This window comes from Xenorhabdus miraniensis, assembly GCF_002632615.1.
This window is the reverse complement of sequence record NZ_NITZ01000005.1, coordinates 173,015-230,064: the sequence shown is the minus strand read 5'-3', so window position 1 is coordinate 230,064 and position 57,050 is coordinate 173,015. Positions and strand designations below refer to the sequence as shown.

Below are 57,050 nucleotides of genomic sequence, written 5' to 3'. Positions count from 1 at the left end.
AGGTTCAGACAGCGTGATATTCGATTTCATAAGAACAGTCGGAAAGTCATCAGATTAACGATTATAACACCAATGCAGATAGTTTATCTGATCAACTTAATAGAATATCTATCGGACTTATTATCGCAATCTTGGTTGTCAAGATAATTCGATAACGGGAAGGGCTAGAAAAGGTAACAGAAGTAATGTGTTTAACTACAGCTATCGTAGATAGGGCGCCAATCCAGTTGGCGTGAATCGGTTTATTTTAACTATGTCAAGGCTAAGTAGAAATGTCCGTCTTCCAACAAAGTTGAAATGTCCTTAGCTCTCTCAGGAATGAATCATTGGTTGATGCAGATAAATATTACTTCACATTCATAAGTAGATGTTTAAACTGTATATCTCTCTTCGTTAGACTATGGTAATAAAGTATGCGTATTCGGTGTTCAGCCAGGTTACTTATCGTCAACCCGTCCAGGCAAGTGTTGTTGTTTCGTTTTGTACACACAAACGATGCGTTGGCAGGTAAGTCTTACTGGGCTACCCCAGGTGGCGGTGTTGAACATGGTGAGTCTTTTGAACAGGCTGCTGTCAGAGAGCTGAAAGAAGAAACTGGCATTATTCGGGATGATGTCGGGAAATATGTTGCGCAGAGAACTTTCGAAATGATGCTCCCCAGTGGAGAAACAGTTCTGGCAAAAGAGCGTTTTTTTATAGTATTACCCGATGAAGACGAGATCAACACCAGTGGGTGGACTGATAACGAAAAATCAGTTATCCATCGCCACCATTGGTGGGGGCTTAAAGAGCTGCTCCAAACACAAGAAATAATATATCCTTCTGATATTACAAGGATAATATCTGCGTTTGTATTTGATGATCTGGAACAGCAATCCATTATAATTTTTGAGGATTGACCTCAAATATTTCATTTGAGCGCGTCTGCAAGGTCTTCAGCGCTTCCAGCATATCGTCACCATTCAGTGAACGCTGGGAGCACTTTGTCGTACTGAACAATTCACCTGACAACATACAACTTTGCTATTACAATCTAGGTTCGCATAATCTATATTATGTTAAATAACGCAGAATTTACGATAATTATCATAAGATAGGCTTTTTCAGTCAATTAGCTTCTTGTACCCTGCTTAGCTTTTTTCCGAAACTGTAATCCTTTTAATAACAATCGTCTTTTTATTCAAAGAATAGTCACATTTCTTTTCAAGATGCTTTTTTTTGTTGTAATAACCACTTATCTAGTTCATTTGCGAACCGCTGGCGATCATGTTGGTTTAAAGTAGCAGGCCCTCCCGTTTGGACTCCACTCGCTCGCATCGTATCCATAAAATCACGCATAACTAGGCGTTCACGTATTGTCGCTTCACTATAACGTTCACCGCGTGGATTGAGTGCTATTGCACCTTTTTCGATCACTTCAGCAGCAAGAGGAATATCTGCTGTAATCACTAAATCCCCGATTTCTGAGCAACGAACAATTTGATTGTCAGCGACATCAAACCCCGCAGGGACTTGTAACGTACGTAAAAAGGCGGATGCAGGTACACTTAGTCGTTGATTTGCCACGAATGTGACTCGTACCTTTTCACGTTCAGCTGCACGATATAATATTTCTTTTATAACCTTAGGACAGGCATCAGCATCTACCCATATAGACATAACAAAACCCTCTCAATTTCATATTATTAGATATATCAAAGATATTCCCACGATTTTGAAAATAATCAAACTGTTATGGCATCCTGATTCAAACAAAACATCAAACATGGTGGGAGTATCATAGATTCATTAACACACAATCGTGCAATGAACTTACCGTGATCTGAAGTTCTTGCTGGCGATTTCGCCAATCTTCTTCACATCCTTTCAAATAGGTTTCCAGCGCATCGGTTAAAACTGTGGCCTGTATGACTGGAAGGCGAGCAGCCGCCCAATCAGCAGCAACATCCTTAGAAACAAATTCTCCAGTAACTAATGTTCGCCACATACGCGCCAGTGTTAACAAAACATTGCGTTCATCTCCCTGTAATGTGCCAATTAAATTTGGCAGGACATCTTTAATAGCCCGACGAATGTTCGATCTTGAAATAGTGGGCAAAAGACTGCTTGCGTTAGGGCCGACCAGTGGTATCGCTTCCTGTCGTGATTGAGCCAACACCAAAGTCAGTTCTGGATCACAAACAGGTTTGGGAATTTCTCCCATTTCATATTCATGACGCAGCCACTCGCCGTAAATGAATTCGCTCCGGGCAGGATAAAGCGATGCAGCGAGATCGGCATGCAAGAAAACAATCAATTCAACAGGGCGACGTCCATCAGGATCAGAAGGATACCGACCTGATATCTTCATTAAATCGGCAGTAAGACATTTCCTAACCTCTGACGTCATCGGCTGGTCAATGACCACAAGCAAATCTACGTCACTGAGGGGACGAAGACCACCAACCACAGCCGAACCATGAAGGTAGATAGCTACCAGCGATTCCGCTAATCGCTTCTGGATAACCAGCAACGCCTTATCTGCTTCGGAAGGAATGTACATAAGCAATTACCATGTTTTTCTTTTATTCGTTTTTTGAATAATAGGATCCAATTTTTTTCTGATATTGCCAGTACTTCATGGTGAGGTACAACAATCCGAACAATGAACTGAGATGTTGTAGGATTTTATATATACTTATCTTTTAATGCACAACATAAATTTCCCGTTAACTTTACAAACCTGTACCACCTGACACAAATCATTTTCACTAACATTATGGATCTTGGGAGATGAGCTATTAACCATATGAAAAATAATAAAATTATTATTGTTGGTGCAGGCTTTGTGGGCACAATACTGGCATGGTGTTTATCCAACCACTATAAGGGAGAAATTATCCTTATTGATAAAGAGCAGGCGGGTAACGGAGTGACTAAACAAGCCTTTGCATGGCTCAATGTTTCTTATGGTAGATCGGATGCTTACAGTAAACTCAGGAAACAGGCACTCAATGAGTGGCATCATCTCGATAAACAGACAAACGGAAAACTGAACGTAAATTGGTCAGGCGCTATCAGTTGGCAGGAAACTGAATCTGCAACCCGTGAATTTATTAATGTTCATAGTGAATCTGGTTTTAATATCAAAGCGTTAACAAAAGCCGAACTTCAGGCACTGGAACCACAACTTACAGCTCTCCCGGAGCTTGCTGCTTTTGCAACGCAAGAAGGTGCCGTTGATCCTCTTCACGCAACACAAGTGCTTTTGCAGGAAGCCTTGAACAACGGCGTCACCTATCGGCCGGAAACGGAAGTGGCTACCATTAACCATAATGGCAAACAAATCCTCGGAGTGACTACATCGCAAGGGGTTATCTGTGCTGATCAGGTTGTGCTCACTGCCGGTGTCGGTACAATTTCTCTGATGGAAAAATTGGGTGAAAAACTCCCCTTATCTGCATCTCCTTCTGTCATCGTGCAGTATCAACATCAGGCTGTAGCCCCTTTTGTGCACCACATTATCTCAACTCCTGATATGGAAGTGCGTCCTATATCAGGAACGACTCTGCTTGCAGCGGAAGATTATTTAAGTGACCGCCCTGAACACAGTGCCACATGTATCGCAAAAAATATCTTACCTGTCATAAAAAGAGCCTTTATAGGCAGTGATAGTCTGTGCCTGGCGGATGCTTCTGTTGGCCTGCGTCCGATGCCTGAAGATGAAATGCCCATCGTCGGAAAAGTCGCTGATTATCGTGGCTTATATATGATCAGTATGCATTCGGCAATTACACTTGCGCCACTGATATGTCGGCTGGCACAGGAAGAAATAATAAATGATACAGAACAGGCAGCGCTAAGCCCATACCGGCTAACACGCTTTGCTTCTGATAGTTGCCATTAGAAAAAAGTGAGGGATATATAGATACTTCCCCACTCCTTACTCTTTTAGAGTGGGAAGTTCGATGAATGCTATTCAAAAGTATTTTTATAATTATGAGGCAATGCGATAAACCCCTGTTCCAGTCCGTGGACTTCCATACCTTCCGGCATAGCCTCCCCAACAGTTACCTGACGAGACACGGCCTGACGTTTTAAATCCGGCCGCCAGTTTACTGTTAATTGTCCGTTGCTATCGTGAGTTAGTGCTGCTTCTGGTACAACAATGCCCTGTTCATTACGATAAACAACAATATTGACTTTAGCACTCATACCGGGCCTGATGGGATAATCCTGTTTCATGGATGAAGTGACTTTAATCACAACATCATAATAAATCGCCGATCCTGATTTATCCGTACTTACACTTTGCATAGCAATGGCTTCAATTTCTCCATCCAGAAAATGATCAGAAAATCCCTCCCCGCTGATTTTTACTGCCTGCCCTTCTTTAAGTTTAGCGAGATCGGTTTCTTCAACCTGTGCCAGTACCTGATATTGTGTTGTGTCCATCACCTCCAGTAAGGGCATCCCTTCGGTGACCCGAACGCCTGTCTGAATCGTTAAGAGTTTCCCCTTTTCTCCTTGTGAAGCCCTAAGCACGACGCCAGAAAATGGCGCTTTGATTTCTTTATGGGAGTATTGTTCCTGTAGTGCCTGATAGCGGCTTGTTGCATTTTGAAGCTCCATTTCTGCAACACGTACATTACTAGCGCTGCCTTTTTGTCGAGTGGATGCAAGATCGTCCTGTACTGAAGCAAATTCCGTTAGTTGTCGGCGAAGTTGCTGTTCAAGATTTTCAATTTCCATTCGTGGAACGATGCCACGTGAAAAAAGAGCCTGTGTTTTTGCGAGATTATTTTTCAATTCCATAACCATATGGTTCGCATTTTCGACATTTCTTCTGGCTCGGATGACTTCCTGGCTGTTTTCCCAGTCATGCAATTGTTCAACGGCAGATGAAGCCTTTATCATCTCAACTTGCGCTTGCCGAAGCTCAATATCAAGCTTTCGGGTATCAAGCGTAACTAATGTCTGACCCGTGTTCACGCGCTGTCCTTCTTTAACCAGGACTTGTTTGATAATTGCATCAAATGGGGCGGGTATGGTTTCAAGACGCCCGGATTGCAGCTTGCCTACCAAGCCTAGTCGTTTTTCTATAAGACCGTGTTTTACCTCAATCCACCGTACTGATCCCTGAGCTGGCGATTTTTCTGAGGACAACTGCCCTGAAAACAAAAAGGAAAAAAAACAAACCCCCACTACAAGTATGCCAGTTATGGCCCATCGATAACGTTTAAGGATTGATTGTTTATTCATTGATCGTTATCTCCCAGCTTTCCAGTGTAGTGCCAAGAATTTGATCCAGCTCAGCCTGAGAATTGAGGTACTGGATGAGTGTATTCAGGCGTGCATTTTCGGCATTTCTCAGGTCGGTTTCAAAACTCAGGACCTGAAAGTTACTGGATCGCCCTGCCTGTAATTTTTCTTGTTCAATTTCGAGTTTCTTTTGAGAAAGTGAGCTGGCTTTTATGGCTAATTGGTATTCCTGCCAGCGTGATTCTGTATTGCGGATGGCATTGATGACTCTTTGTTCCAGAGTTATCCTTGCCTCTTCCAAGTGTAACGCCCGCTTCTGGACATTTACTTTGGCCTGAACTTCCGTTTGTTTCTGTGTCATATCACCTATTGGAATCTCCAGTTGTATACCCATATAATTTTCCCAGTTTCGGGTTTCAGAAGAGGATGAACGATACTGGGATGTACCTCCAACCAGTGATAAATCCCAGAGCCGATTATTTCGGGCCTGCAATAATTGAATATCTGCCACTTTTGCAGAAAGTAATTGGATCAGATAACCCGGATGTTGAGCCTGTGCCTTCTGAATTGATTGTTCAACATTCAGATTGACGTGGGTTCCTTTTAACGTATCGGTAGCATAGATGGGAGTTTTGAGGTTCAGAGCGAGTAACTTAAGTAATGCCAGCTTCATGGCATGTACACTGTTTTCAGCCTCTTTGGCCGAAAGTTCCTGCATGGCCAGATCAGCCTGCGTTTGTATGATATCTGTCTGAGCCATTCTGCCGGCATCAATCAACTCTTTGTTAGTTTCAACTAATTTCCGCATACGCTTAAGAGAAGCGGCAGATAATGATTGTTGCTCCTGAGCACGAAGTAACGCATGGTATGACAGGATAATCTGCGTGATTGAATCGGAAATAGTCGCTTTTAAACTCAACCGGTTGGTTTGTTCCTGAAGTTTGGCCAGTAAGACCGGTGCATTGTTAACATCCGTACCTGCTCCTCGCAAAAGAGGCTGTATCACAGTAATACTTGCTCCATCATTGTGAACGTTGTTTATCCCCGATTTAGTGTTATCACGAGTCCAGGAAAGCGTGAAGCGAGTTCCCAGAGGAGTGAGTAATGTAGCCTTAGGAGATAGATTGGTTTTCCTAAAATTTGCATCCTGATTTTTACCAGCAATGTAACGCCCACTGAGCTGTAGCTTTGGTGTGAATCGGTCTTCTGCTACCCGTAAATCAAATTTCTGAGCGATACGGTCCAGATAAACACTGCGGATTGCGTAGTTATTCCTTAAACCAAGCCATATCGCATCGCTCAATGACAGGCCTATAACCTCCCCTACGGCGTCCCTTCGCAAACTGTAATCAGATCCTGATAAAGTTAATCGTTCCTGTTCAGATGCAGGGATCCCTGTTCGGGGAAACAGGAAAAACAAGGTCAGAGAGCCATAAAGGAAATATTTTTTAATCATCACGTAATGCCTGTACGGGTTCCATTTGAGAGGCTTTATGTGCGGGATAAAAGCCGGAGATAAGTCCCGCTACAATTGAGCTACCTATTCCTAAAGGAATAGATAAGGGGGCTAAAGAAAATGACCAGCCAGAGTAAAGTACAAAAAGAAAGGCGACGATGACACCAGCTAATGTGCCAAGGATTGCGCCGGCAAAAGTCAGTGCCGCAGCTTCATACAAAAAAAGACGTCGGATATCCTGAGGCCTTGCGCCTAAGGCCATACGTAATCCGATCTCCTTTCGTCGGGCTGAAACATTCATCAGCATAACATTTGAAATCGCAATGCCGCCGGTGAATAGCGAAATGCCTGCCAACCCGATCAACATAAAAGAAAAGGTTTTGCTTTGTTCTGTCTGCCCTTTCAATAGTTGTTGAGCAACCCGAACATCAATGTCAACCTCTGGAAACTTGCGTTTGAGCAACGCCAATAAATCCTTTGCATCGGTTTCTGTGGTTGCGGTTGTTATGGTGCGGGCAATGATGCCATTCAGATCTGTATTGGATGATATTTTATGCATGGCATTTATAGGGGCAATCACCACCGAATCCAGAGAAAAAGGAAAGATGGGGTTTTGCCCTTTTATATCGAAAATACCAATCACTGTGTATAAATAATTGCCAAGCTGGATCTGCTTGCCAAGTATACGGGAGGCATCCCCTTCGCCAAGGTTAACGGCGACTTCATTGCCAATGACCAGATAAGGAGAGTGCTGATCATAATTAGAGATAAATCGGCCATAACGAAGTCGCAATTGCATGACTTCTTCAAGTTCCGCAGAGGAACCTATCATGGTAAATGTTTCTGTTTTCCCGTTATAGCGCCCGGGAGAAGAAGAATAGATCCAGGGTGCTGCTGAAGATAAACCAGGAATAGCCGTTGTCAGGTCGGCCATTTTAATTGACGCACTATCAACGCCATGATTATAGGCGTTCAGATTTGCTGTAATGACGTTGATATCGAGCCCGCTGAACATTCTCAATGCAGCCAGTGTGGCGTTATGCCCGGTATTAACAAATGCCACAACAGATGCACAACCAATAGCAATACCCGATAAAGCAAGCAGAGTACTTTTCCCCGTTGCCATTAAGTTGCGCCAGGCCTCTCTCCATATCATTAACACCGACATGCCATAGTTACCGGACCGACGATTATCATACATGAATTGCCATACCTCTGGTTTCATGCAACTGACCATCAATCATCCGTAATTCACGCTGCATATGGTTCGCAACCATAGGGTCATGGGTTATTACAACCAGTGTCATCGCGTTGTCTGTGTGAAGAGAAGAAAGTAACAGTAAAATCTCTTCTGCGGTTTGTTGATCCAAATTACCAGTAGGTTCATCAGCCAGCAGTAACGAGGGTTCCCCGACCAATGCTCTGGCGAGTGCCACTCGCTGTCGCTGCCCGCCAGATAAGTCTGCCGGATAATGCACGGCACGATGTGAAAGACCCACCAAATGCAGTTTTTCTCTGGCTATTTTATAGGCCAGCGAGGTAGAAATACCGCGGTAAAGAAGTGGCAGAGCGACATTTTCTGTGGCTGTCATTCCGGCCAACAAATGAAAACTTTGAAAAACAAAGCCAATTTCTTTATTGCGCATTCTGGCACGAAGGTCAGCATTGGCTGTTGACATATCAACGCCGCAAAGAAAATATTTTCCAGAGGTGGGCTTATCCAGCAAGCCGAGAATATTCAGTAAGGTGCTTTTACCTGAACCTGATGTTCCGACAATTGCACAACTTTGGCCGGCAAAAATTTGTGCCGTGATATTTTTCAGAACCGGTATTTGGCTATCTTCTCCATGTTGATAAATACGGGTTAAACCTTGCATGCTGATAACAGGTGACATCGATAGTGTAGGCTGAGTAGAATTTATAAGATCCATTATTTTTTATAATATCCCCACTTTAATATTCACATTCATCTTTATTAAAAGATCTGGTTTTTGACACCATTAAGGAATGAATAATTAAATCACCATAAAATCAATGTTGTTATGGTGCATTACGTTTAAATTATAAATAAATTATTTTCTTTGCGTAAATAATAGCAAGGTTTTTATTGGTCATAAATTATGATAGTGGATATTATATTTATAATCCAGAATATAAAAACATAGTCAGTTTCTAAATTTTAAAATTGTAATATCGTCAAATGATGATTTAGAGTTATTGTGCAGAATTAAATGCAACTTTATAAGTAATCTATTCTATTTAAATAGAAAATCCCAGATAATATTATAGGAGAGTGTTTATGTTCAAGAAATTATTAAAGACTGGGGCATTAGCGGCAGCATTAATCGGAGGGATTGGAACTGCATCGGCTGGAATTTGTAATTCTGATAAACCATCTTATATAAATGAGGGTAAATATTATAGGTATGTTATTAATCCTTATGATAATTTTGCTAATGTTTTTACTATATATGAGCCTACTATTGGAAAAACGATTACATGGTATTTTAAAGAGCGTATTGGAAAATGTGAATTCCATACCGGACGTAATGCTTTTCAAGCTTATTATGAAGGCAGGGAAAGTTAAAGTCCTACCGAAAACCCTCTAATTAGATGCTTTCAGCATACTGATAAACCTCGTTGAAAATAACGGGGTTTTGGATTTTATCATAAATAAAAACATCCGCAGTTTCTAAATTTTGAAATTGTAAGGCCATCTAGTGATGATTTACAATCAAACATGGCGTGATAAGTAATAAACTTAAACCATAAGTCACAAGGTTGTTAAGGAAAAGTTTTTATGTTTAAAAAATTATTAACAGCTGGAGCATTATTAGCAGGCATTGCATTAACTGGAGGGATTGGAACTGCATCGGCAAACATAGATATCCCTTGGCACAATTGTTCTTCTTCTCCTGAAGAATATAACAATGGCCTATATACTAAATATCTTGTTAAAGAGGGTATTGTTTTTCTTGATGTACGTAATGAAAATGGAATTAAATGGTATTTAAAAGGCTTTAAAAAATTATATGGCTGTGGAATGAATGTTTATGTCGCTAAATATGAAGGTAGAAAATCATAGAAAAATTCTACGAAAAGCCTCTTTTTAGAGGCTTCTTTGGCTGAGAGTTACCTCATTCCAAAACGTCTGAACGTCTTGTCAGTCCTGAGGGGCTGGCTCCACAACGGGATAACTAATTCCCCTCACTTCCTAACAAATTATTTCAGTTCCTTCGTTAGCTGTTTACATATTCACTCAAAAAGTCGATAAATGCCCTGATTCGGGGACTTACAGCCTGGTCGCTGTAGTAAACAGCATTAAGTGGCATCGCAACAGGTAAACGTTTTTCAGCCAGTAGTTCAACAAGTACACCGCTGGCAATCTCCTTATCAATCATATAATCAGACAAACATGCGATACCATTACCCGTCACACATAGCTGTTTAAGGGTTTCACCACTGTTGGAAGAATGTCCTATTGTTATTTCATGTGGCTGTCCGTCCTGACTGGCTATCGGCCATGTATTAAGTGATGGAGGTTCGGTAAAACCAAGACAAATATGGTTTTCCAACTCCTCAACGCATTGCGGTATCCCATATTTTTTCAGATATTCAGGAGAGGCGACGATTTTCCGGTAGCTGGTAAAGAGCGGGCGGGCTCTCAGACTGGAGTCGGTTAAGGTACCCACTCGAATGGCAATATCCACTTTGCGCTCAATCAGATTGATATAAGTTTCCGACGAAATCAGCGATAGCGTCATTTCTGGGTAGCGTTCGCGAAAAGGTTTAATCAGCGGTACTAGTAAATGTAACACGACAGGTGTTGCAGCATCTATGCGCAATAAACCTTGCGGTATATGTTTGGATTCCATGAGTTCAGTTTCAGCGGCTGCCATTTCTTGTAGTACATGCTGGACACGGCGGAAATAACGTTCACCTTCCTCAGTCAGGCTGAGTTGACGTGTTGTACGATTAAGCAGACTCACTCCCAGTTTATTTTCAAGTTTTTTTATTGAGCGGCTCACGGCGGAATTTGCCAATTGCAGATGTTCCGCTGCACGACTGAAACTTCCACATTCCACTACTGTTACAAAGATTGTCAACTCCTCTGAACTCGCTTTCATTATTGCTATTCCTGCAAAAGACTATTGAGATTTTGAATATTTTACTGCTTCATCACCCAACTTATCATGACTACGCGATAAATTAATCTAGGGAAAATTATGAGCAACATTTTGATTATCAATGGTGCGAAAAAATTCGCTCATTCTAACGGTCAGTTGAATAACACCCTGACCGAGGTCGCAGATAATTTCCTGCGCGGCAGCGGACATGATGTCAAAATAGTGCGCACTGACAGCCAATATGACGGGAAAACAGAAGTACAGAAAATTCTGTGGGCCGATGTCGTTATCTGGCAGATGCCGGGTTGGTGGATGGGAGCTCCGTGGACGGTGAAAAAGTACATGGACGACATTTTCACTGAAGGTTACGGTTCCTTGTACGCCAATGACGGACGCACCCGCTCTGACGCCAGTAAAAAATATGGTTCCGGCGGTCTGCTTCAAGGCAAGAAATATATGCTATCGCTAACGTGGAACGCGCCGCTGGTAGCATTCACTGATGAGAACCAATTCTTTCATGGCGTAGGAGTAGATGGTGTCTATTTACCATTCCATAAAGCGAATCAATTTCTGGGTATGGAAGCTTTACCAACTTTTATCGCCGACGATGTGATTAAAATGCCTGACGTTCCACGTTATATCGAAGAATATCGCATGCACCTAAATCACATCAACATAAGTTAAATATGTTCTATAGCCCGTTTATTCTGGCTATCAACTCACCTAAAGAATTGGCGCGGCTTTCAACACGGTTAACTGGCAAGCTATGGATGAATTCCGTGCCCTTTTCCATCTACATCCTGTTTTCTGAATAAATTCTTTTATCTCTTTTTCCTCAACTTATAAGTGAGTGACATTTCAAGGCATATACTCAACTCATTTGTCGGTAAATCGGTTTTTGGATCCAAAACAATTGCCCGATTTTTTGAATAAGTCAATTCGGGAAAAAGTGTTCTGAACGTATCAATCAATGTAGTCTGGCAGTGAAAAAAGATAGCCACCTGCGAATCACCGAAACGATCCAATCGGATTGTTGTTCCCGAACCTGTTTCAAGAGTAAGATAACTGGGCTGCCCCCATTTCAAAGACTCAGTAATTAAGCCTACCCCTTCCGTTTTTGATGCAACGTCAAATATTAACTCTCTTATCATCAATAACTGCTTTTGGTATCGTTCAGGATAATTATTAAATACCGAGTGAACTTCGTGATTTTGGAATGCTTTCATAAGATTGCTACCTTATCCGTTATTTTGTGCAGAAACATCATTTTCCCTAAAAATTCATTTTTATTAAAAAAATCAGGAACTCTGATAATTATGTAAAGACGATCACCAAAATACAGCTCTGAACACATTTTGTACTTTTTGTGATCTATATTGTAGTACGGTTATTTTTTCTGGCGTTATTATACAAACTTCGCTCATTGCAGTAATCAAACAAGGGTTCTAATGCCCATTGCAGTACATCAGCATCCAGATAATTCCACTGATTTCAATTAACTAGTTAACCATCAATATACAGACAAGTTACTGAATGATATTGCGAAAATATCAAACTCCGTACATGCAGCGTGCTGTATTTGAATAGCCTTGGATGGATGATGAGGTTAAGACTTAAGGCAATCACATGACACACCGCTACATCGCTATAGACTGGGGTTCCACCAATCTTCGTGCCTGGCTCTTCGAGAATGACGTTTGTCTGGATGAGCGCCAGTCCGAGATGGGAGTTACAAAACTGAAAGTAGAGTCCCCTAAGGCGGTGTTAGCAGAAATAACCAGCGGTTGGTTTGATACCAATACACCCATAATTATGGCCGGAATGATAGGCAGTAATGCAGGCTGGAAAGTTGCGCCTTACCTTCCCTGCCCTGTTGCATTCTCAGCAATTGGCCAGCAATTAATGCCAGTTGCTGAGAATATTTGGATTGTTCCCGGTCTGTGTATTGAAAATATCAATAACGTCAATGTAATACGCGGAGAAGAGACTCAGCTTCTCGGAGCTTCCTGTCTTGCGCCTTCCTCTTTGTATGTGATGCCGGGAACCCATTGCAAATGGGTGGTGGCAGACCAAAACCACATTCTGAATTTCAGAACGGCGATGACTGGCGAATTACATCACATTCTGTTAGCACATTCTCTGATAGGCCTTGGCTTACCCGATCAACAAGCAGATACCGCCACGTTTGAAGCTGGTTTACAGCAAGGTATCGAAAATCCGGCGCTGTTACCGCAACTCTTTGAGGTGCGTGCGGCCCATGTTTTAAGGACCCGACCTGCCAAGTTTATTAGCGAGTTTCTATCTGGATTGCTTATAGGCAATGAAGTTATCAATCTGACGAAACAGATTGTCCGTGATACAAAATGCCCTATTACTCTTGTCGCTACCCCTAAATTAGCAGCACGTTATCAGGCAGCATTTCATTATCTTCAGCTACCGACTCAGTGTATTGAAGGTGATGCTGCATTTCTCGCAGGTATAAGGAGAATTACATATGCACTGGCAAACTAATCTCCCCCTTATTGCAATTTTGCGTGGCATCACACCGTCTGAAGTGGCTTCTCATATTGATGTATTGCTTGAATCCGGGTTCGATTCGATTGAAATTCCACTTAATTCACCTGACTGGGAAAGCAGTATTTCCACAGTAGTAAAAGCTTATGGTGACCGTGCCCTGATTGGAGCAGGTACGGTACTAAAACCTGAACAGGTAGAACAGCTTGCTGATATGGGCAGCAAACTCATTGTTACCCCGAATACACAACCTGCTGTTATTCATCGGGCGTTGGATTTCGGCATGACGGTGTGTGCAGGTTGTGCTACGGCGACAGAAGCCTTCAATGCACTTGATGCGGGAGCGCAATCATTAAAAATTTTCCCTTCCTCAGCATTAGGCCCTGACTATGTCAAAGCGCTGAAAGCAGTGTTGCCCACCGATATTCCGGTGTTTGCAGTCGGCGGTATCACACCAGAGAATTTGGGGAGTTGGTTAACAGCAGGTTGCGTGGGCGCCGGGCTGGGAAGTGATTTATACCGGGCTGGGCAACCTGTCAGCCGGACAAAAGAGAAAGCGGTTGCTTTTGTTAAAGCATACCAAGAGGCATTGCAATGAAAATAACAAAATTGACAACCTATCGTTTACCGCCGCGCTGGGTGTTCCTGAAAATTGAGACCGATGAGGACATTGTCGGTTGGGGTGAACCGGTGATTGAAGGACGTGCCCGTACTGTCGAAACCGCAGTTCATGAGTTAAGTGAATATCTTATTGGTCAGGATCCCTCCAGAATAAATGACTTATGGCAGGTGATGTATCGTGGTGGTTTCTATCGGGGAGGCCCGATACTGATGAGTGCCATCGCCGGGATCGATCAAGCTCTCTGGGATATCAAAGGAAAAGTATTAAATGCCCCAGTCTGGCAGTTACTGGGGGGACTAGTGCGGGACAGGATCAAGATTTATAGCTGGGTTGGCGGGGATCGCCCTGCCGATGTTATCGCGGGAATTGAAAGTCTGCGTAAAATCGGTTTTGACACATTCAAACTAAATGGTTGTGAAGAGCTGGGAATTATAGATGATTCACGCAACGTAGACGCAGCAATAAACACCGTTGCACAGATCCGTGAAGCTTTCGGTAATGAAATTGAATTTGGGCTGGATTTCCATGGCCGCGTCAGCGCACCAATGGCTAAGGTCATGATCCATGAACTGGAACCTTACCGTCCGCTCTTTATTGAAGAACCTGTGCTTACTGAACAGGCTGAATACTATCCGCGTTTAGCCGCTCAGACACATATTCCGATTGCCGCCGGCGAGCGTATGTTCTCACGCTTTGATTTTAAACGTATTCTGGAAGCTGGTGGTGTATCTATCCTGCAACCCGATCTCTCTCATGCCGGCGGTATCACAGAATGTTATAAAATTGCCTCCATGGCAGAAACTTATGATGTGGGGCTGGCACCGCATTGTCCGCTTGGCCCGATTGCTCTGGCTGCATGTCTCCATATCGATTTCGTCTCCCGTAATACGGTTTTTCAGGAACAGAGCATGGGTATTCACTACAATCAAGGTGCTGAACTCTTAGACTTTATTAAAAACAAAGACGATTTCGATATGACCGGAGGTTATTTCCACCCGTTGATGAAACCGGGGCTGGGAATTGAAATCGACGAAGAACAGGTTATCCACCGTAGCCAAAGTGCTATTGACTGGCGTAATCCATTGTGGCGTTATGCCGATGGTTCCGTTGCTGAGTGGTAATGGCTGAATTTATATGCCTAAATTTGGAGATGACTGTATGGACATTTCTATTAAGACGGCAAAACCTACACGCCGTCGTTACTTAACTTTATTGATGATTTTTGTCACCGTGGTCATTTGTTATGTTGACAGAGCCAACCTTGCTGTAGCCTCCGCACATATTCAGGAGGAATTTGGTATCAGCAAAACACAAATGGGATATATTTTCTCCGCATTTGCCTGGTCGTATACCTTTTGCCAGATTCTGGGGGGATGGTTTTTAGACCGCATAGGTTCACGAATTACCTACTTCATTGCTATTTTAGGTTGGTCAGTAGCAACTTTATTGCAAGGATTCGCGACAGGGCTACTATCTTTAATTGGTCTGCGGGTATTGACCGGTATTTTCGAAGCACCCTCATTCCCGACCAATAACCGTATCGTCACGAGCTGGTTTCCGGAACATGAACGTGCTTCTGCTGTTGGTTTTTATACCTCCGGTCAGTTTATTGGTCTGGCTTTTCTGACACCGATACTGATTTGGATTCAGGAAATATTAAGTTGGCACTGGGTGTTTTTCATTACCGGGTGTATTGGGGCTATCTGGTCATTTGTCTGGATCAAAGTTTACCAGCCACCGCGTAAGAGCAAAGGCACTAACAAACTTGAACTCGACTATATCCGTAATGGTGGCGGACTGGTGGATGGTGATGCACCTGCTGAGAAAAAAGACCGAATATCTTTGACTAAAAAAGATTGGAAATTGATTTTTCATCGTAAATTGGTGGGGGTTTATCTCGGCCAATTCGCTGTAGCATCAACCTTGTGGTTCTTTTTAACCTGGTTTCCCAATTATCTGACGCAAGAAAAGGGAATCACCGCCCTGACAGCCGGATTTATGACAACCGTTCCTTTCTTAGCTGCTTTCGCCGGTGTTCTTTTATCGGGTTGGGTTGCTGACAAACTCGTGAAAAAAGGCTATTCACTCGGCGTTGCACGTAAGACGCCCATTATCTGTGGATTACTGATTTCTACCTGTATTATGGGAGCCAATTACACCAATGAACCTATATTAATTATGGCATTGATGGCATTGGCATTTTTCGGTAATGGTTTTGCTTCAATAACCTGGTCACTGGTCTCATCATTGGCTCCCATGCGTTTAATCGGATTAACCGGAGGAGTGTTCAACTTTGTCGGCGGATTAGGTGGTATTACAGTACCATTGGTCGTTGGCTATCTGGCTCAGAACTATGGTTTTGCTCCGGCACTGGTTTATATCTCGGTTATTGCACTTATCAGCGCGTTTTCTTATATTTTTTTGGTCGGTGATGTGAAACGTGTAGGTTAATGATCCTTATGGCGCTGTCAGGCGTTTGGTTCACATTAGTCATTCAGGTATACGGGGAGCCTTAGGCGCTTATCAAGATTGCTTTGCGTAGTGTTCCGATATGAAACCATGAGATGTTCATGCTCAATAAAATCATCTATTGATAATGGAATGCCCGCTTGTATCTGGTTCGGTGACCATAGTGTACGAAATCCCATTTGCCTGACCGTTTCACTGGTGACTTCTGCGGAAGATTCCGTATCTAAAGATATCGCAATATCGACAGTTTCTTCTTCCAGCATATTACGTGCTTTAAAGGGATTCGCACTGATAATCTGTATATCTATTCCTGGCCCTTCCAGACAAACTGCTGACCAATATTTCCGCAGAAAAGTTACATCAGAAATTGAATGGTTATCGCTGGCTTCCCGTATAGCATTAAAGCGATCATTGCCGAGATGGAGAAGACTATAATATTTATTATTTTCATACTGTTCATAAATATTCCTTAGTAAGGTGTTTAGTCACCACTGTACAAAATGTGGTATAAGTATCTCTCCATAGTTATTGATGGAAAGACAAATAATGATTCTAATTCGTTGACGTCGTTCACCTTTTATAACAACCAAATCTTAACTTCACTGGTGTGAAGTGATTTTTTGCAATTGTAAAAAGGTAATTATATAAATGAATAAAATACATACTATTCAATCCGGGGACTTTTCACTAAAGGTCATTGAACAAGGTGTGGGAGAAACCCTTCTTATCATTGGCAGTGCTGATTACTATCAACGGGTCATGCCTGAATCCTTTTTTGGTCATTATCATTGTGTGTTTGTCGATCATCGCGGGTTTGCAGTCTGTCACCGAAGAGTTGATGAGTCTGATGTTTCTCTGGCACAAATTACCCAAGATATTGAGCGGGTTTGTTGTGAGCTTAATATCGGGCCGTGTTGGATATTAGGCCATTCCGGCCATGCTTATATGGCACTGGATTTTACGGCGAACAACAGTGCTCGTATCAGAGGTACCATACTGGTGGGTGCTCCGCCTTGTTTATCCAAAACTATGCAAGCGTTACAATTCGCCAGATGGGAAGCTGACGCGGGTGAAAACAGGAAACAGATTTTCAACAACAATATTATTCACCTGGAATCTGATATTCAGCATGATCCTGAACGCAAATTTGTTCATCTTTGTTGTCGATTAAGCGCGATGCGCTGGTTTGATGCAAACTTCAATGAAAGGTTTCTATGGAATGATGTTCCCACTCACACAGCCATATTTGATAAATTGTGGGGGAATGTATTTGCCAAAATCAATATCTTAGATTACACAACCCAAATTGCTTCTCCTGTGTTAATTATCTCAAGCTCACATGATTTTAGTATTGCTCCACCAGCCGCATGGCTTGATATTCATCCAATGTTTGAAAACGTGGAACATGTTTTGATCAATAACAGTGGCCATACCCCAATGCTGGAACAACCCGAAGCATTTGACAAAGCTCTACAACAATTTCTGAAAAGAAATCTATAAGTTATTTACACAGTAAAATGTATGCCAATCTGCTTTGTGGATTGGCATTATTCTTCATTCCACCAGCAAATAGCGGCTTTACTGGCGCTATCCAGTTAAGCCGCTATAACAATTAATTAAGAATTCGCTTTCGGCCAGTCAGTATACCCTTTTGCTCCATTACCGTAATGGGCATCGTAAGTTGCCTCCGCTAATTCAAGACCGAAGCGTAAACGCTCCACCAAATCAGGATTAGCAATAAATGGGCGTCCGAATGCAACTGCGTCAATTTTACCTTCCGCACGACGGGAAATCGCCAGTTCAAGATCATAGTTATTATTGCCAATATAAGCGCCGTCGAACAAAGACCTTAGTGCATCAAGATCAACATCTTTAGGAACGTCGCGGTTTTTTTGGGTTGTCCCCTCAACAAAATGGAGATAAGCCAGTTTGAACTTATTTAGTTGCTGAATCAGATAGCCATAAGTTGCCATCACATCGCTATCAAGTGGAGTGTTGCCTACTTCTGTTGTGACAGGAGACAATCTAATGCCCACTCGACCACCACCCCAAACACCAGTTACAGCTCCAACAACTTCCAAAATAAGTCTGGCCCGATTTTCGATTGAGCCACCATATTGATCGGTGCGATGGTTAGTTGAATCTCGCAAAAATTGTTCCAGCAGGTAATTGTTTGCAGAATGAATTTCTACACCATCGAACCCTGCACGTTTAGCGCATTCAGCAGCATGTCTATATTGCTCGACGATATCAGGAATTTCTTCGGTTCTCAGGGCACGCGGCATAGAGGCTTCCGCAATGCCATTGTTAGTGTAAACATTACCGCCTGCTTTAATGGCGGATGGAGCTACCGGCGCATCTCTATTTGGTTGAAGATCAACGTGTGAGCAACGGCCAACATGCCATAATTGAACTACAATCTTACCGCCGACAACGTGGATGGCATCTGTGATTTTTTTCCACCCTGCTATCTGATCTTCTGTCCAAATACCGGGGGTCATGGCATAACCGCGCCCTTGCGCTGAGATATTAGTTGCTTCTGAAATGATTAAGCCAGCGCTTGTGCGCTGAACATAATATGTAACATTAAGATCGTTTGGGATGCCCTCTTCATTTGTGCGCCCACGCGTTAAAGGCGCCATAATAATACGGTTAGCAAGTTCAATTTCTCCCAATTTGATTGGGGAAAAAAGATCTGTGCGAATACTATTGTCAGTCATAAAATTTCCTTTTTTAGTAATCAACATCGTTTATAAAAAATGCGACTTTAAATAATTTCTCTAGTGGAAATTATTTAACTTAGAAATAGTTGTCATTTTATACTTAATAACTCAGTATTTGAGTTATGTTAAATTACGGATATTCTAATTAAGATATTGCACTACAACTTGTTCGATTTGTAATCGGGGCCGCATATGTCAGAAAAATTCATTTCCCTAAAGCCACTTATTATGACTTTTTGCGAAGGTGATCCAAATGAAAATCCTTGGGTTAGTGGCAATAAGGAGACACCAGAACCCATTGTTATCGTTCCCTACTCTACTGAATGGGAGAACATTTACAATGAAGAAAAAAACAAAATCCAGCGACAATTGAAAGATAAGGTCATCAATATTGCACATATTGGTTCTACCGCAGTGCCCGGCTTACCTGCAAAACCTGTCATTGATATCGATCTCATCGTTGCAGATCCTGCGCAAGAAAAAGATTATATCCCTGAGCTTGAAAAATTAGGTTATGCGCTAAGGATAAGAGAACCGTCTTGGTATCAACATAGAATGTTGAGGCTTGATTCACCGCGTGTCAATTTGCATCTATTTGGTGAAAATTGCCCGGAACATATTCGTCATCTTCTTTTTCGTAATTGGCTGAGAAACCATGAAGATGACAAAAAACGATACGCAGCGGCTAAACTAACCGCCATTAAAGGTGCCGTTCATGTGATGGAATACAACCATAATAAAGAGAAGGTAATCAAAGACATCTACGAGAGGATTTTTAAGAATATGGATGTCTTTTTGTCTGAATTATAGATGCCCTATAATTCAATAATGATGTGATTGTCTTGTGCTGGTTTCAGATGTGAAGTATCTAACTCTATTGGTGATGCTAAAGCGAGTGTGGAAGCAATGCTTCGTGCCTTATAATTGTATAACGATTTTAATATCGTAGGAGCCTCCTGTTATAACAGGAGGCTATTTTTTTACTGTTTCTTCTTTGAAATCACAAATCGGTTAGCGATGAGCTACTATATTTTTGGCAGCTTCGTTCATTGCTCGAACTGCATCAACTTTATCAACAATACCCAAAGGAATGCCATATTCTGGTGTATAACGGTGCGGTGTAGAATAATAAGGAATTTCGTTGCCTGCCATAATAGTCATTAGCAACGTATTACCTTTATTATAAGAATTACTAGCATCACCATCTACCACATTCAGACCGTGCCCTATTTCATGACGCATTACTGTGGTGCCACAATCAACCAAGCCTACAGTAATTATCCTATAAAGCTCAGGACTCGTAAATCCGCACGCGCCGCCTTCTGTACCTTCATAGTAAATGCCATCTACTCTTAATTCTTTCCACCAACCTTGCACAATTGGATCTTTTGGTAATTCCATCAGTGGCCATGTAAGATCTATCCAATTATCTTTAGCCTTAACTTGTCGTATATCTTTTTTTCGTAAACGAAAGCTAGCCCCTGAATTTTCCAGCGCTTCATTTGTCGTATTTAGGCTTTCAATTAAAAGATTTTTTACTTTTTCCTCGCCTAAGCGTATAGCTGCTTTATCACTATAAAGTAACAATAAATCAATTGTTATTGTCTCTCTATTCCATGTTTGATCAGCGTTAACCTTAAATGAAACAAGTTCTCCTTTTGATATAGTATAACTTCCCCCGCTTGCTTGAATTTCAGTATCAAAAGTATAATTGCTATTAATAATAATCCTGGAGCCTGGTGTTTGGTTATCAGGGAAATAAAACTTATCTTGATAGTTTTCATCAGAAGTGTTAATTATTGTTTTTGGTGTTGTCAGAGCAGGAACAACGCCATTACTGAGATCTTTAGCTTCATAAACAATATCAGGGGAGTGCATTAGTTGCCATTTTGCATTTTCAGCTATATAGAAAAAATCATATTGCTGACCAGATTGTAAGATCATTGCACCCGGCATGTTAACATTAGAGTCATCAATAATAGTCATACAAGATGCTGATGATTTTAAAATAACTTTATCGCGATCGCCCGCAGTTTCAGGCAGTCTAATTTTTTTAATACGGTTTTCGTCATAAAAATTAACAATAGTGGTTTGTGAAGTTGGGTGAACCATTTGAGAATTAATATCTTTAGGCTTTTGTTCTCTCTGAGGAGCTGAATATACTACCCATCCTTTATAGGCAGCGATGTATTTAAAAATATATTGATCATTTTTAAATATAACAGTGGTGCTAGAAAAAAGCATATTAGAGTGATCTACTTCTGAGGAATATGTAGCATCAGAATTAATGATAACAAATGCATCATCTTTTGCTATAGCTGGAAGTTTAATTGATTTCACCCAATCACCATCATGCATAGTGAAAGTAATAATATCATAACCAGAAGGAAGCTGGCCTCCACCTAATTGATTAGGTGATGTTTTTAAGTTTTTTGATATTTTCATTTTATTTCCCCAAGTTTATTTGTTAAAAATTGAATAATAAAAAGTAATGATATTTCTTTAATGATTTTCTTGATTTAAATTCGAATGAAAATGTTATTAATTATGTTTATTGACTTATATATCTCGCTTGGTCTTCTTTATTAAGTATAGTTGTTCTTGATGCAATAACAAATTATATATTGAAAATATTTAACACAATGAAAATTATCAGGTTTAAATATTTAATGGCATGACAATATAATAATATGTTTCCAAATAATTTTTCAAAATATAGATTACTTGAAGAGTTTCATTCAGTGAGCATTTTGTTGTAAGGCCGCGATAATGCGGCTTTAATTTCTGTTCTGTCAGAAATGTCGAGAGTCTGATTAAAGTTTCTCAACAACCTTAAATTCGATAACAACAATTTCCATATCGGGTGAGAAAACACCTATTTTCTCAAAGAAACGTTGATGCTCTGATTGCCAGTAAAGCAAACTTCTGTCCCCTTCTCCTTCTTTCCAGGCCAAATCTGCGGTCATTTCGGAGAATTGCATCAAGTGCATTGCAGTGACTCTGGCGACGCAAACCGGGTTTTCTTTGCTGTCAAAGACAGTGTAGTGATTACCTACAGTAATTTTGCCATCATCTGATTCATACAAACTGAAAGGGCAAGTTGTTGCTGTTTTTATACCGTTGGCAACTAATTCGGCTAGTTCATTGTGCATAGCGGGAGAATCACCAAATACCCAACGCCCGGCTTTTGGGTATTTGCTTTCAAGCAGTTCTGTGATCTTGTCGGTTTTCATATTATCTTTTAGATGTTTCGTTAAGCTTATACGTGAACGTCTTTACTAACACAATGACACGATTTTCCACCATGGTTTTATGTCAACTATATGACACAGCTCCATATTATAAGGTTGATGAATGCAAGAGTCGGAAATATGGGCGGTAAAACAGCCGCCCATTTGAATGGGTTAATAGAGATTAATGATTGCTTGGGAAAGCGAATTGAGCTGCTTCATGATTTTCACGTTTGATCCAACGCTGAGTGATCGTTTTACGGCGTGTATAAAAACGTACACCATCCGGGCCATAGGCGTACAAGTCACCGAACAATGAGCGTTTCCAACCACCAAAACTGTGATAAGAGACAGGAACAGGCAGAGGAACGTTGATACCCACCATACCTACTTCAATTTCATTGGCAAACAATCGTGCAACTTCACCATCATTCGTAAAGACACAAGTTCCATTGCCATATTCATGAGCATTAATCAGTGCTATCGCAGCCTCTAAACTGGGGACGCGAACGATACACAGAACTGGCCCGAAAATTTCTTCCTGATAAATGCGCATATCGGGTGTTACGTAATCAAACAGGCAACCACCAATAAAGAAGCCCTTTTCATGCCCTGCGACAGACAGGTTTCTGCCGTCAACAATCAACTTAGCCCCTGCATTAATACCCTCTGTGACGTAATTTGACACTTTTTCCAAATGGGTTTTAGTCACTAATGGACCCATATCCATACCACGTTCTGTGCCCGCGCCAATTTTGAGAGTTTGAATTTGTGGAATCAATTTCTCAATTAAGGCATCAGCGGTTTGATCACCCACACATACTGCCACAGAAATGGCCATACAACGTTCGCCACATGAACCATAAGCCGCTCCCATTAATGCACTGGCAGCGTTATTTAAATCAGCATCCGGCATTAGGACCGCATGATTTTTTGCCCCGCCCAATGCCTGAACACGTTTGCCACGTCGCGTTCCTTCACGGTAAATATATTCTGCTATCGGTGTTGAACCCACAAAGCTCAATGCTTTTACATCAGGGGATTCGATCAAACAATCGACTGCTTCTTTATCACCATTCACAACATTCAATACCCCCTTGGGCAGCCCTGCCTGTTGGAATAGCTCTGCAATGAATAATGTTGAACTGGGAGCGCGCTCAGAAGGTTTAAGAATGAAAGTATTACCACAGGCAATTGCCAGCGGATACATCCATAAAGGAACCATGGCGGGAAAATTAAAAGGCGTGATGCCGGCCACAACACCCATTGCCTGAAAATCACTCCATGAGTCAATTTCTGGCCCGACATTGCGAGTGAATTCGCCTTTCAGCAACTCAGGTGCTGCTGTGGCAAAATCCACATTTTCAATCCCTCTTTTCAATTCTCCGGCCGAATCTTCCAGCGTTTTACCGTGTTCTTCACTGATCAACGCTATTATTTGTTCTTCGTGTTGTTCAAGCAGTTGTTTAAAACGAAATAAAACTTGGGCACGTTTTGCTGGTGGTGTATCACGCCAGACGGGAAATGCAGCTTTGGCTGCAATAATGGCTTGTTGTACTGTCGCTGAACCTGCCATCTCAACTTGGCGTATTACATCTCCCGTCGAAGGGTTAAATATTGCCGAGGTTCTGCCACCTGCTATGGTCATTTCACCATTAATTAAATGTGTAATTGTTTTCATACTACTTAACTTCCTTTATTTAATTTGGTGCAAGACATCACCCACGGCATTGAATAGACGATGAATATCGTCCATTTTGGCATTGAACATTGGGCCAAACTGTAATGTGTCACCGCTAAAGCGCACATAAAAGCCTGCTTTCCATAAAGCAATACCTGCCTCAAAAGGCCGGATAACCACATCACCCTCTCGTGGAGCAATTTGAATTGCGCCCACCAGCCCACAGTTACGAATGTCTACGACATTTGGGCAGTGTTTAAGCTCATGTAATGCTTTTTCGAAATGTGGGGCCAATTCGGCAGCTTGTTGCAATAAGTTCTCTTTTTCCAACAGTTCCAACGATGCCAAACCTGCTGCACAAGCAACGGGATGGGCCGAATAGGTATAACCGTGGCTGAACTCAATCATATGGCTGGGTAGAGACTGTGACATAAAGGTATCGTAGATCTTGCTGGATACAACCACACCACCCAAGGGAATGGCACCGTTGGAAACTTGTTTTGCGAAATTGAGAATATCCGGCGTTACACCAAAATATTCGGAACCACTCCAACTTCCCAAACGCCCGAAGCCGGTAATCACTTCATCAAAAATTAACAGGATATCGTGTTGAGTACAGATTTCCCGCAGACGTTGTAAGTAACCTTGTGGCGGAATAATCGCTCCGGCAGCTCCGGCAATCGGTTCGACGATAACGGCGGCAATATTACTGGCATCATGTAATTCAATCAATTTTAGCAATTCATCGGCCAGTTCAGGGCCACCAGCCGATGGCATGCCTTTGGTAAAGGCCATATTGGGTTGTAATGTATGCGGTAGATGGTCTACATCCATAAACTGACCAAACATCTTGCGGTTGCCACCAATACCACCAAGGCTGGTACCCGCGATATTTACACCATGATAGCCTCGCGCCCTTCCAATCAGTTTAGTTTTGGAAGATTGCCCTTTGATGCGCCAATAAGCACGCGCTATTTTTACTGCGGTATCGGCAGTTTCTGAGCCTGAACTGGTAAAAAAGACATGATTTAAATCACTGGGCATAAGACCAGCAATTTTATCTGCCAGCTTAAATGACAAAGGATGACCATATTGGAAACCGGGAGAATAATCCAACGTACCCAATTGTTCAGCAACAGCCTGACGGATTTCAGTGCGTGAATGACCCGCTCCACATGTCCACAATCCTGATAAGCTGTCATAGATGCGTCGGCCTTGATCATCGACCAACCAGTTTCCCTCTGCTGAGACAATTAAACGTGGATCTTGTTGAAAATGACGATTAGCACTGAGTGGCATCCAATGAGCTTTAAGGTTCAGTGTTTGAAAATAATTGTTATCTGACATTTTTTAACTCCTCGCGCAAAGTTGTAACAAAGAGTTTGCAATGAAACTACATTCAAGTTAAATCTCATTTATCGAATCATTAGTTATGAGTTTACTTACGTAAATGAAACCAACAACGCTTAGGCAAGTGACTGATTTTGATTTGAAGTTATTGCGTGTCTTCAAGATTGTCGCAGAGTGTGGCAGTTTTTCCGCAGCCGAAAGTTTACTCGGAATTACACGATCAGCAATTAGCTTACATATGGGTGACTTGGAAAAACGCTTAGGCATGCGATTATGTCAGCGAGGTCGTGCCGGATTCTCTTTAACGGATGAGGGCCAAGAAATTCTGCGGGCCAGTGAAACGATGATGGCATCCATTGAAGAATTCCGCCAGCATGTGAATCAAATACATAAACAGTTACGCGGGGAATTTAACATTGGCATTATTAATAACTTAGTGACACAACCGATGATGCAAATTACTAACGCACTGGGATGCCTGCGTACAACCAGTGCCAACATCCAGATTAATATTAGTATGAGCACACCAACAGAAATTGAATGTGGTGTGTTGGATGGAAGATTGCAGGTTGGCGCCCTACCGCTGATTATGCCGTTGTCAGGATTGAATTATTCACCACTTTATGATGAACGATCTCATCTTTATTGTAGTAACAAAAATATTATGTTTTCGAACGCAGATAATTTTGATTATAGCAAATTAAATCAATTGGATGCAGTTATTCCCAGCTATCGAATAAGTACAGAAGCGATGAATCATCATAAGTTGCTGAACAGCGCGGCGACGGCGTCTGATCGTGAAGGTATCGCGTTTTTAATCTTAACTGGTAAGTTTGTTGGTTTTCTTCCTGAACATTACGCCCATTTTTGGGTGGAAAAAGGTTTAATGAAGGCATTGGCGCCAGAACAAATTTATTACGACTCTAAAATTTCAATAGTGACGCGTAAGGGCAAACGAACTAATGCAATCCTTGGTTTGTTTTTAGATGAATTAAAAAGTTAACCCCCCTGCTTTCTTCTCTATAGGGAGAGCATAAAACCTATGGTCACCCCGTTTTTGCAATACTCGTTTTGATGGATTTTTGAGCGCAAACAGCTATGCTAACAGGCCAAAAATCAGACATGTGGTGCAATGGAACTTGGATTAATGGAAGCAACTCGCACTAACATAATAATCCAAAAAATATTTTAACAACTCAATCAAAAATGCAGTAATATTGGCGCCCAATCGTGGATATTGCTCTGGATCATTAGCTTGTTATCGCTTTTTCATCTATCACAACGCCGAACACCTGCCTTTATCGCCTTATTGGCGATTTTGATGCTGTTCATCGCGCCAGTGGTATCAAAAACGCTGGAGCACCATCGTGATGATATAAAAAGCGAAATGAATCACAGCATGTCTATGTCTGACATGCAAAACAGCAATTATCATCAAACAGCGCCTTCATCACACTCCATGAATCATCATGGTGCTGATCATATCCATATGGGGTTGATGGATGATATCGCTTGTGGTTACTGTCAGCTTCTGATTAACCTGCCATTATTGGCAGGCGGTTTTATTCCTTTCATCCTGCTGACGCTAACCGTATCCCGTGCGCCACCAGCACCACACTTCACTGGACCAATCATCCGGTTATTCTACGGAGAATCACAACCCCGCGCCCCACCCCTTAATTAGTCCACTTAATTGAAATGAAACATTTTATTTTTCTTGCCTTGTTTTGTTTGTAAGGCAATTAGGTGCTGCTTTAAACAAATTTCAAAAACAAAATTTGTGACTAATTAAGGAATATTTTTTTATGTCCACTACACAATTGTTCAGTATATCACCTCTGACAACCGCTTTGGCTATTGCCCTCGCCCTACCAACCAGTGGCATGGCTGCCAGCGAAAATTACGCCAAAGAGACAAAAGAAACACACGATGTTAATGATAGAGAGTCTGTCATCATCGTAACGGCTCCGGCTATTTCCCCGCTTGAAGTGGCGACTTCACTCAAAACGCCGCGTCAGCCAGTCCCTGCCAGTGATGGTTCTGATTACCTGAAAACCATTCCCGGTTTTTCTCAGATCCGTAATGGCGGCACTAACGGCGATCCTGTATTCCGTGGCATGTTTGGTTCTCGTTTACGAATGCTGATTGATGACGGAGAAATTCTTGGCTCCTGTGGCGGACGTATGGATGCACCAAGTTCTTATATTTCACCGGAAAACTATGATGTTCTCAGTTTAGTGAAAGGCCCACAAACTGTACTTTGGGGACCGGGTAATTCTGCGGGCACTATTCGTTTTGAACGTACCCGCCCTCAATTTGAACAATTTGGTGCCCAAGGTAATGTCAGTACCGTTGTCGGTTCCAATGGGCGTTGGGATGGTAATGCCGACCTCAGTTTAGGGAATGAACTGGGTTATATCCGTATGATTGGTAATAAATCCCGCTCTAATGATTATAAAGACGGTGATGGTCATCGCGTACCTTCTCGTTGGGATAAATGGAATACCGATGTCGCATTAGGTTGGACGCCAGATGAAAATACCTTGCTGGAATTAAATGCGGGACAAGGTGATGGCGAAGCGCGCTATGCCACCCGTATGATGGATGGTTCCCAATTTAAGCGTAAAAGTTTTGGGGTACGTTTTGAAAAATACAATATTGGTGAAGTATTTGACAAATTCGAAACTAATTTTTATTACAACTACACCGACCATGTGATGGATACTTATTCCCTGCGCCATTCAGAACATAAAATGGCTTCAGAGCCAGATCGCCTTACGATGGGCGGCCGCATGATAGGAACCTGGATTTGGGAAGATTTCAAATTGCAAAGCGGCGTAGATATGCAAACGAACACGCATCGGACTAATACCGATCGCGCTATGAAAAAAGAAGAAAGAATCGGCTGGCGTAAAAACGCGCGTTTCAGCGATTATGGCGTTTTCAGTGAATTAACGTGGGATGCGACTGAACAAAGTAAGGTTATTGGCGGAGCACGTTTAGATCGTGTTGCAGCATATAATTATAAGGCTCAACAAGAACGCAAAGATACCCTTCCCGCTGGATTTATTCGGTTTGAGCATAATCTGAAAGATATTCCCGTAATGTTTTATGCTGGCGTTGGTTATACCGAACGTTTCCCTGATTACTGGGAGTTGTTTTCTGGCAAAGCCGGAGAAGATGCTTTCACTAATATCAAGGCCGAAAAAACAACCCAATTGGATATCGGTGCGCAATATAACGATCAATACCTGAAAGGCTGGGTATCGGCTTATGTGGGTAAAGTGAATGACTTTATCTTGTTCCGTTATGGCGAGAAGAATCGTAATAACCAAGCCCATAATATCGATGCCACTATTATGGGTGGAGAAATGGGAGTTGCTTATCAGTTGGACGACCATTGGAAAACGGATGCAAGTTTAGCGTATTCCTGGGCACAAAATACGACAAATCACCGTCCTCTGCCACAAACTCCACCTTTGGAAGCACGATTCGGTCTGACTTGGGAACATGGGGATTGGACTAGCAGTAGTTTGCTGCGTTTGGTTAACAGCCAGCACAGGGTCGCCATCAATGAAGGTAACGTTGTAGGCAAAGATTTTAATAGCAGTAAAGGGTTTGCTATTTTGTCTGCCAATGCGGCCTATAAAGTGACTAAAAATATTCAGGTCAGCGCTGGTGTTGACAACATTTTCAATAAAACTTATAGCGAACACCTTAACTTAGCGGGAAATAGCGGTTTTGGTTATTCAGGTAATACGCAAGTCAACGATCCGGGACGGACTTATTGGGCAAGAGTTAACGTTAAATTCTAATATTTTCTCTTAAACTAACCTTAGTTTGCCCTGACATCAGTCAGGGCAAACTTCTTCCGGAATGGCTTTAACGAAAGATATTTCTTTTTGTGAAAAAAATTATACCTTTCAATAAAGCTACTTTTTCAGCCTGCCAGAAAGCATCAATTAGCAGATTCATTAGCCAACAACCAATCGCGTAATAACGTCGCAAGCTGCTCTTGTTGAGTTTCTGTCAATGATTCAAGAATGTTTTTTTGATTCTCTAAATGGCTTTCCACCGCCTTATCTATCAATGCCTTTCCTTCCGGAGTCAGGAAAATCTTGCAACTACGCCGATCTTCTTCATTGGCAATACGCACAATCAATCCTCTCTGCACCATATGTTCAATGCGGGTACTCATTGCTCCAGAAGTGAGCATAACGGATTGATACATTTCTGTTGGTGTCATTGGCATGTTATTACGACGGAGAGTCGCAAGGATATCAAATTCAATAGCACTAAGGCCGTGTTCTTTGAAAGCATGTTGCAAGCGTTGCTCAATGATTTTGTTTACGCGACATAGTCTTCCAATGACGCCCATTGATGATGAATCAAGGTCTGGGCGCTGCTGTTCCCACTGTATCAGTAATCGGTCAACGTGATCATATTTCATGCTTTTTATCCTGTTTATTTTTTTCAACAAAAAGATACTTGATAAAAATCGTTTAGGCTATTATTTTAATTTATCTTTATGTAAAGATACTTTTATTGATGATAAGTTCGTGTTGGTAAGCGGAGAAGAAGGAAATTCCTATGTTAGACATGTTAGACATTAGAGCCGTTCGGAATATTTTGCTGACTGCATTGGCACCCATTATTTGGGGAAGTACCTACATCATCACAACGGAAGTACTACCCCCCAATATGCCTTTATTGGCTTCTACCGTCAGGGCGTTACCAGCCGGTATCTTATTGCTGCTGATTTGCCGTACCTTCCCTAAGGGAATCTGGTGGTTACGTATCGCAGTACTGGGGTTACTCAATATCGGTGCTTTTTTCTATTTTCTCTTTGTTGCGGCTGAATATCTCCCCGGTGGAACGGCAGCACTAATCATGGCCTGCCAACCCATTATTGTGATCCTGTTAAGTGCTTATTTGTTAAAAACTTCCCTGACAATAAAACACATTATTTCTGCAATATTAGGCGTTATTGGGATCAGCTTATTAGTATTGAACTCCACCATCAGCCTAAATTGGCAAGGAGTGACTGCGGGCTTTGCAGGATGTGGCTGCATGGCGTTAGGGGTTGTATTGACTAAATATTGGAATCGCCCCACCAACTTATCGTTACTCAGTTTCACTGGCTGGCAATTAACGTTTGGAGGGTTGATATTATTACCCATCGCTGTTTTTATAGAAGGCTTACCACAAAACCTCACTATAACAAACCTGCTCGGCTACAGTTACTTGTGCCTGATCGGTGCTGTTTTCTCTTATATCGTTTGGTTTCGAGGAATTGAAAAATTACCTGTCGTAACCATCTCTTTCTTGGGGTTCCTAAGTGCATTGTCCGCCTGTTCTTTGGGCTATTTGTTTCTAAAACAAACATTTTCCTTGCCACAAATGCTTGGAGCATACACCATCATTATTTCTGTCTGGCTTTCGATTCCCCGGAGTCAGATAGAAAAAACCAATACCCTATTACTTAAGAAGTAAACAAAAAACAACAGGAAAATAAATGAAACTGACTATAATTTCAGGCAGTCAACGTCCGGACTCCCGCAGTCAACGTGTGGCCCGTTATTTGCAGAAATTAAGTAGTGAACATGGCTTTACCGAGATACAGAACCTTGATCTCTCCAATGTAGAATTACCATTACACGATGGTTTTACGACGGATATATCGGCTGAATCTCACCCCTGGCAAGCAATTGCACGGCATTTAAGGGATAGCGAGGCATTCATCTTTGTTACTCCAGAATGGCATGGAATGGCCACTCCGGCATTGAAAAATTTTTTATTACATTGTTCGCTGGCTGAATTGGGTCATAAGCCAGCATTATTGGCCAGTGTATCAGGTGGAGTTAATGGCGTTTATCCCCTCTGTGAATTACGTATGACCGGTTTTAAAAATAACCATGTGTGTTTCCTGCCTGATCATTTGATTTTCCGTCAGGGTGAGAATTTGATTTCAAACGATCTGACTTGCAGCGATGCCGCTTTTGAAAGTCGTGCTAATTATACTCTGAAGCTACTTAAATCTTACGCTAAGGCGCTTAAGCAAGTGCGTAAAGATATAGGCGAAGAAAGTAAAAATTATCAGTATGGTATGTAGATAAACGATATTCTTTCTTGCTGAATAAACCTCGGCTCAGATGTTTGAGCCGAGAATAGAGGCATTAATTTTGCCGAATAAAGTACTAATCACAATCATTACTGTATAAAAATACAGTATACCGTATTTTTGGCATTTTTGTTTAATAACAAAACATAAATTGATTAAACAAAACCCAATTAGATCAAAGTACCAGCATTTCGGAGTTGGTGCATTCCAGTTAGTACAAAGTATCTTTAAGCCTCTGTGGTAATTTCTCATCATAATCAGCGCCATCAAAGTCACCTTTGCTGATTTCTTTGAGAATATTGCCGGCACTGGGTAAAGCGCTACGTTCAAGTTGGGTAGAAACATCCCATAAACCAGAGCGTAAAATTGCTCTGGCACACTGGAAAAAGATGGCATCTACAGTGATACGTAATACAGAACAAGGCAGTATATTACGATAGGAAAAACGTTCTAACATCTCCGGATCAATAACAATTTCCGCCCTGCCATTGACACGTAATGTTTCACCGATTCCCGGAATAAGGAACAATAATGCGACATGATTATCGTGCAGAATATTACGTAAACTATCAATACGGTTATTGCCTCTTCTATCGGGTAATAGCAGCGTTTTTTCATCTTCAATGTGAATAAATCCGGCTTGATCGCCACGGGGAGATACATCCATTCCCTCTGGGCCAACCGTTGCTAATGTGACAAAAGGTGAGGCTTCAATAAAAGGACGATATACAGGGTGAATATAGTTCACTTCTTTAAAAACAGAAGCAGCCGCAGGTTTTCCGTAAATTTGTTCTAGTGTGGCGATATCAGTAACAGTTTTGTTCATTAATTGTTATCCCCTCTATATTCGTTATCTTTCAAATTACAAAATTAACTCGTAATTTGTTAATGGTATATGTTTTTTTATTTACCTCTTTAAACGCATAAAATATTCTTGGCATCCTGTATTTTCATCTATTTCTTCGCTGACAATATAAAACCCTTTCGACAAATAGAAGTTGCAACTGGCTTGGTTTTGCTGATAGACCGATAACGTAAGTTCATCTCTTCGTTTTTTAGCATCATCAATTAACGTCTTGCCAATTCCCTGCCCCTGCTTATCTGGCGATACAAAAATAGCCGCCAATTCATTACCGTGAAGTGCATAAAAGGCAATAACGTTAGAATCCTGTACATAGACGTGTACTTCTGACGCTGGGATATAAATATTTCTCATGTTTTCTACTTGGGATTGCCAAAATTCAGCCGCTACAAAATCGTGAGCTTTCATTGAAGCTTCTAACCAAATGGACAAAACTGCATCCATATCTGCTTCTGTAAATGATCTGATCACGTTTCAATATCTCCATAATGCACATCTATTTTCGATGTAATATTTTCAACAAGTAAAATGCAATAAAAGCGGCGGCAATATTGTAAAACATACTATGAACAAAGGCATTTTGGTATGTGATAAAAGTGAGAATATCCACATTATTAAAATGCCACTGAATTAGTATACTGACCACGGCAACACCAAAAGCCGCTCCAACCTGTTGTAAAGTAGCAATTATTCCTGATGCCATACCAGCAAATCGTACATTGACAAAAGCCAGAACAACATTGAGCAATGGTGTCATAACAAAACCTTGGCCATAACCAAGCAGCATCAAAATTGGCACAATCACAAATAATGGTGTTGCTATTGAGAAAGCTGTTGGAGGTAACGTTGTCGGGGATAACATTGTAATGGCAGTAATGAGAGCAACGAAAGAGATTGCATAGAGCAATGCACCGATAACTATGGCTTTACTACCAAAGCGCTTAACCCAATAAGGTGCATTAAGTGAAGATAAAACAAAGCCTATGCTGGCTGGCGCGAAAATCAGCCCCGCATCAAAGGGATTGAAACCTAAACCGTTTTGTAAAAATAATGCAAAAATAAGAAAAAATGAGCTGGAAGTAGAATAAACGAATAAAACCAATAAACAACCTAAACTAAACTGTTTATTTTTCAATAAGTCAAAATTGAAAAGCGGCGTTTTCCCTTGGGCAACGTAATGTTTTTCATGACGTAAAAATTGTAGTAGAAACAAACAAGCTAAAAAGAGTAACGCCCAGCTCCATATTGGCCAGTTCAAAGTTGGCCCAATCAAAAGTGGCAGCAGTAAGGCAAAAATACCAATGCTGGAAAGTGCCACCCCAATTAAATCTAACCCTGGTTTTTCCCGCGCAAGACTTTCGTTGATATAGCCTGAGAAGCCTAAGGCCAATAAACCGACGGGAACATTAACCAAAAAAATAGAACGCCATTGTAAATCCCATAAATTGGCAGCGATCATCCAACCACCTAAAGTTTGCCCAGCAATAGCGGCAAAACCCAACGTCATTCCCAATAAGCCAAACGCTCGACGGCTATTATCCCCGTCAAAACTGATACGAATACTGGAGTAAACCTGTGGGAATAACAACGCTGCTGATAAACCTTGCAAAAATCGCGCAAAAATCAGAAAAATCGCTGTGGGTGCAAGACCACAAAGTAATGATGTTAGAGTAAAAGCTAATGTGCCTAATTGAAATAATCGTCGCCGGCCGAATAGATCACCCAAGCGCCCTCCTGTAATCAATAACAACCCAAAACCAATTTCATAGGCCACAATAACCAGCGTAACCTGAAATAACGTTGCCTGTAATTGTGATTGGATATTGGCGATGGCAATATTGACAACGAAAAGATCAAAGATAGTCATAAATCCGGCTGATAACAGCACTGACAGGGCTAAGTAATCTCTTTTAGACATATGTAATTCCCCGCAATGTTTGAGATAAGCGGATTTTAATGATCTTATTATCCTGTTACAATTTAACAGGTTATACTATTACTAATAGTAATGGATTGAAAATTATGACGAAATTGAAAAGAAGTCGCACCGAATTAGCTAACTTTTTACGTACCAAAAGAGAAAGTATCAGCCCTGAATCCGTTGGATTACCCCATATAGGGCGTCGTCGTACCCCGGGATTAAGGCGTGAAGAAATAGCAGCTCTGGCTGGTGTCGGTGTCACTTGGTATACATGGTTGGAGCAAGGTCGGGAAATCGGGGTATCAGCCTCTTTTTTGGATAATCTGGCTAAGATATTGAAATTGAATACGGCTGAGCGTAGGCATCTGTATTTACTCGCACATATGCGTGAACCTATAGAAACCGGACAAACGTTGTGTGTGGTTTCCCCACTTGTCAAACGGCTTATGAATGACTTATCTCCTCATCTAACTTATGTATTGAATTTGCATTGGGATGTTTTAGCCTTTAATCAACCAGCAGATGAGTGTTTTTGTTTTAGTCAGGTTGGAAGTGAACAGAGGAATTTTTTGTGGTTATTGTTCACCAATGAACATTATCGAGAATTGTTTTGTCATTGGGAACGAGATGCTTATCGTTTACTGGCCAGCTTCAGGCGCGATTATGCCCTTGCTGCTAAAGACAATTATATTCAAGAATTGGTCAATAAATTGCTTAAAACTTCACCTGATTTTTATGGAATGTGGCATAAACATGAAATCTATGAACCTTGTAATGGAGTGCGGGAGCTGAATGTGAATGGACAGGCAACTACTTTCGGCTACACTTCAATGATTACTGATGCCGAAAGACATTTGCGCTTGATTATTTATGCTAAAGATTGTTCGGATCTGCCCGAATAAAACAAGTGTGGATATGAATATACAATCAATATTTGAATAAGATATTAAATTATTTATTAGTGCGCATGCCAAATAATATTAAATTTTGAAATAACCTCTTTGTAAAAATAATATTTTATACAGAAAGTATAACACTCTAGTATGTAGAGTAATTATTTTAAAAAGAGTATTCCCCATTCTCATTAATATCCATAAATCATCTACTGATTTCAAACGGGATTATTAAGTGACTAAATAGAATAAGACACTGCTCTCACAGTCTCAAAAAAGACACCTCAAAACCACAAAAAAATTACATTTTAACAACAAATTAAACATTTTCTACTATATCAAAAAATAACTTATTATTTTTCAGCAACATAAATACACTCTTTATTAGATGGTCTTTGTTTTTTTGTTATTAATTGGTTATAAATAAGTTAATGTTTTTATTGCAATTTAGCTTTAATTATTATGCTATAGCAACTCGCAGGTAAAGAACATTATGATCGGCATTACCCTATAGACAGTCGAAAAAATATAGGGTCGGTCTGCTACTGCCTGCTTATTGTAATTTAATCATCGGTTTTATTAATAAGGACTTTTCAAGGAGCGATGTGCCAAACAGCGAATTGAAAGTTGCCCCTTTTTGAAAAATGGATCATCTCTTATGAAAAAAAATAATCCGGCACGACCGATCTTTTTGTGGATGACGTTATTAATTGGAACATTACCTGTTAGTGCTTCAATGGCTGCGGCTGAATATCAGGAACAGGGTAAAAAAAACTCACCAAGCAGTTGGCTATCTGAAGAGTTTAATCATCAATGGGGATTGGCTGCTATTGGTGCTCATTATGCTTATGCTCGTGGTTACACGGGTAAAGGCATTAATGTTGGTGTACTCGATGAAGCTGTTACCAATCATCCTGAGTTTGCAGGTAAGTTGAAGATTCTGAGTCCAGAAGACCCATGGAACTATGACAAAAATATCTTTGGGAATATCGAGTTCGGTGCCCATGGTAACCATGTTTCAGGGATCATTGCAGCAAACCGGGACGGTAAGGAAATGCACGGTGTGGCATTTGATGCGGGTTTAATTACAGGGAAATATTTGCAAAATGACTATAACCGCACAGAAGCCATGATCCAAAGCGATGTACGTGTAATTAATAACAGTTGGGGTGTTCGCCCTCGCTACTATACTGATGAGAACGGCAGGCCTAAACGGAGACCAGATGGTACGATCGATTACTATAAAGTCACTCTGCAAGATGTTATTAATTATATAACCCCCATTAAAGATGATCTGGATCGGTTAAGTCGTTCTCCAATTCCAGAACTCGATGATTATACAACCAGAAGCGCAGGTCTGTTGCGTGCGGCACGTCATGGGAAATTGGTTGTTTTTGCGGCAGGAAATGCAAATAACTATAACGTCACCTGGTTTCATGCAGGTATGCCGTATTTCTTCCCTGACGCGTTGAAAAACTACCTCAGTGTTGCCAACCTGACCAGAGAAAATGAGATTAATGTCTCATCAACGAGTTGCGGATATACTGCCAGCTATTGTTTGTCTGCACCAGGGACAAAAATTTACAGCAGTACAGGCGATTTTATTTCTAAAGTTGATGGGGAACTCGATGAAGATGCTCTCAAAAATGGTGAGTTGACGATCGATCCTACTTATGATGCTTATACCGGTACATCAATGGCATCACCCCATGTAGCAGGGGCCGCCGCCGTCTTAATGCAACGCTTCCCTTATATGACTGCCGGGCAAATTTCTGATGTCCTCAAAACCACGGCTACCGATTTGGGTGCCCCCGGTTTGGATGACATGTATGGCTGGGGAATGTTGAACCTGAAAGATGCCATTGATGGCCCTAAAATGTTCATTACTGAAAATGATATTCCTAAAAAATACTATATTCCGGGCTCTTATACTGAAACCCAGTTTATTGCCAATATTCCGGGTATCGGTGAGTTGGTTGAAAAAGGTACGACTGTAGAAAGAATATGTAACAGTATTGAATGTGTCTATGACAATTGGAGCAATGATATCTCCGGTCACGGTGGATTGACGAAAATTGGCAAAGGAACACTCGAACTTGCGGGTAAAAATAGTACTTACAAAGGGCCGACTTTGGTAGAACAAGGCCATTTGCAAGTCAGTGGTTCCATAACTTCTGATGTAACCGTGTATGATGGTGCGACTCTTGGAGGAACGGGTACTGTCGGTTCTCTTATGGCTAATACCGGAGCCAATATTGCACCAGGCGAGTTAGAATCAAGTGGTACGCTGAACGTTGATCGCAATATTACCTTCCAAAATGGTTCACGTTATCTGGTAAAAGTGGCACCAAATAACCAGAGTAATGGCAATCGCATTATCAGCAATGGTTTGGCAACGCTGAAAGGTGGTGAAGTACAAGTTACACTGGAAAACAGCAGTAATTTACTATCAAAACAAGAAGTTCGTAGCCTTCTTGGTCAGCAATACAATATCTTGCAAGCAAACAGTGGTATCAATGGAAAATTTGCTTCCGTAGTACCAAACTATCTGTTTGTTGGTACTGAACTGAGTTACCAGACTGATCAGAATTACCAAACTGCCCGGGTGATGTTGGATATAAAACGTAATTCCACCAAATTCGCCAGCTTTGGGATGACTGCGAACGAACGCGCCGTGGCTGATGCGGCTGATAAACTGGATCTCGGTCATCCGGTTTATGAGAGCATCTTAATGTCTGATACGGCAGCCCAAGCTCGCCAGGCATTCCAACAATTTTCTACCGGACAGATTCATGCTGATATCGCAGCGGCACAAATCAATAGTAGCCGCTATCTGCGCGATACTCTGAATATCCGTTTGCGTCAGGCTGATGGTGGAACTATCGGACAGGATATCAAGGCGGATAAAAACGGCGCTTGGGTGCAAATCATGGGCAACTGGCAACGTGCGAATGGTAACAGTGAAGTCAATGGATATCGTGTATCCAACTATGGTGTGTTACTGGGTGCAGATAGAGAACTGGGTAATGATTGGCGTCTCGGTGTAGCTACTGGTTATACCCGTTCTTCACTGAAAGGTGGCTACAGTACTTCAGCACGCAGTGACAATTTCCATCTGGCTCTATACGGTAGCAAGCAGATTGAGGCTTTAGCGTTGCGTGCCGGTGCTGCTTACAGTTGGCATCGCTTTGATACAGAACGTTCAATTGCCTTTGGTCAACAATCCGATAATCTGAAAGCCAAGTATAACGGCCAAACTGGTCAACTGTTTACTGAAGCAGCTTATGGGATGAATACATCTTGGTTGAATCTGGAGCCATTCGTTAACCTGTCTTACGTTAACTTCCGTAACGACAGCATTAATGAACATGGCGGTGCCGCGGCACTGAATGGTCGCAAACAATCGAAAAATGCGACCTTCTCTACATTAGGTTTACGTGTAGATCAAAAATGGCAGACTGAAAATGAACTGACTGTGGGCGTATATGGAGAACTGGGTTGGCAACATCAGTTTGGCAACGTAGATCGTGACACTAAATTAAGCTTTAGCAATAGTAACTCAACGTTTACTGTCAACAGTGTATCAGCAGCCCGTGATTCCGCTGTAATCAAAGCAGGTACGGAATTAGGTATTAATGAAAACACTAAGTTGTCACTGGGATATAACGGCGTTCTGTCAGGCAATCATAAGGATAACGGCGTATTCCTGAATGCCAAATGGCGCTTCTGATCGATAAAAATAGATGTTTTTTAATAGCAAAAACTCACTGCTGACAAAGATTGGCAGTGAGTTTTACTTTTTAGGTCATTTGTATCTGCTTTAGCACAAATCACTTCGGTAGCATCGGGTAATGATTAAATCTGATAATGGATTCAAGTCATTAGAACATCTAAAGGAGGAAAAATATGGCTTATCGTAAAACTCTATTAATCAGTTTATTTTCTCTGTCAGCAATTTCAAATGCTTTGGCTTTGAATAGCTCTGTACCTTTTGAGGCACCAAATGATAATGGTGCTCCATTAATGAAATCAACTGACCCCGGCGCTGAAAAATACAGAACCGTTGGTAAATTCAATGGCAACGCACACTGTACTGCAACTTTAATTGCTGGTGAAAATGCACCTGATAAAAATACCCTCGCATTGATATTGACTGCTGGTCATTGTGTAGACAGTAATGTAGGCACAAATGACGTGATAGCTGATCAACCGGCTCCTGATTATTGGGGATATACTCCGGATTACTTCATTGATAAAAAAGACAACCTTTCTCTGGTTAAAGTCAACCGTATCTTGTATTCAACGATGAAAAACGAAGATATCGCCGTATTAGAGCTGAAAGCAACTTATGGTGAATTAGCCCAAAAAGGCTATCATCCGATGAAGTTGAAGAAAAATCTTGAGATGAAGCAGCAACCTATTGTGTTAACCCATATTCCTGTCAATAACGTTGATTACAATTACGCTTATCTCAGAAAATCTGAGTGTAATATTACTGGAAAGTCTCCAGAATTGTATGAAGGTGGCTCGCCCTGGTTTTGGTCTCCGGTTTTCTCAGTTAACTGCGCTGGTGTAGTCGGTGGAAGCTCTGGTTCTCCTGTTTTTGAGAAAGGTCAAACAAACGTAATTGGGGTGCTTAATACAACGACAGAACCTGGGATGACGGGTTGTGGGGGTAATAGACCTTGTATTATTGAGAACAATAAGGGAGTTCCACAGGAAGGTATTAGCTATTTCATTCCTGTAGATAGCATTGCGAATGCACTCACAAAAGATAGTAAACTTGACCTGTCTAAGCTCCAAAATGGCAGTGGCAATGTTCTGGAAAAAACGAATTTCTGGTCGCCGTGGATATCTCAGAGTGTTGATCCTACTAGCGGAGAGAAAGCAAAATGGGATGTTGTTATCAAGGAAAATGCCAACGTCAAGAATATTCGATACAAAACGGGCTTAATCAGTGAAGTAAATTGTGCAGATGAAGCTGGATATGGTGCCCCCGCTCTTGCTAGCCAGAATCCGCTGCAAAACTTGCTACTTCCAGAAAAAGATGGGATCTACAAGCTTTGTGTGATTAACCAGAATAACGATGGTCAATGGCAGAAAACTAAAGACGCATCAATCATGTTGCGGGAAATTGATAATACTCCACCATCAATTAAACCCACTCTGCATGTAAATGATTATGGGAATGGTACTTGGACTGTAACAGCCGAACCTCGTCCATATGAACTCGGAAGTATCTTTGTCAAATATGGCCCTAAAGCGACAACCCATTGTGACGATAAAGCAGATTACAGTTTCTTCTGGAGACCAGTAAATCTGGATAAATCTAAAGCTCCATGGCGCGTCTGTGCATATGGTGAAGATACAGCAAGAAATGCCGGCCCGATTAATGTGCTTGACTTTGATTCTACTATTGCTGAGTAGATAGCTATCTAGCAAATTGGAGATGTGGGACAATAAAATACCATTGTCCCATTTTTCTTTAATTTATCACTTATTTTTCCTGACGATAAAAATCATTCCTTCTGCTCGATCGTGATTGCTATGTTGAAAAAACCTTAGTATCATTTTTACCCTCACCTGCATATCTTGTCGTTCTCTGTACCACCATCGCTTTATCAATCCTGAATATTCCTGCTGAAATCTCTTTCAGTCAAATTTCCATCAGTCAAATATTTGAATCCTATTTCTATTAAAGGAGGCTTGAATATGCCATCGCGGACTATTCCACCAGCCATTTCTCCGGTTATTTTGCTTATATTTTCATTTGCTGTATTTTTCATCGGTGCGACAGAATTTATGTTATCTCCTATGCTCAAGCCCTTGGCTGAAGCATTTAAAACGACAACAGATAAATCGGTTTGGCTGGTATCTGGGTATGTTTTTGCTTATGCACTTGCTGCACCGGTTTTTGGTTGGTTATCTGATCGAATAAATCGACGTAAACTATTATTAGCCTCCCTGTTATTTCTTGCCCTTGACGGTTTGGCATTAACGGTGGCTCCCAATCTGGAGATTGCAATTGGATTACGTATCTTTGGTGGCATAGCTTCAGCCGCTTTGATTCCAACTATCTTCGCGTTAATTGCGGAAATTTTTCCACTCCACAAACAAGCGTCAGTTATGGGGATCGTCATGCTAGGTATGACTGGTGGTATAGCAGGCGGCCCTCTTTTTGCCGGTATTTTAACGGAGTTATCTGGCTGGCGGATACCATTTCTGATAAGTGCAAGTGGGTGTCTTTTACTCTGCATTTTAAGCAAAAAATATATTCCAGACCTGATTAATATTCGAAAAGCGGAGCTTCAGACCGTCGCATTTCAATGGGTACACCAAGGCAATTTAACACTCCCTCTCATTGCAAAAGGGCTTTGGAATGGAACGGCAGTATCTACTTTTATTCTGGCTGGAGAGGTTCTAAGGCAGCATTATGGATTGGGAACAGGAGCAATTGGCCTATCCGTTTCTGCATTTGGTATTGGACTTGGCTTAGGTAATCTGTCCGTCAGTATTGTAAAAAAGTTGCATGTCAGGGATGAATGGATTCTTTTACTGGCAACAGTAATACTGTTTATCACTATTTCTGCATTTATGCTAATGCCTCTATTCCTGTTTTTCAGCCTTGGTTGTTTGATGTTATGGGGATGTTCGCTTGGCCTTGCAGCTCCGATAAGCACTTCCATTTTGGCAAATCGGGCAGCACAGAATAGAGGCCAGATATTGGCAGTTTCAGAAAGTATGAATAATCTGACAATTTTATTCTTACTCCCTATTGCCTCCAACTTACTGATACAGCATGGTGTTACGATAACCATGATAGCGCTAGGGAGCTTCTTTATAGTGGGAATTGGGCTGTCACTACGGGATCTTACGTCTCCCAAAATTTCAGCAAAATAACGCTTATCCCAAATAAAATCATTTCGACGAATAGCTAAGTTAACCCGAATTTAGTTTAAGCCATCGCTGGGAAATCTTCTTCTGAGTAGAAAACTTTCAGTGATGGTTTCTTCCATTTAGGGCAGTAAGCAATCACGCCACCTAAAACAGTCAACAGAAATTCTTTTATACTTCGGTGGTGAGAATGCTCTATTTGAGAAAGGGGTTTTAATTACCCATTAATTGTTTCGATGATAAAGCACCTTGTTAGCCTGGATTGTTTGGCTGTAATGTTTCGTGCAAATGAAGCCAGACAGGTGTATCTGCATGAAGGTTAAAGACAGCGGTTGACCAGCGAATTGTGGTCTCTTTGTCGGGCTCGGTCTGCTGTTCACGATATAAAATTACAGCCCCACTCTCCCACTCTTCCACTCTTCCAAGACACACAGCGAATCCACAACAATATGTAATCCCGGGCGGCTTGCACGTTTAGCAACAAAAAAACGGCCCAGAGACTCATGATCAAGCATCGTGCCTGTTATCGTGATCATTGAATAATCCTGACTGAACCGGTCAAGGAGTGTCTGCACGTCTCCTTCACCTTTGCCAAGCCAGTTCTCAATGGCAACATGAGCTTCCAACACTTCATTAATATAATGGTTCATTATCTATTCTCTTCTGCTGATAAAAGATTACGTTTTATGTTCCGGTTATTAATACTCAAGCTGAGCAGGAGTGGAATAAGAGCACCGGCTACTGCTGTATAAAATGTCCACATATAAGCCTGTCGCAGTGCGAGATGGCTAATAAACAGATTGAGTAGCAGGCTCAACAGCGCTACACCAAAGCAGAAACTGAGCTGACGGTTTATGTTCCACAATGCACTTGCTTCAGGCATGGCTGTGGCTGATACCTCAAGGAAAGCACTACTCTGGGCGGTGCTGCTACACAAACTCCCCCCCATCCCCATCAGTGCAAAAGCCGTCACTAGCAGGTAGTTTTGCCCGTTGTGCGTCACTACCGAAAGTAACAAAATGCCTATCGCCTGTAGCAAACAGCCAGTCATGATGAGTGGTCGTAGTCCCAAGCGGTTAAATGTTTTGCCTGTAACAGTGATCGCTAGAAACGAAGCCAGTGACCAGGGAATCATTAATGCTCCTGTCTCAGCGGCGGACATACCGAGAAATGTTTGCAGATAAATGACACCAACCAGACTTACTCCCATAAACAAGCCAGGCACGAACTGATAAACCAGCATTGAGAAGCGCATTAATGGGTCAGAAAGGAGATGAAAGCTGAAAAGTGGCTCAGAATGCCGACTACTGCGAATAATGAAAAAGGCTAGCAGAATGATACCCGATAAGAAAAGTATCGTGCCTTTTGCAATGCTTCCCGCCTCACTCATTTTTGTCATTCCGAGTAAAATGAGAAATAGGCCAGCACATCCGATTACAAGACCAGAGAAATCGAGAGCTTTATTTTTTTCAGACGTGATCCCGTCCTGTAACCATATGAAAGCCAGTATCAGTGTCAGCAGGATTAGCGGCAAACTGGCAAAGAACACCCAGCGCCAGTTGAGCATTTGGACCAGCAAGCCACCCAAGGCAGGGGATAGAGCAGGAGCTAGTAGTGCTACCAACATAATGGCAGATGAAAGTTTAGCTCGCTCATATTTTGCATAAAGCTGCCACGTCAACGCCTGACCGACTGGTATTAACAGTCCACCACCAATGCCCTGCACAACTCGATAGAAAACCAGTTCTTCAAGTGAATGTGCAAATCCAGATGCCGTTGTTCCCAGTGCAAATAAGGCTAACGAAAGTAAAAACACCCGCCGGGCACCTGCACGCTGTGTCAACCACGCACTGAGAGGAATAATAAGCGTGAGCCCACATATGTAGCCATGACTGATCCATGCTAACTCTGCCACTGAAGCATGCATTTCCTTACCTATAGTGGGATAAGCAACATTGGAGATAAATATATTTACTAAGTCGAGGAAAAAGCCAAGAAGGTAAACGACCGCCACTTTACTACGATAATTCATACTCTCTTCCCTGTTAAAAATGAATAATATAATTCCGGTAATGGGAAGGATAAAGAGCTGCCGCACTGATACACTGTCAAAAAATATTTGACAGTAAGTGGAAGATTTATGCTCAATTTACAACGTGTAGCAATGTTTGTGGCCGTGGTAGAGGCGGGGAGTTTCACATCAGCAGCCACCACGCTCAGACAAACGAAGGCAGTAGTTAGTTTTAACATTCGGCAACTGGAGGAGGAGCTTGGTGTGTCGTTGTTGCTACGCACTACCCGACGTCTAGCACTTACGCAAGCGGGGGAGGCTTTTTACCTGCGTAGTGTTCATCTTCTAAAAGAAACAGAAGATATTGTGAATGATGTGCAATTCAGTCATAGAGGATTTGGTGGTGAGTTACGAATAACCAGTACACCGGAATATGGCACTACAATGATCATCCCCGCTTTAGTGGCATTCGGGCAGGCACACCCGGAGCTGAGTATTCGCTACGTTTCGTCTTCCTATCATGCCGATCTTATTTCAGAGCACTTCGACGTTGCCATTCGCCTTGGCAAATTGGCTGATTCCAGTTATCACGCAGCGATAATAGACAACTTTTCAATAATCCCAGTGGCCGCGCCGAAATGGATTAAAAATAACCCGATAGATTCGCTTAATATGTTGGGTCAGGTGGAATGGGTTATTCATACTCGTCTCCAGTCCCCTCTGCGCTGGCAAGTAACGGGTCCTGAACAGCAGAAGATCGATTTTTCCATCACTGGACCCGTCAGGTTCTCAACTGACAGTGCTTCTGCGCTGATGAGTTTCATACTGGAAGGCTGTGGTGTTGCGCTGTTACCGGAGTGGCTCGTCCGGCCCGCTTTAGCAAGCGGGGAACTACAACATCTACTGCCCGATTACCATTTCCCTTTGCAGGGCGTGTATGCGGTTTACCCTAATACCCGCCACATCTCCGCTAAGGTACGTGCTCTGATTGATTTTCTTCAGAGACGCTCAAGGGACCGGGCTACTAAAAACTGACAAATGCTGGTTCGGGCGCGAATATTTTTGATGATGGCTGAAGGCCTTGACGTGTTGAGCCGGGACCAGCCTGACGGTATATCCCATCCATGAGATGTTCTCCCGAAATTCAGTGCATCGGAAAGAAAGATGGCACTGTTTGCCTCTGAAAAAGGGAGCGTCCATCACATCACTTCAAACTATGACAGACTGCATAAGTTGTGGGTAGCGTTGCATTTGGAAGTTGAATCTGCCAGTCACTGAGTTTAAATTAGTAGACACTTATCATTCCAGCAGGGCGCGAGCATACTTTGATTGATATTTATCCTTAAAATGTAAATATTATTCTTTAACTCTATGGCCTCCTATAAAAGTTTAAAGAATTGTTCATTTGATTGCATTTTGCTCGATCGGATTTTGCAGCCAACAAAAAGGCAGCTTGAAAGACGCAGAGTATAATTAGAAAAGAAATAAGGAATAAATCATGAGTGGCATTGATAAAAATGATAATTATGAATTTGGTAATTACATTTTCAGACTAAACACCAGAGACACTGGGAATCATTTAACTATAGAGAAACATAGAAATAATAGAATTTTATTCTCAGATTCTTTTGATAAAATCGAGGATATTTTATTATTAGGTAAAAAAATTTATATTAATTTAATTGATAAAGATAAATCCATTGTCATTAAATTTTCTATCTTTTCTAATAAATTTGAAGTTTTTAAAGTTTATCAAAAATTAGAGCGGACGTTTCATGATCATAAATTAAGAATAAAATTTAATGAATCATATGGAAAATATAAGAAAGAGGCAGAGGGTATTTATAAAAAATACATTAAAGTGTGTGATAGGTTCAAGAAAAGTATGCGCGAAGCAGGTATCACATATGTCAAGCTACAAAATGAAAATAAGGAGTTAACTAACAAAATGAATATGTTGTTAGACCAAAAACAAGGTTCAGATATTAGTCATAAATTAACTAAAAAATGTATAAAAACATCAACCGGTAAGAGTTTTAACGGCGTACATCATAACAATAATCTTGTGGAAGATGTTCCAGAGCAAGATCGCGAAAAGTCAGTTAGAAAATGCAGGATTTGACAACCCTATCCTTAAGTTTGATAGCGATAATCATTACAGGCTTCATTCGTGTTTCTGATATTGAGTTTGGCGACAATTATCAGATCATAAATGAAGCTTTTTTCTATCTGAAATAAACGGTTATTGTTTAAGAATGTAATCCATTGAGGTTTTTCCTCGTTATGCTACCCCCTCCCCCCAAACACCCTATGGTGGCACCAAAACGGAAGGGGCGACACCGACAAAACAGGTCTAACTGAGCAAGTTATGATTTCACGGGGATACATGTGACCTTGTCGACGGCGCTGACGATACCCCTTATTGAGACAAAACTGTGCCCATTAAGGAATGAAAAAACGACAAAAGTCATCGACATCGCAGAAAATTTCAACTAATTTGTTCATTGCCTGCTCCTCCCCAGAGCGGTTTTTGGTGCACACCAAAACGTTGCTCTTGGAACAGGAATTTCGTCAATTTCTTATCCAGAATTCAGGTTAAGTTACCAAAATATGAAAACCAATAATCAGGAAACATAATGACAGAGTTAATTGCTATAGCCATTATTACCATTCTTGCTGTTATTAGCCCGGGAGCTGACTTTGCGATGATCACCCGTAATAGTTACCTTTATGGTCGGCAAGCAGGCATATTGGCGGCATTTGGGATTGCGGTAGGTATCTTGGTGCATGTTACTTATACCATACTTGGGATTGGTATTTTGATTGCTCACTCTCCTAATATATTGCTTGCTATAAAAGTTATAGGGGCTATTTACCTTATCTATATTGGTTATAAGACACTCACATCAAAAACGAAAGTTGATATTGATATTAACTCAACAAAGATTGTCTCAATTACCGCGTTTAGAACAGGTTTTTTGACAAATGTATTAAACCCTAAAACAACACTTTTTGTTGTCAGCACATTTACTCAAATTGTTTCCCCATCGACCGGTATTAGCTTGCAAATGGGCTATGGAATTTTTATTTCTCTAATGCACCTTTTTTGGTTTGTTGGTGTTGCTATTTTCTTTTCCAACCAAAAACTTAGATCTGCAATGTTAGAAAAACAAACAATGCTCAATCGAATCATTGGCGTTATTCTAATCGGGTTGGGTGTTTCTTTAGGTGCTATTCCTATTGTTAGCTGATAAAACTTGGCAATAAACTAATAGTCGCTATAAGGGATCTCTATTATGCCAATTAACTTTAATGCTAAAGAAAACAGACATACTTACGTTGGCCGTGATGCTCAACAGGAATGGTACGATTTAATCCAAAAACTGGTGGAACCACGTAATAAAGAAATTGCAGATATTGGCTGCGGGGGTGGTATTTATTCACTGGCGTGGGTAAAAATGGGGGCGAAGAAAGTCACTTGTGTTGATTTTTCACAGCAGATGCTAGCTGATACGGCAGAAAATACTCACGGTCTTTCGAATATCATGATCAAACAAGGTGATGCTCTTTGCACTGGTTTGCCTGATAACAGTCAGGATATTGTTTTTGAAAGAGCGCTTATCCACCATATAACCCAAGAAAACAGAACAACATGTTTTGCTGAAGCCCATCGTTTATTACGTTCTGGTGGAATGTACATTTTACAGGACAGAACCCTTCAGGATATCCAACTTCCGAATTCACCTGAACATATTCGGGACTATATTTTTGATGTTTACCCTCACCTATATCATTTTGAAACCCAACGTAGACCGGACAATATTGAAGTCATTAATGGACTAAAAGCAGTAGGATTTAAACAAGTTAAGGCAGTACCTTTTTTAGAAAAAAACAACACTTATAAGGATTTTTCACAATTGGCCGCAGATTTTCAACTACGCAAAGGCCGCTCTATTTTGCACGAATTGAGTGATGAAGAAATCACTCACCTTATCAACCATATGGAAAAATCGTTGGGTAACAAGACTGATATTGTTGAGAAAGACTTTTGGACAGTTTGGACAGGCATAAAATGATAAACATACCAGAACCTATGGTGATAAAAACGACAAATCACTGGGTGATAAACCCTCGCATTAATGCCCATTTGCCAAGGGATAAGCAAAACAGAAATCATTAATTTTAAAAAAAGAGTCTATAAAAATAGACTCTTTTACATTCAACCATTTTTAATATTCAAATCTTAATTGAACAATGTTTGGACGTTTATCTATTGACCAAGTAATGGTGCATCTAAACTTGATTTCAATCGTGCTTTTTTCTCTTCTTCATCAACCAACTGATTCAGTTTTTTAGCAAAGATAGCTTGAAGCTGATTCCAGAACTCTTCAAAGTGCTCTTCATCACGTAAGCAATAAGTCATTACCGCTGCACGCAATACAAAGATACGGCGAATTTTATCCCATTCACTGCGGCTAAAACCACACCGCTCTGCGTAGTGTCTTGGTGTATCACCATACTCTTTATAATCCAGTATGGTTGATGATGTGAGGAAGTCGTTGGTATAAGCTCGTCCTGTAGAATAGGAACACAGCTCATAAAGCCGCTTGTTGAGCGCATTGTGGCTTTCCAGATTTTCGTTCCCAATTTCTTTGAATGTAAAATTGATCATATGAAAATCTGGGGATGGCATAACATGTACTTCAAACCGATGCTTACCTGCTTCTATGGGTGACATATTTGCCAATTTGTCTATTAACCTTTGTGCTGTAACGATACCAGCAGCAATGACTTTCCCATATCCGCTGATATTCAAAGGTAATAAGCGATGAGCGGCCCAAAGCGATGCTGCGGTTGCCCCCGTTTTTGAACCTTCCATAATAGATGCGCCAAGAATACTTCTATTGTTGACAGCCGGGTTTGCTTTGTCATTGTTTTCTTCAAAAACATAAGCTGCACGAGAAGAGATCAAATCAAGAATGCGTTTGTCTTTCATACAAATTGCACCCGCAGCATATTGAATGAAACCAACTTTATGAGGATCAACTGTAATCGAATCCACTTCTTTCAATGCCTTAAAGCTGTTATAAACTTCTGGCTTCGGCCAACTGATGTTTTCCGGCATAATACCTATCGAACGATGACAATTAGCAATCTCGTCATATTCAATAAATTCGCCCTGCTCATTCAGCAACATGGAGCAAGCGTATCCTGCATAAGCCGCATCAACATGAATATAGAAAGATCCACTATAACGCTCTTCACACTCCTGCCTCAAGGCAATGACTTCATCAATCCGATCAATTGCACCAACTTCTGTCGTGCCAACCACAGCAATCATCGCCAAAATTGACTCGCCTTGCTCGATTAACTCTAAGGTGATTTTCCGCATTTGAGCAACGTCAGTTTGATAATTTTCATTAACAGGTAATGGAATAATATTTTCCTGACCAATACCAAAGATATCTGCCGCTTTCATCCAAGAGTAATGTCTAGATTGTGGAACTAACAGCTTGCCTAATATTTCTGGTTTAGTTCCTGTACCACGACATGTCATATCACGTACTTCTTCAAAAATTTCGCGTTCTTGGAGCGTACTGATTAAATCCAGAATTTCAGCCGTTGGCATATTTTTCAATTGCTTTGGCGACTTATGACTGACCAGATCTTTTGCCTTGGGATGTTGAGATATTGCAAAAGGTAATGTTTTTAAATTCCTGGCTACCCACAAGCCTTCATAATTCGCGACTGTACCGCCAGAAGTAATATGCCCCCAAGATTGATGCGGGTCATAACCAAACATCCGGCAAAGATCTAATCCCGATTCAAGTTCTAGTTCTGTTGTTGTCGGGGATGCTTCATAACTACAGTTATTCGGGTTGTACATCATGGCCATGACGTACGCAAGATTAGAAACCATTAATGTGTCGCTGTTAATGTGGCCAAGATAACGGGGAGAAAAGAAAGGAATTGAAGTGTTTTTTAGTTTTGCTGACAGTTGATTTAAAATTCCTTCTGTCCGATAAAGTGTCTCTCTATAATTATGCTCATAGCGATCAACTGATGTGATTAACTCAGAATCTCCAGGATGAAAACCTGAACGCCAGTACATATGTTCGTTAACCGCATAGTCCATCATCTCTCTAAAAAAAACCGCATTCTCTGATTTTGGTCCTAAAAATAACGCATCTACATTTAAATTAGGATGAAGTGGTTTAGTCATAATTACGCAGCCTTTTAACTGGTTCTTTGTGTTTTGTAGTAAAGTCGATTTATAAACTTATTATTAATTTGTTTTTGTTTTCTATGGTTAATGACAAACTCATGTGGCGGTTATAAAACACCTACAATAACTCATTGAAATAAATAGTTTGATTTTTGATCAATGCGCAAGAGCTTTCTGCAACATATGCCAAATCAATCTATTTTTATAGATATAAAACATAGTTCTTAGAATATTAATAATAAGTTAATAATTATCTTTAAATTTGTGCGCTACCACAAAGAAACGAGAAGAATATCTCATATTATTAAGGTGAAAATATTGCGTATAGAAATCATAAACATGATACTGTTCACACATAACAGAATTGGTGACAACGTCACGGATTCTGTTATGTGGAACGTAAGGCGCAGGATAATCAATGGAAGTAGTATGAATTATCTATCATAAGTTGCACATAATAAAAAATGTATATTGATTAATCAATTCAGCGATAAATATGAGCATCGAACCGACAAGGATAGAATAAGCATTATTAATTAATAGGTTATCTCTTCCCTTCCATAAGGCATAAATCCAGGTTGCCATTGCAATAATATATAGGCACCATGAAAGCATTTTTAGTCCAAAGGCACTTTTGATATTAAGTTCAGTTTGATGTGGGAAGATCATATTGTCATTAACCATCGTGATTTCTGCTAACCACTCCATATAGGCCGGATGCTCAATCAGCCGTACAGTAACACTGATAAAAACAACAAAGAGCGCAGCCATCACTAGCTTAATAGGTAATTTTCCTCGAATGAATTTTCTTAACGGACAGGCAATAAATGATAAAGCCAATGCAGGGCCTAAAGTAAATATCGCACCATAGAACAGAAAATAGGTATTGATGTTCGTCCATGTCACCATGTCACTATTGACGTAAATAATCGCCATATAGTGGACGTCAATGACTCCAACGATGCCAATTACCAACATGATATAATCATAAATCCGCTTTCTAAGCGCAACCAAAAGTGTATGTAGTACGAGTAAGCCAAAATAGACAGCAGCAAAAATCGTTTCTATGTTTATCCAATCCTGCTTAACATTGTGTAGCGATTGGTAAACACTAAGTGGATATCCCCAAATGTTCAAAGAGGAGATAAACCCGATACCTGCCAGTACACTACTTATTAAGTATGTTTTTAATAATGTTTTTTGCACAAGAATAGTTACTGAATGTTGCCATGTGTTTAGTTCGTGCTTAAACCAGTAAACACAAAGTACACTCATCAGTACAAGCCCCACAGAACTTTGCATTACCATTGTAAATGCAATTAACAACCACTCACTCATGTCAATCCTATTCCACTTATCTGTAACCAAACAACATCATCGACGCGTATTACATCCATATATTATTAATTAAATTTCAGTTTAATTAAGATATTATATTGAATGGCTAAAGTTTTACGCAAGTTCGACGTTAATCATCTTTTTTCGCTAGTGATGATATATGCCGTGATTAATGCGAGTATCTGGCTCTTACCAGAGCTACCTAAATATGTTAAATTTACGCATATCAATCACTTCTAATGAGCACTCCCCCATGATCCCGGAAAAACGTATTATTCGTCGGATTCAATCTGGTGGTTGCGCAATCCACTGTCAGGATTGTAGCATTAGCCAGCTTTGTATTCCTTTCACCTTAAATGAACATGAGCTTGATCAGCTTGATAATATCATCGAGCGCAAGAAACCCATCCAGAAAGGGCAAACCTTGTTCAAGGCTGGTGATTCATTGAAATCACTCTATGCCATCCGTTCAGGAACCATCAAAAGCTATACAATTACTGAAGAAGGCGACGAACAAATTACGGGTTTTCATCTTGCTGGTGATCTAGTTGGATTTGATGCCATCATTAACACTGAACACCCCAGTTTCGCTCAAGCGCTTGAAACATCAATGGTATGTGAGATCCCATTTGAAACTCTGGATGACCTTTCAGGAAAAATGCCTAATCTCCGCCAGCAGATGATGCGTTTGATGAGTGGAGAAATCAAAGGTGATCAAGAAATGATCCTGTTGCTATCCAAAAAGAACGCAGAAGAAAGGCTGGCCGCATTTATCTATAATTTGTCACGTCGTTTTGCACAACGTGGTTTCTCACCTCGTGAATTCCGCCTGACAATGACTCGTGGCGACATTGGTAATTACTTAGGCTTGACCGTTGAAACCATTAGTCGCCTGCTTGGTCGTTTCCAGAAGAATGGTATCCTGGCTGTCAAAGGTAAGTATATCGCTGTCGAAAATATGGATAAATTGACCGAATTGGCTGGTAAAGCTCCCGCCAATGTTTCCTAACATTATCTAAATTTTAAGCCAGATCACTATATTTTGCTGATCTGGCATTCTTTTACCCTGTTATAGTTGTCCATATTGGTTTATCTTCTGTATTAAAGAGGCATCCAGACTCTGCGAGGAATTCAGTATGGCAAACTACCAAAACCTCTTGGTCGCAATTGATCCCAATCAGGATGATCAACCCGCATTAAGGCGTGCAGTTTATATCGTGCAACGCAATGGCGGCCGCATTAAAGCATTTTTACCTATTTATGACCTTTCATATGAAATGACTACCCTGCTTTCTCCTGAAGAAAGAAACGCGATGCGGAAAGGTGTGATTGGTCAACGAGTCGCTTGGATAAAACAACAAGCCCATTATTATCTTGAATCAGGAATTGATATTGAGATTAAAGTGGTTTGGCATAATCGTTCTTATGAAGCCATTATTCAAGAAGTTATCACTGGAAATCATGATTTACTATTGAAAATGGCTCACCAACATTCCCGGTTGGAGTCGATGATTTTTACTCCACTGGACTGGCACCTGCTACGTAAAAGTCCTTGCCCTGTCTGGATGGTAAAAGATCAAGTATGGCCAGAAAATGGTTCTGCTGTGGTTGCAGTCAATTTATCCAATGAAGAACCTTATCATAATGAATTGAATCTAAAATTAGTGCGTGAAACACAAGATCTCGCCAATCGCATTGTAAAAGATCCCTTGATTCATCTCGTTAATGCTTATCCAACCGCCCCTTTAAATATTGCAACTGAATTGCCTGATTTTGACCCTAATGTGTACAATCAGGCATTGCGTGGCCAACATTTGATTGCAATGAAAGAGTTGCGACAGAAATTCCATATCAGTGAACAACAAACCCACGTTCATGAAGGTGTGCCGGAAAAGGTGATTCCTGAAATATGTGATGAATTAAATGCAGGTGTAGTTGTTTTGGGCATCCTTGGCCGGACTGGGTTATCAGCCGCATTTCTTGGCAATACTGCCGAACATGTTATCGATCGGATTAAATGTGATTTGTTAGCTATAAAGCCTGATGGGTTTGTTTGCCCTATCAAGGTAGATGAAGAATAATGAGATTGATAAATGATAAAAGCTCGTTGATAAATAGATTGCCCGAAATAAAATTCGGGCAATTTCACACTTGAACTCATTTAATGTTTTTAATCTCTTTTGTTTCTTTTTTACGAAAAACCAGAGCTAAGCCAATTATTATAGAGATCATTCCAAGAATACTTAGAGCAGATAACGTATTACCTAAAAATAAATAATCCATTATTGCTGTTACCCCTGGCACAAGATAAAACAAGCTAGTGACATTGACTAAATTACCCGCTCTGATAAGCCGATAAAGTAATAATTGAGCAACGACAGAGATGACTAAACCAAGCCACAATACAGGTACAATAAAACCTATAACGGGTTCAATATGAAAAGGCTTGAAAGGGATAAATAACAGGCAAAGTAATAAACTGACACCATATTGCAATGGTAGTACTTCAGAGGGGGCTTGATGAATTTGTTTCTGAAAAATAGCACCGATGCTTATACAAAACAGGGCCGCTAGAGCAAAAAAAGTGCCTGAAAAGGAAAATTCAGTCAATACCAATCCCTGAAATACTACAAGCACTAAGCCGATGAAAGCCAAGAACAATCCTATTAAACGGTGAGCTGTGAAATGTTTCTCCATTACCCAAAGTGTAATAATCGGCTGAATTCCCATCACCGTAGCTAAAATACCGGGGGTTATTCCATGTTCCAATGCCAGAAAATAAAAAATAGAATATCCGCCAATGATCAATAACCCCACTGCGGCAACTTTTTTCCTACTTCCTGAAACTGGGAGATAGCGTTTTTTGAACATGAAGAGTACTAATAAAAACAAAAAAGCAATTGCAAAACGTACCGTCAAAATGGCAAAAGAAGAACTATGATCCAGCCCCCAACGGGAAAAAATGGCACCACTACTCCATAATAAAACGAAGAGAGAAGTTGAACCATAGGTACTCCATAGTGTTTTTGAGGTCATACAAGTACACCTATCATAATATTTATTAATAATCAGAAAATAATACTGAATGAAACAGTCGACAAACTGTTTAGTAGCTATTCTTCCTGTCAAAAATTTAAGTTTCTGGCGGCATTCTTTAAGCGTTCATCTCCACGTCGATCATATTTCTGGGTTGTGGTAATACTTGAATGCCCCATAGCATCTTTGACAGTTACGATATCTTCACCATTATCCAACATGGCTGATGCAAATGTTCTGCGCAGATCATGTGGCGCAAATTTTTCCAATCCACTTTCTACTCTGCGTATCTCAAGGATGTGATAAATAGCTTGATCTGACAAACGGTTATCAGTTACATCATCATGGCGACGAATTCGGGTAAAAAGCGGGCCGGCATGATCCCCGCGTACTTCATCTATCCAACGATTTAAACGTTCCCATGTTCCTTCTGGCATATAAGATAAGCGTTCTTTATTCCCTTTTCCCATCACCCTTAGTGCCTGTTCGCGACGAATAATGTGTTTCATATCTAACGAAACAATTTCTGATCGTCTCAGACCACAACCTAAGAGCACGCCAATAATCGCCGCGTCACGTAATCCTTTTGTGCTAATATCGTTTTCACAGGTAAAAAATAGATCTTTTATTTCATAACGCTCAAGCGCCCTGCCTTTTGGCAACCGATTTCCCCTGACAGACCGCACTTGTCTTATATGTTGAAAATTGTCAGTGTCGAGTTGTTTCATTGTCCAGGCTTCCAATGCAACCCCTTTCAAAGCAGAAAGATAAGTATTAATTGTTGCCGGTGCCTTACCTGAATCTGAAAGCATTTCCATAATTGCTTGAACATGGTGACGACGGAGTGCGTGCCAAGCACAGTCCCGCACATTTTGGTATCCCAACATTTTTGCCACGATATCCAAAAATGATTTCATCGTTTGGCGACTGCGTTTTGATCCAAGACTGACAAGATATGCAATTGCGGGGTTTTCATATATCTGCTTTCCCGATGCTGATAACGACACCAGCTTATCTTGATTTTGTTGAGAATCGGTTAGCACGATAAGTGATTTTTTATCACCACTATTTTCGTAGTTATCTTTATTTTGATTGTTTTGATTATGATTGCTTTGATTATGATTATTCAAAGCTACCTCCTGACTTCAATGTCTACAGTTCGCCAAAACATAATCCATTGAGAGAGTTTGAACGGAACAGACATTTCCATTTTCCTATCCCTGATAGTTTATTTTTCACGCAATTTAAGTGCGTCTTAGCGGTTATGCTACGTAAAAATTACGGCTAATTACTCACACCATCTTATTCAATAAATCTTACTTTTTCAAAGGTATCTTTTAATAAGTAGAACAGATATCGATTTCTGTTATTTTATTAAGCTGTTGTTTATAAACAATAAAATTTGCCGTAAGATAGCAAACAAAAATATTCAACCACCACCTACTGTTCCGCCTTTAGAGCCAAGGCACGGACGCGGAGCGAAAATAGAGCCGCTAGCAGCACTAATTAGAGGTTTGCTTAGAAAACGGAAAACACCCATGTTAAGGCTATTTTTCATACAAGCCGAGCAGTGCGTAATGGGCGGTATTTTCCTAATCCCAGTTTAAAATTATTACGACAGATATAATCACTACTCTGTGCTTGATCGAATTAAGTCGGGGGCAAGCATAAGCGCTATTGCTAGTGAGTTCAGTACGACACGGCAGACCATTCTCAGAGTCAAAGTAGCAAATCAGAAAACTATTGTTTAAGGAATAGTCTTAGCGTACGATGTTTTGCCGTTTTCAAAGCGGCCATCTTAGAAGCTCTTTGAGATATAAAAAGGGCCTTATCCTTTATGCTACAACTAGTTAAAAGTGAATATGAAAATTTGCATCGTTGGGCCTTCAGGTGCGGGAAAGACGACAGCATCTAAAAAGCTAGCTTTAGAGTTCCATACTACAGCATATCAATTTGACAAAATTTACTGGGATCGAACACAGGAAGAGTACGTAAAAAATTCACAAGAAGTTATTAACGACCTTGTGCGTGAAATTAAAGCTAAAAATGAGTGGATTGTTGAAGGGGCCTATGACAAACGTTTAATTCCTTTTTTTAAAGAATGTTCATTAATCATTAGATTTAAAGTTCCGTACTGGATTTGCGCTATACGTATAGTCAAACGATTTTTATTATCAAAGTTAGCAAGAACACGACCTAAAGAGACATTTTATAACACTCTAGAGCTATTACGTTTTGCTAAACAGTTCGATAATCGTTTAGATAACTTCTTTGATATTCATCCAGAGTTTGTATCTAAGATCGTTATTGTGAGCGATAGTTGTTCGTGTATTGA

50 protein-coding genes and 4 pseudogenes (1 of these 54 cut by a window edge) are annotated in these 57,050 nt (G+C 40.9%); 28 read left to right on the top strand and 26 right to left on the bottom strand.

Features of this window, described 5'->3' with window-relative positions; translation table 11 throughout:
- Nucleotides 1-413: 413 nt before the first annotated feature.
- Nucleotides 414-899: an NUDIX hydrolase gene (locus Xmir_RS07340; protein WP_099113743.1), complete on the top strand. Its 486-nt coding sequence runs from the start codon at nt 414-416 to the stop codon at nt 897-899.
- 304 nt (nt 900-1,203) lie between these two features.
- Here the strand turns inward: Xmir_RS07340 and Xmir_RS07335 are convergent, their stop codons facing one another.
- Nucleotides 1,204-1,659: a YaiI/YqxD family protein gene (locus tag Xmir_RS07335; RefSeq protein WP_099113742.1), complete on the bottom strand. Its 456-nt coding sequence runs from the start codon at nt 1,657-1,659 to the stop codon at nt 1,204-1,206.
- 118 nt (nt 1,660-1,777) lie between these two features.
- A complete protein-coding gene (locus tag Xmir_RS07330; protein ID WP_099113741.1) occupies nt 1,778-2,542 on the bottom strand; it encodes an aminoglycoside adenylyltransferase family protein in 765 nt (254 codons plus the stop codon).
- A 246-nt stretch (nt 2,543-2,788) separates the two neighbouring features.
- Here Xmir_RS07330 and Xmir_RS07325 point away from each other — a divergent pair, with 246 nt between their 5' ends.
- The gene (locus Xmir_RS07325) at nt 2,789-3,886 is read left to right on the top strand and encodes an NAD(P)/FAD-dependent oxidoreductase (RefSeq protein ID WP_099113740.1); all 1,098 of its coding nucleotides are present in this window, start codon (nt 2,789-2,791) and stop codon (nt 3,884-3,886) included.
- A gap of 68 nt (nt 3,887-3,954) precedes the next feature.
- On the opposite strand, the gene Xmir_RS07320 is transcribed toward Xmir_RS07325, so the two are convergent.
- Genes Xmir_RS07320 through Xmir_RS07305 form a run of 4 tightly spaced genes read right to left on the bottom strand, consistent with a single transcriptional unit; the run spans nt 3,955 to nt 8,628 of the window.
- Entirely contained in the window at nt 3,955-5,241 is a 1,287-nt protein-coding gene (locus Xmir_RS07320; RefSeq protein WP_099113739.1) for an HlyD family secretion protein, read from the bottom strand.
- Entirely contained in the window at nt 5,234-6,697 is a 1,464-nt protein-coding gene (locus Xmir_RS07315) for a TolC family protein (protein ID WP_099113738.1), read from the bottom strand. Before Xmir_RS07315 ends, Xmir_RS07320 begins: the two co-directional genes overlap by 8 nt.
- Nucleotides 6,690-7,898 (bottom strand): ABC transporter permease, encoded by a 1,209-nt coding sequence (locus Xmir_RS07310; protein ID WP_099113737.1) that lies wholly within the window; start codon nt 7,896-7,898, stop codon nt 6,690-6,692. The genes Xmir_RS07315 and Xmir_RS07310 overlap by 8 nt, the downstream gene beginning before the upstream one ends.
- Entirely contained in the window at nt 7,891-8,628 is a 738-nt protein-coding gene (locus Xmir_RS07305) for an ABC transporter ATP-binding protein (protein ID WP_099113736.1), read from the bottom strand. Before Xmir_RS07305 ends, Xmir_RS07310 begins: the two co-directional genes overlap by 8 nt.
- A gap of 368 nt (nt 8,629-8,996) precedes the next feature.
- Here Xmir_RS07305 and Xmir_RS07300 point away from each other — a divergent pair, with 368 nt between their 5' ends.
- Together Xmir_RS07300 and Xmir_RS07295 are read left to right on the top strand one after the other, a co-directional pair.
- Entirely contained in the window at nt 8,997-9,284 is a 288-nt protein-coding gene (locus Xmir_RS07300) for a hypothetical protein (RefSeq protein WP_099113735.1), read from the top strand.
- Between the two features lie 213 nt (nt 9,285-9,497).
- A complete protein-coding gene (locus tag Xmir_RS07295) occupies nt 9,498-9,782 on the top strand; it encodes a hypothetical protein (protein WP_099113734.1) in 285 nt (94 codons plus the stop codon).
- 154 nt (nt 9,783-9,936) lie between these two features.
- On the opposite strand, the gene yafC is transcribed toward Xmir_RS07295, so the two are convergent.
- Nucleotides 9,937-10,824, bottom strand: a complete 888-nt coding sequence (gene yafC, locus Xmir_RS07290; protein WP_099113733.1) for a DNA-binding transcriptional regulator YafC — start codon at nt 10,822-10,824, stop codon at nt 9,937-9,939.
- Nucleotides 10,825-10,923: 99 nt separating this feature from the next.
- Between yafC and Xmir_RS07285 the strand changes: the two genes are divergently transcribed.
- Nucleotides 10,924-11,508: an NAD(P)H-dependent oxidoreductase gene (locus tag Xmir_RS07285; protein WP_099113732.1), complete on the top strand. Its 585-nt coding sequence runs from the start codon at nt 10,924-10,926 to the stop codon at nt 11,506-11,508.
- A 137-nt stretch (nt 11,509-11,645) separates the two neighbouring features.
- Here Xmir_RS07285 and Xmir_RS07280 read toward each other — a convergent pair whose 3' ends face one another.
- Nucleotides 11,646-12,050, bottom strand: a complete 405-nt coding sequence (locus tag Xmir_RS07280; protein ID WP_099113731.1) for a DUF1801 domain-containing protein — start codon at nt 12,048-12,050, stop codon at nt 11,646-11,648.
- 400 nt (nt 12,051-12,450) lie between these two features.
- Between Xmir_RS07280 and Xmir_RS07275 the strand changes: the two genes are divergently transcribed.
- The 4 genes from Xmir_RS07275 to Xmir_RS07260 are packed head-to-tail and all read left to right on the top strand — an operon-like array spanning nt 12,451 to nt 16,411.
- Nucleotides 12,451-13,335: a 2-dehydro-3-deoxygalactonokinase gene (locus Xmir_RS07275; protein ID WP_099113730.1), complete on the top strand. Its 885-nt coding sequence runs from the start codon at nt 12,451-12,453 to the stop codon at nt 13,333-13,335.
- The gene (locus tag Xmir_RS07270) at nt 13,319-13,936 is read left to right on the top strand and encodes a 2-dehydro-3-deoxy-6-phosphogalactonate aldolase (RefSeq protein ID WP_099113729.1); all 618 of its coding nucleotides are present in this window, start codon (nt 13,319-13,321) and stop codon (nt 13,934-13,936) included. Before Xmir_RS07275 ends, Xmir_RS07270 begins: the two co-directional genes overlap by 17 nt.
- Entirely contained in the window at nt 13,933-15,081 is a 1,149-nt protein-coding gene (gene dgoD, locus Xmir_RS07265; protein ID WP_099113728.1) for a galactonate dehydratase, read from the top strand. The genes Xmir_RS07270 and dgoD overlap by 4 nt, the downstream gene beginning before the upstream one ends.
- Before the next feature lie 37 nt (nt 15,082-15,118).
- Nucleotides 15,119-16,411 (top strand): MFS transporter, encoded by a 1,293-nt coding sequence (locus Xmir_RS07260; protein WP_099113727.1) that lies wholly within the window; start codon nt 15,119-15,121, stop codon nt 16,409-16,411.
- Nucleotides 16,412-16,446: 35 nt separating this feature from the next.
- Here Xmir_RS07260 and Xmir_RS28080 read toward each other — a convergent pair whose 3' ends face one another.
- Nucleotides 16,447-16,752 (bottom strand): LysR substrate-binding domain-containing protein, encoded by a 306-nt coding sequence (locus Xmir_RS28080; protein ID WP_279627209.1) that lies wholly within the window; start codon nt 16,750-16,752, stop codon nt 16,447-16,449.
- Between the two features lie 325 nt (nt 16,753-17,077).
- Between Xmir_RS28080 and Xmir_RS07250 the strand changes: the two genes are divergently transcribed.
- Complete coding sequence (locus tag Xmir_RS07250; protein WP_099113725.1) at nt 17,078-17,929, top strand: alpha/beta fold hydrolase; 852 nt, start codon at nt 17,078-17,080, stop codon at nt 17,927-17,929.
- Nucleotides 17,930-18,045: 116 nt separating this feature from the next.
- Here Xmir_RS07250 and Xmir_RS07245 read toward each other — a convergent pair whose 3' ends face one another.
- Nucleotides 18,046-19,149: an alkene reductase gene (locus tag Xmir_RS07245; RefSeq protein ID WP_099113724.1), complete on the bottom strand. Its 1,104-nt coding sequence runs from the start codon at nt 19,147-19,149 to the stop codon at nt 18,046-18,048.
- Nucleotides 19,150-19,344: 195 nt separating this feature from the next.
- On the opposite strand from Xmir_RS07245, the gene Xmir_RS07240 reads away from it, so the two are divergent.
- Nucleotides 19,345-19,962 (top strand): GrpB family protein, encoded by a 618-nt coding sequence (locus Xmir_RS07240; protein WP_099113723.1) that lies wholly within the window; start codon nt 19,345-19,347, stop codon nt 19,960-19,962.
- Between the two features lie 201 nt (nt 19,963-20,163).
- Here the strand turns inward: Xmir_RS07240 and Xmir_RS07235 are convergent, their stop codons facing one another.
- The 4 genes from Xmir_RS07235 to aptA form a co-directional block, all read right to left on the bottom strand.
- Complete coding sequence (locus Xmir_RS07235) at nt 20,164-21,597, bottom strand: hypothetical protein (RefSeq protein WP_099113722.1); 1,434 nt, start codon at nt 21,595-21,597, stop codon at nt 20,164-20,166.
- A 368-nt stretch (nt 21,598-21,965) separates the two neighbouring features.
- Nucleotides 21,966-22,385 (bottom strand): ASCH domain-containing protein, encoded by a 420-nt coding sequence (locus tag Xmir_RS07230; protein ID WP_099113721.1) that lies wholly within the window; start codon nt 22,383-22,385, stop codon nt 21,966-21,968.
- Nucleotides 22,386-22,566: 181 nt separating this feature from the next.
- Nucleotides 22,567-24,063: a CoA-acylating methylmalonate-semialdehyde dehydrogenase gene (locus tag Xmir_RS07225; protein ID WP_099113720.1), complete on the bottom strand. Its 1,497-nt coding sequence runs from the start codon at nt 24,061-24,063 to the stop codon at nt 22,567-22,569.
- Nucleotides 24,064-24,078: 15 nt separating this feature from the next.
- Nucleotides 24,079-25,410, bottom strand: coding sequence for an omega-aminotransferase AptA (aptA, locus tag Xmir_RS07220; RefSeq protein WP_099113719.1), 1,332 nt, complete (start codon nt 25,408-25,410; stop codon nt 24,079-24,081).
- A 103-nt stretch (nt 25,411-25,513) separates the two neighbouring features.
- Between aptA and Xmir_RS07215 the strand changes: the two genes are divergently transcribed.
- From Xmir_RS07215 to Xmir_RS07205, 3 genes are all read left to right on the top strand, one after another.
- Nucleotides 25,514-26,416, top strand: coding sequence for a LysR family transcriptional regulator (locus Xmir_RS07215; protein ID WP_099113718.1), 903 nt, complete (start codon nt 25,514-25,516; stop codon nt 26,414-26,416).
- A gap of 252 nt (nt 26,417-26,668) precedes the next feature.
- The gene (locus Xmir_RS07210) at nt 26,669-27,097 is read left to right on the top strand and encodes a DUF2946 domain-containing protein (RefSeq protein ID WP_244170882.1); all 429 of its coding nucleotides are present in this window, start codon (nt 26,669-26,671) and stop codon (nt 27,095-27,097) included.
- A 121-nt stretch (nt 27,098-27,218) separates the two neighbouring features.
- Nucleotides 27,219-29,228 (top strand): TonB-dependent copper receptor, encoded by a 2,010-nt coding sequence (locus Xmir_RS07205; RefSeq protein ID WP_099113716.1) that lies wholly within the window; start codon nt 27,219-27,221, stop codon nt 29,226-29,228.
- A gap of 143 nt (nt 29,229-29,371) precedes the next feature.
- Here Xmir_RS07205 and Xmir_RS07200 read toward each other — a convergent pair whose 3' ends face one another.
- Nucleotides 29,372-29,863 carry a MarR family winged helix-turn-helix transcriptional regulator gene (locus Xmir_RS07200; protein ID WP_099113715.1) on the bottom strand — a complete coding sequence of 164 codons (492 nt, stop codon included), beginning with the start codon at nt 29,861-29,863 and terminating at the stop codon, nt 29,372-29,374.
- A gap of 140 nt (nt 29,864-30,003) precedes the next feature.
- Here Xmir_RS07200 and Xmir_RS07195 point away from each other — a divergent pair, with 140 nt between their 5' ends.
- Both Xmir_RS07195 and Xmir_RS07190 read left to right on the top strand, forming a co-directional pair.
- Nucleotides 30,004-30,906 (top strand): EamA family transporter, encoded by a 903-nt coding sequence (locus Xmir_RS07195; protein ID WP_244170881.1) that lies wholly within the window; start codon nt 30,004-30,006, stop codon nt 30,904-30,906.
- A 22-nt stretch (nt 30,907-30,928) separates the two neighbouring features.
- On the top strand, nt 30,929-31,525 hold the full coding sequence (locus Xmir_RS07190; protein WP_099113714.1) for an NADPH-dependent FMN reductase: 597 nt from the start codon (nt 30,929-30,931) through the stop codon (nt 31,523-31,525).
- Between the two features lie 220 nt (nt 31,526-31,745).
- On the opposite strand, the gene Xmir_RS07185 is transcribed toward Xmir_RS07190, so the two are convergent.
- From Xmir_RS07185 to Xmir_RS07175, 3 genes are all read right to left on the bottom strand, one after another.
- Nucleotides 31,746-32,360 (bottom strand): pyridoxamine 5'-phosphate oxidase family protein, encoded by a 615-nt coding sequence (locus tag Xmir_RS07185; RefSeq protein ID WP_099113713.1) that lies wholly within the window; start codon nt 32,358-32,360, stop codon nt 31,746-31,748.
- An 81-nt stretch (nt 32,361-32,441) separates the two neighbouring features.
- Nucleotides 32,442-32,867 (bottom strand): GNAT family N-acetyltransferase, encoded by a 426-nt coding sequence (locus Xmir_RS07180; protein WP_208620398.1) that lies wholly within the window; start codon nt 32,865-32,867, stop codon nt 32,442-32,444.
- Between the two features lie 25 nt (nt 32,868-32,892).
- The gene (locus tag Xmir_RS07175) at nt 32,893-34,314 is read right to left on the bottom strand and encodes an MFS transporter (protein ID WP_099113712.1); all 1,422 of its coding nucleotides are present in this window, start codon (nt 34,312-34,314) and stop codon (nt 32,893-32,895) included.
- Between the two features lie 104 nt (nt 34,315-34,418).
- Between Xmir_RS07175 and Xmir_RS07170 the strand changes: the two genes are divergently transcribed.
- From Xmir_RS07170 to Xmir_RS07155, 4 genes are all read left to right on the top strand, one after another.
- Nucleotides 34,419-35,219 carry a helix-turn-helix transcriptional regulator gene (locus tag Xmir_RS07170; RefSeq protein WP_099113752.1) on the top strand — a complete coding sequence of 267 codons (801 nt, stop codon included), beginning with the start codon at nt 34,419-34,421 and terminating at the stop codon, nt 35,217-35,219.
- A 649-nt stretch (nt 35,220-35,868) separates the two neighbouring features.
- Entirely contained in the window at nt 35,869-38,940 is a 3,072-nt protein-coding gene (locus tag Xmir_RS07165) for an autotransporter domain-containing protein (protein ID WP_099113711.1), read from the top strand.
- A 176-nt stretch (nt 38,941-39,116) separates the two neighbouring features.
- Entirely contained in the window at nt 39,117-40,637 is a 1,521-nt protein-coding gene (locus tag Xmir_RS07160) for a trypsin-like serine peptidase (RefSeq protein ID WP_099113710.1), read from the top strand.
- 252 nt (nt 40,638-40,889) lie between these two features.
- The gene (locus tag Xmir_RS07155) at nt 40,890-42,110 is read left to right on the top strand and encodes an MFS transporter (protein ID WP_244170880.1); all 1,221 of its coding nucleotides are present in this window, start codon (nt 40,890-40,892) and stop codon (nt 42,108-42,110) included.
- A 55-nt stretch (nt 42,111-42,165) separates the two neighbouring features.
- Here Xmir_RS07155 and Xmir_RS07150 read toward each other — a convergent pair.
- From Xmir_RS07150 to Xmir_RS07140, 3 genes and pseudogenes are all read right to left on the bottom strand, one after another.
- Nucleotides 42,166-42,360, bottom strand: a pseudogene (locus Xmir_RS07150) (IS982 family transposase); the annotation flags it as partial.
- Nucleotides 42,357-42,754 (bottom strand): annotated as a pseudogene (locus tag Xmir_RS07145) (DUF4440 domain-containing protein). The pseudogenes Xmir_RS07145 and Xmir_RS07150, both read right to left, overlap by 4 nt.
- A complete protein-coding gene (locus tag Xmir_RS07140; protein WP_099113708.1) occupies nt 42,754-44,136 on the bottom strand; it encodes an MFS transporter in 1,383 nt (460 codons plus the stop codon). The pseudogene Xmir_RS07145 and the gene Xmir_RS07140 overlap by 1 nt, the downstream one beginning before the upstream one ends.
- A 108-nt stretch (nt 44,137-44,244) precedes the next feature.
- Between Xmir_RS07140 and Xmir_RS07135 the strand changes: the two genes are divergently transcribed.
- Together Xmir_RS07135 and Xmir_RS07130 are read left to right on the top strand one after the other, a co-directional pair.
- Nucleotides 44,245-45,150, top strand: a complete 906-nt coding sequence (locus Xmir_RS07135; RefSeq protein ID WP_099113707.1) for a LysR family transcriptional regulator — start codon at nt 44,245-44,247, stop codon at nt 45,148-45,150.
- Between the two features lie 463 nt (nt 45,151-45,613).
- Nucleotides 45,614-46,237 (top strand): hypothetical protein, encoded by a 624-nt coding sequence (locus Xmir_RS07130; RefSeq protein ID WP_099113706.1) that lies wholly within the window; start codon nt 45,614-45,616, stop codon nt 46,235-46,237.
- Between the two features lie 242 nt (nt 46,238-46,479).
- Here the strand turns inward: Xmir_RS07130 and Xmir_RS07125 are convergent.
- A pseudogene (locus Xmir_RS07125) lies at nt 46,480-46,620 on the bottom strand (IS982 family transposase); the annotation flags it as partial.
- A gap of 131 nt (nt 46,621-46,751) precedes the next feature.
- Between Xmir_RS07125 and Xmir_RS07120 the strand changes: the two are divergent.
- Nucleotides 46,752-47,366 (top strand): LysE family translocator, encoded by a 615-nt coding sequence (locus Xmir_RS07120; protein ID WP_099113705.1) that lies wholly within the window; start codon nt 46,752-46,754, stop codon nt 47,364-47,366.
- Between the two features lie 45 nt (nt 47,367-47,411).
- Nucleotides 47,412-48,191, top strand: a complete 780-nt coding sequence (locus tag Xmir_RS07115) for a class I SAM-dependent methyltransferase (RefSeq protein WP_099113704.1) — start codon at nt 47,412-47,414, stop codon at nt 48,189-48,191.
- Between the two features lie 194 nt (nt 48,192-48,385).
- On the opposite strand, the gene Xmir_RS07110 is transcribed toward Xmir_RS07115, so the two are convergent.
- Nucleotides 48,386-50,338, bottom strand: a complete 1,953-nt coding sequence (locus tag Xmir_RS07110) for a pyridoxal phosphate-dependent decarboxylase family protein (RefSeq protein ID WP_099113703.1) — start codon at nt 50,336-50,338, stop codon at nt 48,386-48,388.
- Nucleotides 50,339-50,782: 444 nt separating this feature from the next.
- Complete coding sequence (locus Xmir_RS07105; RefSeq protein ID WP_099113702.1) at nt 50,783-51,679, bottom strand: dimethyl sulfoxide reductase anchor subunit family protein; 897 nt, start codon at nt 51,677-51,679, stop codon at nt 50,783-50,785.
- A 253-nt stretch (nt 51,680-51,932) separates the two neighbouring features.
- Between Xmir_RS07105 and Xmir_RS07100 the strand changes: the two genes are divergently transcribed.
- Nucleotides 51,933-52,688: an FNR family transcription factor gene (locus Xmir_RS07100; protein ID WP_099113701.1), complete on the top strand. Its 756-nt coding sequence runs from the start codon at nt 51,933-51,935 to the stop codon at nt 52,686-52,688.
- Between the two features lie 127 nt (nt 52,689-52,815).
- Complete coding sequence (gene uspE, locus Xmir_RS07095; protein ID WP_099113700.1) at nt 52,816-53,760, top strand: universal stress protein UspE; 945 nt, start codon at nt 52,816-52,818, stop codon at nt 53,758-53,760.
- 76 nt (nt 53,761-53,836) lie between these two features.
- Here uspE and Xmir_RS07090 read toward each other — a convergent pair whose 3' ends face one another.
- Entirely contained in the window at nt 53,837-54,715 is an 879-nt protein-coding gene (locus Xmir_RS07090; protein WP_099113699.1) for a DMT family transporter, read from the bottom strand.
- Nucleotides 54,716-54,804: 89 nt separating this feature from the next.
- The gene (locus Xmir_RS07085) at nt 54,805-55,722 is read right to left on the bottom strand and encodes a tyrosine-type recombinase/integrase (protein WP_244170883.1); all 918 of its coding nucleotides are present in this window, start codon (nt 55,720-55,722) and stop codon (nt 54,805-54,807) included.
- A gap of 630 nt (nt 55,723-56,352) precedes the next feature.
- Between Xmir_RS07085 and Xmir_RS07080 the strand changes: the two are divergent.
- Both Xmir_RS07080 and Xmir_RS07075 read left to right on the top strand, forming a co-directional pair.
- A pseudogene (locus Xmir_RS07080) lies at nt 56,353-56,466 on the top strand (helix-turn-helix domain-containing protein); the annotation flags it as partial.
- A gap of 111 nt (nt 56,467-56,577) precedes the next feature.
- Nucleotides 56,578-57,050, top strand: partial view of an AAA family ATPase gene (locus tag Xmir_RS07075; protein ID WP_099113696.1) — the 5' portion only. The gene runs 25 nt beyond the window's last position; only the first 473 of its 498 coding nucleotides appear in the window; it begins with the start codon at nt 56,578-56,580; the stop codon falls past the right edge of the window.

What these genes read in the sequence shown, in the direction of transcription:
- Xmir_RS07340 (WP_099113743.1), top strand. Translation starts at nt 414, where the DNA reads ATGCGTATTCGGTGTTCAGCCAGGTTACTTATCGTCAACCCGTCCAGG.
- Xmir_RS07335 (WP_099113742.1), bottom strand. Translation starts at nt 1,659, where the DNA reads ATGTCTATATGGGTAGATGCTGATGCCTGTCCTAAGGTTATAAAAGAA.
- Xmir_RS07330 (WP_099113741.1), bottom strand. Translation starts at nt 2,542, where the DNA reads ATGTACATTCCTTCCGAAGCAGATAAGGCGTTGCTGGTTATCCAGAAG.
- Xmir_RS07325 (WP_099113740.1), top strand. Translation starts at nt 2,789, where the DNA reads ATGAAAAATAATAAAATTATTATTGTTGGTGCAGGCTTTGTGGGCACA.
- Xmir_RS07320 (WP_099113739.1), bottom strand. Translation starts at nt 5,241, where the DNA reads ATGAATAAACAATCAATCCTTAAACGTTATCGATGGGCCATAACTGGC.
- Xmir_RS07315 (WP_099113738.1), bottom strand. Translation starts at nt 6,697, where the DNA reads ATGATTAAAAAATATTTCCTTTATGGCTCTCTGACCTTGTTTTTCCTG.
- Xmir_RS07310 (WP_099113737.1), bottom strand. Translation starts at nt 7,898, where the DNA reads ATGTATGATAATCGTCGGTCCGGTAACTATGGCATGTCGGTGTTAATG.
- Xmir_RS07305 (WP_099113736.1), bottom strand. Translation starts at nt 8,628, where the DNA reads ATGGATCTTATAAATTCTACTCAGCCTACACTATCGATGTCACCTGTT.
- Xmir_RS07300 (WP_099113735.1), top strand. Translation starts at nt 8,997, where the DNA reads ATGTTCAAGAAATTATTAAAGACTGGGGCATTAGCGGCAGCATTAATC.
- Xmir_RS07295 (WP_099113734.1), top strand. Translation starts at nt 9,498, where the DNA reads ATGTTTAAAAAATTATTAACAGCTGGAGCATTATTAGCAGGCATTGCA.
- yafC (WP_099113733.1), bottom strand. Translation starts at nt 10,824, where the DNA reads ATGAAAGCGAGTTCAGAGGAGTTGACAATCTTTGTAACAGTAGTGGAA.
- Xmir_RS07285 (WP_099113732.1), top strand. Translation starts at nt 10,924, where the DNA reads ATGAGCAACATTTTGATTATCAATGGTGCGAAAAAATTCGCTCATTCT.
- Xmir_RS07280 (WP_099113731.1), bottom strand. Translation starts at nt 12,050, where the DNA reads ATGAAAGCATTCCAAAATCACGAAGTTCACTCGGTATTTAATAATTAT.
- Xmir_RS07275 (WP_099113730.1), top strand. Translation starts at nt 12,451, where the DNA reads ATGACACACCGCTACATCGCTATAGACTGGGGTTCCACCAATCTTCGT.
- Xmir_RS07270 (WP_099113729.1), top strand. Translation starts at nt 13,319, where the DNA reads ATGCACTGGCAAACTAATCTCCCCCTTATTGCAATTTTGCGTGGCATC.
- dgoD (WP_099113728.1), top strand. Translation starts at nt 13,933, where the DNA reads ATGAAAATAACAAAATTGACAACCTATCGTTTACCGCCGCGCTGGGTG.
- Xmir_RS07260 (WP_099113727.1), top strand. Translation starts at nt 15,119, where the DNA reads ATGGACATTTCTATTAAGACGGCAAAACCTACACGCCGTCGTTACTTA.
- Xmir_RS07250 (WP_099113725.1), top strand. Translation starts at nt 17,078, where the DNA reads ATGAATAAAATACATACTATTCAATCCGGGGACTTTTCACTAAAGGTC.
- Xmir_RS07245 (WP_099113724.1), bottom strand. Translation starts at nt 19,149, where the DNA reads ATGACTGACAATAGTATTCGCACAGATCTTTTTTCCCCAATCAAATTG.
- Xmir_RS07240 (WP_099113723.1), top strand. Translation starts at nt 19,345, where the DNA reads ATGTCAGAAAAATTCATTTCCCTAAAGCCACTTATTATGACTTTTTGC.
- Xmir_RS07235 (WP_099113722.1), bottom strand. Translation starts at nt 21,597, where the DNA reads ATGAAAATATCAAAAAACTTAAAAACATCACCTAATCAATTAGGTGGA.
- Xmir_RS07230 (WP_099113721.1), bottom strand. Translation starts at nt 22,385, where the DNA reads ATGAAAACCGACAAGATCACAGAACTGCTTGAAAGCAAATACCCAAAA.
- Xmir_RS07225 (WP_099113720.1), bottom strand. Translation starts at nt 24,063, where the DNA reads ATGAAAACAATTACACATTTAATTAATGGTGAAATGACCATAGCAGGT.
- aptA (WP_099113719.1), bottom strand. Translation starts at nt 25,410, where the DNA reads ATGTCAGATAACAATTATTTTCAAACACTGAACCTTAAAGCTCATTGG.
- Xmir_RS07215 (WP_099113718.1), top strand. Translation starts at nt 25,514, where the DNA reads ATGAAACCAACAACGCTTAGGCAAGTGACTGATTTTGATTTGAAGTTA.
- Xmir_RS07205 (WP_099113716.1), top strand. Translation starts at nt 27,219, where the DNA reads ATGTCCACTACACAATTGTTCAGTATATCACCTCTGACAACCGCTTTG.
- Xmir_RS07200 (WP_099113715.1), bottom strand. Translation starts at nt 29,863, where the DNA reads ATGAAATATGATCACGTTGACCGATTACTGATACAGTGGGAACAGCAG.
- Xmir_RS07195 (WP_244170881.1), top strand. Translation starts at nt 30,004, where the DNA reads ATGTTAGACATGTTAGACATTAGAGCCGTTCGGAATATTTTGCTGACT.
- Xmir_RS07190 (WP_099113714.1), top strand. Translation starts at nt 30,929, where the DNA reads ATGAAACTGACTATAATTTCAGGCAGTCAACGTCCGGACTCCCGCAGT.
- Xmir_RS07185 (WP_099113713.1), bottom strand. Translation starts at nt 32,360, where the DNA reads ATGAACAAAACTGTTACTGATATCGCCACACTAGAACAAATTTACGGA.
- Xmir_RS07175 (WP_099113712.1), bottom strand. Translation starts at nt 34,314, where the DNA reads ATGTCTAAAAGAGATTACTTAGCCCTGTCAGTGCTGTTATCAGCCGGA.
- Xmir_RS07170 (WP_099113752.1), top strand. Translation starts at nt 34,419, where the DNA reads ATGACGAAATTGAAAAGAAGTCGCACCGAATTAGCTAACTTTTTACGT.
- Xmir_RS07165 (WP_099113711.1), top strand. Translation starts at nt 35,869, where the DNA reads ATGAAAAAAAATAATCCGGCACGACCGATCTTTTTGTGGATGACGTTA.
- Xmir_RS07160 (WP_099113710.1), top strand. Translation starts at nt 39,117, where the DNA reads ATGGCTTATCGTAAAACTCTATTAATCAGTTTATTTTCTCTGTCAGCA.
- Xmir_RS07140 (WP_099113708.1), bottom strand. Translation starts at nt 44,136, where the DNA reads ATGAATTATCGTAGTAAAGTGGCGGTCGTTTACCTTCTTGGCTTTTTC.
- Xmir_RS07135 (WP_099113707.1), top strand. Translation starts at nt 44,245, where the DNA reads ATGCTCAATTTACAACGTGTAGCAATGTTTGTGGCCGTGGTAGAGGCG.
- Xmir_RS07130 (WP_099113706.1), top strand. Translation starts at nt 45,614, where the DNA reads ATGAGTGGCATTGATAAAAATGATAATTATGAATTTGGTAATTACATT.
- Xmir_RS07120 (WP_099113705.1), top strand. Translation starts at nt 46,752, where the DNA reads ATGACAGAGTTAATTGCTATAGCCATTATTACCATTCTTGCTGTTATT.
- Xmir_RS07115 (WP_099113704.1), top strand. Translation starts at nt 47,412, where the DNA reads ATGCCAATTAACTTTAATGCTAAAGAAAACAGACATACTTACGTTGGC.
- Xmir_RS07110 (WP_099113703.1), bottom strand. Translation starts at nt 50,338, where the DNA reads ATGACTAAACCACTTCATCCTAATTTAAATGTAGATGCGTTATTTTTA.
- Xmir_RS07105 (WP_099113702.1), bottom strand. Translation starts at nt 51,679, where the DNA reads ATGAGTGAGTGGTTGTTAATTGCATTTACAATGGTAATGCAAAGTTCT.
- Xmir_RS07100 (WP_099113701.1), top strand. Translation starts at nt 51,933, where the DNA reads ATGATCCCGGAAAAACGTATTATTCGTCGGATTCAATCTGGTGGTTGC.
- uspE (WP_099113700.1), top strand. Translation starts at nt 52,816, where the DNA reads ATGGCAAACTACCAAAACCTCTTGGTCGCAATTGATCCCAATCAGGAT.
- Xmir_RS07090 (WP_099113699.1), bottom strand. Translation starts at nt 54,715, where the DNA reads ATGACCTCAAAAACACTATGGAGTACCTATGGTTCAACTTCTCTCTTC.